The sequence below is a fragment of the Butyrivibrio sp. ob235 genome, from assembly GCF_900109475.1.
Lineage (GTDB): Bacteria > Bacillota > Clostridia > Lachnospirales > Lachnospiraceae > Butyrivibrio.
Genome location: NZ_FOBE01000014.1, coordinates 1 through 57671, shown reverse-complemented (window position 1 = coordinate 57671; position 57671 = coordinate 1). Strand labels below are relative to the sequence as shown.

General features: G+C 38.2%; 52 protein-coding genes and 1 tRNA gene (1 of these 53 running past the window's edge). 18 read left to right on the top strand and 35 right to left on the bottom strand.

All coding sequences use genetic code 11. The features are described from left to right. The 29 genes from BMW61_RS11355 to rpmH all read right to left on the bottom strand — a co-directional run. Positions 1 to 28, bottom strand: the 5' end (the start) of a protein-coding gene (locus BMW61_RS11355; protein WP_091821976.1) for a hypothetical protein. 179 nt of this gene lie to the left of the window's left edge; only the first 28 of its 207 coding nucleotides appear in the window; it begins with the start codon at positions 26 to 28; its stop codon lies off the left edge, out of view. Further along, complete coding sequence (locus BMW61_RS21900) at positions 25 to 171, bottom strand: hypothetical protein (protein WP_175475171.1); 147 nt, start codon at positions 169 to 171, stop codon at positions 25 to 27. The genes BMW61_RS11355 and BMW61_RS21900 overlap by 4 nt, the downstream gene beginning before the upstream one ends. Before the next feature lie 13 nt (positions 172 to 184). Beyond that, the gene (locus BMW61_RS11350; RefSeq protein ID WP_022762987.1) at positions 185 to 1063 is read right to left on the bottom strand and encodes an SPL family radical SAM protein; all 879 of its coding nucleotides are present in this window, start codon (positions 1061 to 1063) and stop codon (positions 185 to 187) included. Positions 1064 to 1099: 36 nt separating this feature from the next. Further along, on the bottom strand, positions 1100 to 1600 hold the full coding sequence (locus BMW61_RS11345) for a cupin domain-containing protein (RefSeq protein WP_091821974.1): 501 nt from the start codon (positions 1598 to 1600) through the stop codon (positions 1100 to 1102). 107 nt (positions 1601 to 1707) lie between these two features. After that, positions 1708 to 1803, bottom strand: coding sequence for an aminoglycoside 6-adenylyltransferase (locus BMW61_RS22465; RefSeq protein WP_242876709.1), 96 nt, complete (start codon positions 1801 to 1803; stop codon positions 1708 to 1710). Next, a complete protein-coding gene (locus BMW61_RS11340) occupies positions 1800 to 2333 on the bottom strand; it encodes an HAD domain-containing protein (RefSeq protein ID WP_091821971.1) in 534 nt (177 codons plus the stop codon). The genes BMW61_RS22465 and BMW61_RS11340 overlap by 4 nt, the downstream gene beginning before the upstream one ends. 51 nt (positions 2334 to 2384) lie before the next feature. Beyond that, positions 2385 to 2879, bottom strand: a complete 495-nt coding sequence (locus tag BMW61_RS11335) for an NUDIX domain-containing protein (RefSeq protein ID WP_091821968.1) — start codon at positions 2877 to 2879, stop codon at positions 2385 to 2387. 85 nt (positions 2880 to 2964) lie between these two features. Further along, on the bottom strand, positions 2965 to 4164 hold the full coding sequence (locus tag BMW61_RS11330) for a methyltransferase domain-containing protein (protein WP_175475170.1): 1200 nt from the start codon (positions 4162 to 4164) through the stop codon (positions 2965 to 2967). Continuing rightward, the gene (locus BMW61_RS11325; protein WP_091821963.1) at positions 4157 to 4474 is read right to left on the bottom strand and encodes a DUF3795 domain-containing protein; all 318 of its coding nucleotides are present in this window, start codon (positions 4472 to 4474) and stop codon (positions 4157 to 4159) included. The genes BMW61_RS11330 and BMW61_RS11325 overlap by 8 nt, the downstream gene beginning before the upstream one ends. A 73-nt stretch (positions 4475 to 4547) precedes the next feature. Further along, positions 4548 to 4621, bottom strand: a tRNA-Arg gene (locus BMW61_RS11320). A gap of 50 nt (positions 4622 to 4671) precedes the next feature. Beyond that, complete coding sequence (locus BMW61_RS11315) at positions 4672 to 5475, bottom strand: FRG domain-containing protein (RefSeq protein ID WP_026498403.1); 804 nt, start codon at positions 5473 to 5475, stop codon at positions 4672 to 4674. Between the two features lie 45 nt (positions 5476 to 5520). Next, entirely contained in the window at positions 5521 to 7326 is a 1806-nt protein-coding gene (locus BMW61_RS11310; RefSeq protein ID WP_175475169.1) for a CHASE2 domain-containing protein, read from the bottom strand. Next, positions 7307 to 8413, bottom strand: a complete 1107-nt coding sequence (locus tag BMW61_RS11305; protein ID WP_091821961.1) for an NHL domain-containing protein — start codon at positions 8411 to 8413, stop codon at positions 7307 to 7309. Before BMW61_RS11305 ends, BMW61_RS11310 begins: the two co-directional genes overlap by 20 nt. A gap of 6 nt (positions 8414 to 8419) precedes the next feature. Next, positions 8420 to 10576, bottom strand: a complete 2157-nt coding sequence (locus BMW61_RS11300; protein ID WP_091821959.1) for an InlB B-repeat-containing protein — start codon at positions 10574 to 10576, stop codon at positions 8420 to 8422. A gap of 31 nt (positions 10577 to 10607) precedes the next feature. Beyond that, entirely contained in the window at positions 10608 to 11423 is an 816-nt protein-coding gene (locus BMW61_RS11295) for an MBL fold metallo-hydrolase (RefSeq protein ID WP_091821956.1), read from the bottom strand. A gap of 9 nt (positions 11424 to 11432) precedes the next feature. Continuing rightward, positions 11433 to 12503 (bottom strand): sensor domain-containing diguanylate cyclase, encoded by a 1071-nt coding sequence (locus BMW61_RS11290; protein WP_175475168.1) that lies wholly within the window; start codon positions 12501 to 12503, stop codon positions 11433 to 11435. An 84-nt stretch (positions 12504 to 12587) separates the two neighbouring features. Continuing rightward, a complete protein-coding gene (locus tag BMW61_RS11285; protein WP_091821950.1) occupies positions 12588 to 13472 on the bottom strand; it encodes a DUF3881 family protein in 885 nt (294 codons plus the stop codon). A gap of 64 nt (positions 13473 to 13536) precedes the next feature. Then, positions 13537 to 14823, bottom strand: coding sequence for a serine--tRNA ligase (serS, locus tag BMW61_RS11280; RefSeq protein ID WP_091821948.1), 1287 nt, complete (start codon positions 14821 to 14823; stop codon positions 13537 to 13539). Positions 14824 to 14865: 42 nt separating this feature from the next. Then, positions 14866 to 15378, bottom strand: a complete 513-nt coding sequence (locus BMW61_RS11275; RefSeq protein ID WP_022761805.1) for a DUF4446 family protein — start codon at positions 15376 to 15378, stop codon at positions 14866 to 14868. Positions 15379 to 15388: 10 nt separating this feature from the next. Then, positions 15389 to 16279: a ParB/RepB/Spo0J family partition protein gene (locus tag BMW61_RS11270; RefSeq protein ID WP_022761804.1), complete on the bottom strand. Its 891-nt coding sequence runs from the start codon at positions 16277 to 16279 to the stop codon at positions 15389 to 15391. A 65-nt stretch (positions 16280 to 16344) separates the two neighbouring features. Beyond that, complete coding sequence (locus BMW61_RS11265) at positions 16345 to 17109, bottom strand: ParA family protein (RefSeq protein WP_022761803.1); 765 nt, start codon at positions 17107 to 17109, stop codon at positions 16345 to 16347. A 294-nt stretch (positions 17110 to 17403) separates the two neighbouring features. Further along, positions 17404 to 18141: a 16S rRNA (guanine(527)-N(7))-methyltransferase RsmG gene (gene rsmG / locus BMW61_RS11260; protein WP_022761802.1), complete on the bottom strand. Its 738-nt coding sequence runs from the start codon at positions 18139 to 18141 to the stop codon at positions 17404 to 17406. Positions 18142 to 18197: 56 nt separating this feature from the next. Beyond that, positions 18198 to 20120, bottom strand: coding sequence for a tRNA uridine-5-carboxymethylaminomethyl(34) synthesis enzyme MnmG (gene mnmG, locus BMW61_RS11255; protein WP_091821945.1), 1923 nt, complete (start codon positions 20118 to 20120; stop codon positions 18198 to 18200). Between the two features lie 3 nt (positions 20121 to 20123). Next, positions 20124 to 21521: a tRNA uridine-5-carboxymethylaminomethyl(34) synthesis GTPase MnmE gene (gene mnmE / locus BMW61_RS11250; RefSeq protein ID WP_091821942.1), complete on the bottom strand. Its 1398-nt coding sequence runs from the start codon at positions 21519 to 21521 to the stop codon at positions 20124 to 20126. 76 nt (positions 21522 to 21597) lie between these two features. After that, complete coding sequence (gene jag, locus BMW61_RS11245) at positions 21598 to 22389, bottom strand: RNA-binding cell elongation regulator Jag/EloR (RefSeq protein ID WP_022761799.1); 792 nt, start codon at positions 22387 to 22389, stop codon at positions 21598 to 21600. Between the two features lie 15 nt (positions 22390 to 22404). Beyond that, complete coding sequence (locus BMW61_RS11240) at positions 22405 to 23697, bottom strand: YidC/Oxa1 family membrane protein insertase (RefSeq protein ID WP_091821940.1); 1293 nt, start codon at positions 23695 to 23697, stop codon at positions 22405 to 22407. Positions 23698 to 23714: 17 nt separating this feature from the next. Further along, entirely contained in the window at positions 23715 to 23924 is a 210-nt protein-coding gene (yidD, locus tag BMW61_RS11235) for a membrane protein insertion efficiency factor YidD (RefSeq protein ID WP_026498410.1), read from the bottom strand. Continuing rightward, positions 23896 to 24273 carry a ribonuclease P protein component gene (gene rnpA / locus BMW61_RS11230; RefSeq protein ID WP_091821937.1) on the bottom strand — a complete coding sequence of 126 codons (378 nt, stop codon included), beginning with the start codon at positions 24271 to 24273 and terminating at the stop codon, positions 23896 to 23898. Before rnpA ends, yidD begins: the two co-directional genes overlap by 29 nt. A 119-nt stretch (positions 24274 to 24392) precedes the next feature. Then, positions 24393 to 24527, bottom strand: coding sequence for a 50S ribosomal protein L34 (gene rpmH, locus BMW61_RS11225; protein WP_022761795.1), 135 nt, complete (start codon positions 24525 to 24527; stop codon positions 24393 to 24395). A 486-nt stretch (positions 24528 to 25013) separates the two neighbouring features. Here rpmH and dnaA point away from each other — a divergent pair, with 486 nt between their 5' ends. The 13 genes from dnaA (at position 25014) to BMW61_RS11160 (ending at position 42614) form a co-directional block, all read left to right on the top strand. Continuing rightward, positions 25014 to 26405, top strand: coding sequence for a chromosomal replication initiator protein DnaA (dnaA, locus tag BMW61_RS11220; RefSeq protein WP_022761794.1), 1392 nt, complete (start codon positions 25014 to 25016; stop codon positions 26403 to 26405). Between the two features lie 303 nt (positions 26406 to 26708). Next, positions 26709 to 27818: a DNA polymerase III subunit beta gene (gene dnaN / locus BMW61_RS11215; protein ID WP_022761793.1), complete on the top strand. Its 1110-nt coding sequence runs from the start codon at positions 26709 to 26711 to the stop codon at positions 27816 to 27818. A 4-nt stretch (positions 27819 to 27822) separates the two neighbouring features. Next, positions 27823 to 28044: an RNA-binding S4 domain-containing protein gene (locus BMW61_RS11210; RefSeq protein ID WP_091821934.1), complete on the top strand. Its 222-nt coding sequence runs from the start codon at positions 27823 to 27825 to the stop codon at positions 28042 to 28044. After that, positions 28041 to 29141 (top strand): DNA replication/repair protein RecF, encoded by a 1101-nt coding sequence (gene recF / locus BMW61_RS11205; RefSeq protein WP_022761791.1) that lies wholly within the window; start codon positions 28041 to 28043, stop codon positions 29139 to 29141. Before BMW61_RS11210 ends, recF begins: the two co-directional genes overlap by 4 nt. Positions 29142 to 29151: 10 nt before the next feature. Next, positions 29152 to 31089, top strand: coding sequence for a DNA topoisomerase (ATP-hydrolyzing) subunit B (gene gyrB / locus BMW61_RS11200; RefSeq protein WP_022761790.1), 1938 nt, complete (start codon positions 29152 to 29154; stop codon positions 31087 to 31089). An 11-nt stretch (positions 31090 to 31100) separates the two neighbouring features. Further along, on the top strand, positions 31101 to 33740 hold the full coding sequence (gene gyrA, locus BMW61_RS11195; RefSeq protein WP_022761789.1) for a DNA gyrase subunit A: 2640 nt from the start codon (positions 31101 to 31103) through the stop codon (positions 33738 to 33740). A gap of 5 nt (positions 33741 to 33745) precedes the next feature. Next, a complete protein-coding gene (locus BMW61_RS11190) occupies positions 33746 to 35194 on the top strand; it encodes a GGDEF domain-containing protein (protein WP_091821932.1) in 1449 nt (482 codons plus the stop codon). 109 nt (positions 35195 to 35303) lie between these two features. Then, positions 35304 to 35510, top strand: coding sequence for a hypothetical protein (locus tag BMW61_RS11185; protein WP_026498416.1), 207 nt, complete (start codon positions 35304 to 35306; stop codon positions 35508 to 35510). A 58-nt stretch (positions 35511 to 35568) separates the two neighbouring features. Continuing rightward, on the top strand, positions 35569 to 36840 hold the full coding sequence (locus BMW61_RS11180) for a chloride channel protein (RefSeq protein WP_091821929.1): 1272 nt from the start codon (positions 35569 to 35571) through the stop codon (positions 36838 to 36840). Between the two features lie 19 nt (positions 36841 to 36859). Then, on the top strand, positions 36860 to 37621 hold the full coding sequence (locus BMW61_RS11175; protein WP_091821926.1) for an exodeoxyribonuclease III: 762 nt from the start codon (positions 36860 to 36862) through the stop codon (positions 37619 to 37621). A gap of 67 nt (positions 37622 to 37688) precedes the next feature. Continuing rightward, positions 37689 to 39224, top strand: a complete 1536-nt coding sequence (locus BMW61_RS11170; protein WP_091821924.1) for an MBOAT family O-acyltransferase — start codon at positions 37689 to 37691, stop codon at positions 39222 to 39224. A gap of 28 nt (positions 39225 to 39252) precedes the next feature. Beyond that, positions 39253 to 40341, top strand: coding sequence for a hypothetical protein (locus BMW61_RS11165; RefSeq protein ID WP_091821921.1), 1089 nt, complete (start codon positions 39253 to 39255; stop codon positions 40339 to 40341). Between the two features lie 47 nt (positions 40342 to 40388). Continuing rightward, a complete protein-coding gene (locus BMW61_RS11160; protein WP_175475167.1) occupies positions 40389 to 42614 on the top strand; it encodes a type 2 periplasmic-binding domain-containing protein in 2226 nt (741 codons plus the stop codon). Here BMW61_RS11160 and BMW61_RS11155 read toward each other — a convergent pair. Then, complete coding sequence (locus tag BMW61_RS11155; RefSeq protein ID WP_022761781.1) at positions 42611 to 43468, bottom strand: MurR/RpiR family transcriptional regulator; 858 nt, start codon at positions 43466 to 43468, stop codon at positions 42611 to 42613. The genes BMW61_RS11160 and BMW61_RS11155 overlap by 4 nt on opposite strands. A gap of 247 nt (positions 43469 to 43715) precedes the next feature. Here BMW61_RS11155 and BMW61_RS11150 point away from each other — a divergent pair, with 247 nt between their 5' ends. After that, positions 43716 to 44255 carry an NADH peroxidase gene (locus BMW61_RS11150; protein ID WP_022761780.1) on the top strand — a complete coding sequence of 180 codons (540 nt, stop codon included), beginning with the start codon at positions 43716 to 43718 and terminating at the stop codon, positions 44253 to 44255. A 179-nt stretch (positions 44256 to 44434) separates the two neighbouring features. Beyond that, the gene (locus BMW61_RS11145) at positions 44435 to 45136 is read left to right on the top strand and encodes a 5'-methylthioadenosine/adenosylhomocysteine nucleosidase (RefSeq protein WP_091821916.1); all 702 of its coding nucleotides are present in this window, start codon (positions 44435 to 44437) and stop codon (positions 45134 to 45136) included. 5 nt (positions 45137 to 45141) lie between these two features. On the opposite strand, the gene BMW61_RS11140 is transcribed toward BMW61_RS11145, so the two are convergent. Continuing rightward, positions 45142 to 45966: a helix-turn-helix transcriptional regulator gene (locus BMW61_RS11140; protein WP_022761778.1), complete on the bottom strand. Its 825-nt coding sequence runs from the start codon at positions 45964 to 45966 to the stop codon at positions 45142 to 45144. Between the two features lie 176 nt (positions 45967 to 46142). Between BMW61_RS11140 and arfA the strand changes: the two genes are divergently transcribed. After that, positions 46143 to 47651 (top strand): arabinosylfuranosidase ArfA, encoded by a 1509-nt coding sequence (arfA, locus tag BMW61_RS11135; protein WP_091821914.1) that lies wholly within the window; start codon positions 46143 to 46145, stop codon positions 47649 to 47651. 151 nt (positions 47652 to 47802) lie between these two features. On the opposite strand, the gene BMW61_RS21895 is transcribed toward arfA, so the two are convergent. Further along, the gene (locus BMW61_RS21895) at positions 47803 to 50118 is read right to left on the bottom strand and encodes a glycoside hydrolase family 11 protein (protein WP_091821911.1); all 2316 of its coding nucleotides are present in this window, start codon (positions 50116 to 50118) and stop codon (positions 47803 to 47805) included. A 312-nt stretch (positions 50119 to 50430) separates the two neighbouring features. Between BMW61_RS21895 and BMW61_RS11125 the strand changes: the two genes are divergently transcribed. Then, positions 50431 to 52011 (top strand): glucose-6-phosphate isomerase, encoded by a 1581-nt coding sequence (locus BMW61_RS11125; protein ID WP_091821898.1) that lies wholly within the window; start codon positions 50431 to 50433, stop codon positions 52009 to 52011. A 161-nt stretch (positions 52012 to 52172) separates the two neighbouring features. Here the strand turns inward: BMW61_RS11125 and BMW61_RS11120 are convergent, their stop codons facing one another. Both BMW61_RS11120 and BMW61_RS11115 read right to left on the bottom strand, forming a co-directional pair. After that, positions 52173 to 53243, bottom strand: coding sequence for an undecaprenyldiphospho-muramoylpentapeptide beta-N-acetylglucosaminyltransferase (locus BMW61_RS11120; RefSeq protein WP_022761774.1), 1071 nt, complete (start codon positions 53241 to 53243; stop codon positions 52173 to 52175). 83 nt (positions 53244 to 53326) lie between these two features. Beyond that, on the bottom strand, positions 53327 to 55000 hold the full coding sequence (locus tag BMW61_RS11115) for a hypothetical protein (RefSeq protein ID WP_091821896.1): 1674 nt from the start codon (positions 54998 to 55000) through the stop codon (positions 53327 to 53329). A gap of 106 nt (positions 55001 to 55106) precedes the next feature. Between BMW61_RS11115 and BMW61_RS11110 the strand changes: the two genes are divergently transcribed. After that, positions 55107 to 56648: a glucosyltransferase domain-containing protein gene (locus tag BMW61_RS11110; RefSeq protein ID WP_091821894.1), complete on the top strand. Its 1542-nt coding sequence runs from the start codon at positions 55107 to 55109 to the stop codon at positions 56646 to 56648. Here BMW61_RS11110 and BMW61_RS11105 read toward each other — a convergent pair. Then, positions 56645 to 57568, bottom strand: a complete 924-nt coding sequence (locus BMW61_RS11105; protein WP_022761771.1) for an alpha/beta hydrolase — start codon at positions 57566 to 57568, stop codon at positions 56645 to 56647. The two genes, BMW61_RS11110 and BMW61_RS11105, sit on opposite strands and share 4 nt — an antisense overlap. Positions 57569 to 57671: the final 103 nt, after the last annotated feature.

Genomic DNA, 57671 nt, shown 5'->3' with positions numbered 1-57671 from the left:
TTTCTTCCGTGCCAAAATACCCTCTCAAAAAACTCCTCGCCAAATCAAATTTTTGATTTTAAACATCAGCCTTGCAGATTCTTCATTAAACCTCTCTCCTATTTCAGGATTATCCAAATCCCAATGACACTGAACTATTTCAAGGATAGTCTCATCACTAATATTTATCATTATTTTTCTCCGTTTACAAATCAAACAGGCTCATCTGCTTATACTTATCCGGCATCTCCTGTATAAATTCAAAACACTCTTTTGGTGTTGAAAGGATATTATTTTCCTTACAAATATTCCGAAACAGCGCTTTCAACTCTTTTGAATTAGGACTTGGAAGTTCATATGCATTACCATATCGCTTTATGTATTTCTCTTTTATCCCTGGAAAATTCTTATCAAGCGCAGCATAATAGTACTCCCTGTCGCCTTCCCTGAGAGTAAGACCCATTCCAAAATCGATGATGCCCTTTACTCCTGTCCTAACACATTCATTCAGAATAGCTTCTATGTTTTCTTTTGTATCATTGATAAACGGAAGTATTGGTGTCAGCCATACAACTGTAGGAATGCCTCGTTCACGCATCATTTCCAAGACCTCTATACGACGTTTTGTGTTGCAGACATTTGGCTCAAGAATTTTACACAACTCATCATCATAGGTTGTAAGTGTAATTTGGACTACACATTTTGCACTGCGATTTATTTCTGAAAGAAGGTCAATATCCCGAAGTATTAAATCTGATTTTGTCTGAACTGCTGCCCCAAAACCATTCTCCAAAATAATTTCAAGGCATCGCCTCGTTAGCAGAAGTTCCTTCTCACAATGCATATAAGGATCCGACATCGCCCCTGTCCCAATCATGCACTTTTTTCTCTTTGACCTTAGTGCCTGTTCAAGGAGCTCGGGTGCATTCTGCTTTACCTCAATATCCTCAAAAGGATGTGTGAACTGATAGCATTTACTCCTGCTGTCACAATAAATACAACCGTGGGTACATCCACGGTATATATTCATCCCAAAGTATCCATTTTTTCCGGATAAAATGCCTTTCGCATCAGTAAAATGCATCTCTTCACCTTCCAAAAATTCATTAGCTTTTGTAATTTATTCTCCATCCAAATTATTTACTTCATAATCCATTTTGAATGACTTTTGCATGCCACCAGCCATAATCCGCACATTGCCTGAGTCGGGATACAATATGACATCCGGATTAGCTTTGGTATCAATATCAAGATAGACTACAGGTGAAGCAGAGTTATTTGTGAGCATATGTGCCCCATTTTCATTAGGAGGTATCACTATCACATCTCCTTCAGATACTTCGATATCTCCCTTGGGCGTTTTCAGCGTAGCTGTGCCGGAAATAATATAAAAAACCTCTTCTCTTCCAAAGTGTTGATGGTAAGGATAGTTACTTTTTCCGGGTTGCAGGGTATAGAAATTTACTGTGAGATTACCTTCGCCGTCCTTATACGGAGAAACGACATTATTCTTCAAAAACTCAAAGCTTTTATTATTCTCAGTCTCGTGATCATAATGCTTGTTAAGATTAACAAGCTCATACTCCGAAGTTTTAACATTTTTAATGACCAGCTCTCTCATGTTCGGGCTCCTTTGCAGATCTTACAACTGATTTTTTAGAGTCAATATAAACTCCAGCATTTCCTTTTCTGTTTTTTCAGGGTATTGGTATCCACAACTATCTGCAATCATAATGCCAACTCTGTCCTGATTACTGCTCTGACTGCATCATCATTATTTGCCACATCTAACACTATATCTATTATTTCTTTTTCTGCTCTCATGAATATGTCTTTCTGCTTGAATCTATTAGTTTTTGTCGCCCGGCAAGTATAGTTACTGCTCTTTCTACATCCATTACAGTAAGTCCTACCTCTGCATCCGTCTTAACCTGATGTTTTCCTATTTCAATATTATTTAACTCGAGGTCATCCAGTACTACCCAATTATCATATGAATTCTCTTCTAACCACAGCAGTATTTCATCAGCCTTAACCATACTGAATTTCTTAGTCTTTCTTATCTCTTCCGTAGTTAAGTCCGGTGTAACTCCTGCAATCCTAATGCCTTCACTCTTCATTGTATCAGCAAAAAACGCAGCTTCCGGCCTAAGTGGTTTCATTGATTTGTCAAACCAAAATCTCCAACCTGAGTGGAGAATTATCTTAGCGCCAGTCCTTTTTACAAGACTTCCCAACAAGCTTACTTTCTCAATATCTACGTATTTGCCTTCACTAATTTCTCGCTGATGCTCGTTGTCCCAGAACTTTGAATTCAGAACTCCATCAACATCAAGAAATATAATATTACTCATAATGATCCTGTCTGTCCTTAAAAAGTTTTATCGCATTTCCCCTAAACACTCTTATTGCAGATAATCTCTGCACTTATCAAAATGCATTCCGGAACAATTATTTACTCTGGCTATTACATCATCCACTTCATCTATTCTATACCATTTATGGTCATCCACCTCGACAGATTCAGCAAATTCCGCCTTCTTTACATAAGCAATGAAACCTATCATGATAAGCTGCTTTGGCTCAAAGTAATAACTGGACACATACCGGCACTTCGTAACTATCTGTCCGGTTTCTTCTTTTACTTCCCTTGCCACAGCCTCTTCAATGGTCTCTCCTTCAACCATATATCCCGATACGACTGTCCACTTATCCTCAGAAATATAATTCTGCTTCAAAAGAAGAATCTCGTTATACTCATTTACAACCAAAACTTCAACAACCGGAATAGGATTTCTTCCATAAATTCGCTTGCAGGAAGGACATATCTTGCAATCATCATCCCCGCATTTTATATCCTCAAGTTCATGTCCGCATTCAGCACAGTATTTAAAAAGCACGGCAACCTCCCACATTATTACTATATACAAATAATAGAGGGTACCCTTAGGGCAAGGTCAACATTATAGTCCTACTAATTTCTCCTTATTTGTAGCCAAAAGAAATCACATGGCATCTGGCAGCAATGAAATTCTCAGATTCCAAATATTTGTCATCCAAGCCATGATCTTTTATAAATCTTCTTTTCTCTGATTCTAAATCTTCACTGCCTGCACTAATGAAATCAACATAATCATTGATTCTGACTCCGATGTTCTTTAAACCCAGTTTTTCCATAATCACCGGAATTCTCATACCAATTTGGTAATCTCTTCCACCGGATTTTTCCTCAGAAAGCCACTTTTGTTTTAAAAACTCATCGTTTTCAAATGGATCATAAACTTCATTATCTGCAAAAATACCGGCATTTTCCAGGCGTCTGCTTGGTTCAATGCATATTACCAGGCCATTCTCCTTTACAGACCTTGTCATCTTTTTCAAGATGTCTTCAGGATTATTGAGATGTCGCAGCACAGCCTGGCATATAGCAATATCATATTCGGCTACAGGTTCATAATCATTTAAATCTACTACTTCGAAGGAAGTCAGCGCACTACAATCAGAAAATAAATTCTGCGCTTCTGCAATAAGATCTTCAGAAATATCTATTCCCTTATAAGTGCTTCCCTTTGGAATTAATGGCAACATCATCTGTGCCAGATACCCATATCCACAACCAAAATCTATAATTCTTACGGGATGGTCTATCTTCCATACAGACTTTACAAGAAACTCAAAGTAATCATTATTCCACAGATTGTTTCTTGTGCTATGTAAGTATTCTTTTTCCTTTCCCCAATCTATATTGGTTCCTTTACTTGATGTTACTTTTTCAAATATTTCTTGAAAATTCTTTATCGTTGGAATATGAATCAACACTGCTTTTCCCTGATATTTTTTAAGCAAATACCAATAAGCCTCATTGCAAAGATAATAAGTTGGTGTTTTTGATATTGTGCTTTTAATACCTGCTACTGACAAACGTTCAGCAATAGCTTTAAGATCAAGTTCAGTAGTTATACAGATTCCATCTTTTTCCGCATATTGCTCGATGCGAAACGAGTTGGTCAAATTCTTATCCACTCCAAAGAGATATACCACATCATACTCTGCAGGAAGCTTAGCAATATCTTTTCTTAATCCATCAAAAGAATTTGTCAGCAGATAGTGCTTCTGCGACAATGTACTTACCAGCATAGATGATGAATTATTTTGACCTTTAAATCCAATGTATGCTTCAGCCATTATGTATAAATAACCTTTCTGAGCGCCGGTCCGCAGTCTTGTATTCATCTCTCAATTTCGTAAGATGCTCCATAATATTCGGATTCCAGGAAATCATCTGTGGAAGATTATCGCAGGGGAACTCGTCACATAAACCGCAGAACTGTGCATTGTGTTCTTTGCAGCAGGCATAGACCTTGCATATTCCTGATCCGGCCCATTCCGGCACGCGTCCTTCTGCCTCAATGCAACCGGGACATATACCTTTTATCTTTTTCTCACATCCAACGCAGCACTCACCGCAAGCGGTTATGGTTGTAAAATCTATCATAACTTCTTATCTCTCATCCCATGGTTCTCAGATAAAACTAAAGGAGCCTGTAATACAGACTCCTCAATGTAAACGTTCCCGATGTGATTCGAACACACGACCTTCCGCTTAGGAGGCGGACGCTCTATCCAGCTGAGCTACGAGAACACTTATGCTTTTTTCGCACTAAAATATAGTATCATAGCCGTCAGCTAACTTCAAGACTTCACGAAGTAGTGTCTTCCAAGCCAGCGTGAAAGACCATCCAGTCCCGGATAAACAATTCTTTCCGAAATGTTCTGATGGTCCAGCATGTCCCTGACCTGCCAGCGTAGTTTTTTGTCCAATACATACTTATAAGTGTTGGAGGTATTTTTATTAAGAAAGCCTTCGATATCCTCCATGTCACTCGGAATCACGGAAAAGAAAGAATACTGATTAACTATGCGCCTGTCAACTGAAGGCGGCTCTATAACTACCATCGATTGGTTACCCATATCCTTATCATACTGATCCAGGCTGTCGCATACATCCTGCATCATATCAACTGAGAAAACAGTATTGTTAACTCGCTTGGATTCCTGCCTGTATTTTTCGGGAAGAAGATCATGAAGCTCATGGATATCTATTCTCCAAACTGCACTGTCATGCATATCCATCTGATCCATGTCCCCTTCAGCTGTGGAAAAATGAAGTGCAATCAGAGGTGAGAACGACCAGTCAAGGAGCCTTGTGGGGAGTCCGTGATGCTGTCCGAAAATCATTTGTCTCCATACGGACCTTTCTATAGATGGTTCCTCTATGGCAGCATACTTAGTAAAATTCCTTAATATACAAGGCTCGAGCTCTCTTCTCTTGTCCTTGCAGTTTCTCATAAGACTTGTTACCAGTTCAAAATCCGCATCGGGCTGTCCTCTGTACACAAAGAGATTCCTGTGCCTTCCAAGGTCATCCCTGTACTCCTGCTCTGATATCATTCGGAAAAGTGAATCCATGTTATCAATTCTTACGGTATTGATCATCTGTCACCTCACAAGTTTTATGCCAGCTCTTTTTTTCCAAAAAAATTATTTCAGCACATCCAGGGTAAGTATCTCAAACCCTTCAGCTTTTCCTTTTAATTTAATACTGTCTCCAAGAGATGTTACCTCCGCCCTGTCTCCAAGTATGTCGGCAACTGCTCTTGATATCAGGATCTTACCTCCCGGAGCGTTGGCTTCAAGTCTCGCTGCCGTATTAACGGTATCGCCTATGGCAGTATAGTCCATTCTGAGTGGTGCTCCGATATTACCTACAACCGCAGGTCCGTAATTAACTCCTATTCCGAAGGATACACTTCTTCCAAATCTCTCGTTCAATTTTTCACCAAGGGCAATTGATCCTTCAACCATGTCCATTGCCGCACGACATGCCATATAAACTGCGTCGTCCTGTGCAACCGGAGCATTCCAGAAGGCCATGGTACAATCTCCGACAAACTTGTCCAGCGTTCCGTGGTTTTTCATTATGCACTCGGTTGTCAGCGTCAGGTACTGATTTATTATTTCTACGACTGTTGGCGGATCCAGCGCCTCACTCATAGTAGTAAAGCCTCTTACATCCACAAAAAGAACCGCTATGTCGTAAGTCTTTCCTCCAAGCTCCAGTGCACTCTCACCCTGTTCAAGAAGCTGCTTCATAACCGCCGGGTCTACATATTTTCCGAAAGTATTGGTGACCTTTTTTCTTTCTCTTGCAGCCTTAATATAGTTTATCGCAACTGAACCAATGAATAATATTGATACAAAAAGCGGTATCCACAAAACGTGCAGAACAATACCCGATGTCTTATAAAGAAGAAGGCAAAGCAAGATATACCCGCCGCATACCAGTACTTCTCCGATAATAGATGGGATTACATTTCTATCATAGAAAAACAGACACATGACTATGCATAGGATAAATAGAATTATCAGCTGAACATTTCGTGATGCCTCTGACGGATAAAAACCTCTTCTGAAAAAATCCACAAGATTGGCCTGTATTTCCACTCCATAGGTAGGAGCAGCATGATCAATGGCTGTTCTGTATTCATCCTGAAGTCCTGCTGCGTAAGGTCCTATAAGAACGGCCTTTCCGGAGAAAAACTCAGGATCAACTTCACCATAATACAGATCCGCTACAGAGATAAAATCATAGTATCCCCCAGCATTTGTAAAATAGGGTATATAGAAAAATCCGTCATTTTCCTTTGGAAGAGGATTTTTCTCTATTCCATTGTTTTCACAGAATTTTTCATAGATTGTTCTGGAAAAAGAGTATACCTTCCCTTCTCCCGGAACATCCACATATAAGATTCCATGACGGATGATACCGTCGCTGTCAGCCATGGTGTTTATGTGGCCATAGCCCGCTGCTGCCTTTAACTGATCATAGGGTTCATCAAAAGCGAGCACAGCTCTCTCATCCATATAGAAGCCGGCGTCTTCAATCTGAAGTTCGCTCCCGAAGGTTGCCGCAGAAGCCACAACCACATTTTGTCCATTTTCACAAACTGCTGCCAGATAGTCATCAGCGTCAGGGTCTGCACTTTCTCCGACATACAAAATGTCAAGTCCGATTACGGCAGGTTTTTCCTGCGCACTGTTTAAGTAACTGACGCAATCTGCGATTACACTCCTGGACCAGGGAAAAGGGCCCAAAGCATCAAGTGCTTTCTGATCAATTCCGACAACAACTATTTGTCCGTCGGTTGCTATCCTTTTCTGATAGAGCGCATCAGAAACAACTCCGTCTGCGGAATCTGTAATCCCGCTTATGGAGATTAAAACAAAGATAATTGAAATTAGTAATGCTATAAAATATTTGCCGTACTTATTCCATTTCAAATTCATAGATTTTACCATTGAAATTGTCGCAAACGTAAAGCACATTATCTTTTATGCAAAGACCTGTAGGTGTTACAGGGTAAGCATTGATCTCTCCGGTATTTCCTTCTACAACAGTTGAAACCTCTCCGTCTTTTATACATCTGATTGCGGAATTAACTGTATCTGCCACATAAACTGATCCATCCTCTGTTACAAAAAGTGTTTTCGGAGATGAGAAAAGTGCCTCTTTTGCATCGCCGTCCTTCATTCCTTCTTCTCCGCTTCCTGCAACCTCTTCGATTACTCCCGCCTTATCTTCCTTTATGGAAGCCTTCACTATACGGTTTGCTCCTGTCTCAGCTATGTACAGAAATCCATCAAAAATGTACAGTCCCATAGGCTCATTCAGATTAACAAGAACCTTATCCGCTTTTCCGTCACCTGTAATTCTGATAATTTCTCCTTCTCCGGTATTTGATACATAAAGGTTTCCGTTATTATCAGTTGCAAGTCCTGTAGGATTATTAAACTCACAAGGCTTTTCCTTGCCACCTGAGGAGATAGCTGCATTTAGTGTCTCAACTATTCCATCATGTATGTACCTTACAACATCGTTTTTTGTATCGGAAACTGCATAACCATTCTGGAATTTGGTAATCTCAAAAGGATCCGTGAACAGAGCTTCCTCAGTTTTTCCGTCATTGTATCCGCCAAGTGGCACACCATAGATATCCTCTACGCTGTCAGCTCCTGCGATCTTTGTGAATTCTTCCCCATCATATTTCCAGACTGCATCATAATATGTATCGGATATGATAAAGTCATCACCATCAATAAAAATTGTACAAGGCTTAAATTTCTCATTTTCAAGATAGCCTTTTTCATCCTTATCTACACTCTTCTCATCAACAGTTTCTGATGATTTCTCCAGATTCTGCTCAGGAGTTTTTTCTTTTGCTTCAACTTCTCCCCTTGCATCTACAGCGCCTTCCTGCGCAGTGTCAGTTGTGACGTCACTGCTCTTTGTTCCACAGCCTCCTATAATGAGCAAAGTAATGAAAATGCTACATAGCATGCTCATTATTCTTCGTAATGAATTTACTTTTTTCATACATCTTTACCCCTCTGCGTTAACTATAGCTCCATTTCCACGATTTATAATTTGTCCCCCTGCTTCAACAATGGAACCATTCCATTCTTCAGTTTCCATACTTACTATGCATTTTATTGTTCCATAATTGATAATACTTGCATTAGAGCCGACTTTTATTGTAGTGCGTTCTCCGATCGTTAGAGTAGCTCCAGGAAAAATAATTAGCATAGTATCAGTCATAGGATCTAATTCTTCATCCATTGTGGTGCCTACAAAAATGCTTCCTTCATGATCATTCGTACTAAATTTCACATCACCCTTTATTGAAGTTACACTCATCATCCATCCGTCACTGTCATAGCCTGTAATTGCTGTAGGAGTAACATATGTTACATCCACCTGAGCATTAGCAGTACCCATAGTAAATTCATAATCAAGAGTCCAAGGTTCTTCTCCCGTATTTGCACTGACATAGGTTGCTGTTTCTGAATTGCCGTTAACACTTATTGTTTTAGGATAATAATTGTCATTCATCTTTACTCTGACTGTAACTTTCTGTCCGTAGGCTGCACTGGTTGCCGCCTCTCCGTTTACCAGTACACTCACAAACGAAGCATCTGCACCGCTAACAGATGTTGCGATATCATAAGTATTAAGTTTAAATGTAGCACTGACCTTTACATTTCCTTCCGGCATCGTGAATGATTTTGTATTTCCATCTCCGGATGCTGTGACTGCACTGTTATCTGAAGTGTTTGTAATAGTCATCGAATCAAAAGAGTATCCTTCATTCGGAACGGCCGTTGCTGTAACCGAAGTTCCTGCTGTAAGTTCCCCTGAAGGACTGATACTAATGCTTCCCTGGCTGGTATCACATTCTGTTGTAACTGTGTACTTAGTCGGTTCTGGTTCAGGTTCAGGCTGAGGTGTATCCTCCTCCACCTTTTCAAATTTAACCGTTATTGTTACATCCTTAGCAGGCATATCAAACGTATATTTTCCATCATCTTCTTCTAAGTCCACCTGCTTAGAAGATACGCTCTTAACCTTATATCCATCCTTAGGACTAACTTTTATTGTTACACTCTTTCCCTCTTCTGCCTCAGATACCGTTGACTTTACTTTTCCGTCATCACTATCGAAATTTAGCGTAATCTTATACTTCTTTTTCTGCTGACTTTCTCCATCATTATTTTCAGCAGGAGGATCTTCTTCGGAAGGCTGCTCAACAACCGGGTTAGTATTTTCTGGTGTTGCCGGCTCCTGCGGGGTTTCAGGTTGTACAGTATTCCCCTGTCCCTGAGGTGTTACTGCCTGAGGAGGTGGATTTGTACCGGTTCCAGTTTGTCCCTGTGTAGAATTCCCGCCCCAATATGCATCATTATTTGAATTATTATCCTGGTCTTCTTTATTCTTATTTACTTTGTCCTGTAAATCTGAATTCGCTTGTTCTTCCTTATTTTGTCTATCTTTTGCGGACTCAGGAGTTACTCCTTCTGTGTCAAAACCGGCACCTTCTGCTTTATCTCTGGCATCAGGATCATTTGCAATCTCAATCCAGACAAAACCTCCTAAATCTTCGATAGTGGCTTTATCAGTATTAATTTTCACACTTCCGTCCTGGTCACCTTGTACAGTAACCTTTTCACCGGGTCCTGCTTCTATATGCTGTCCATCGCTGGTTTCACCCTCTCCATTTCCATCGATGAAGACAATTTCTGTTGTATCACCGTTTTGCCTGGTTTGAATGATGGTTCCTCTGATACCCATCACCATATTGGAAGTACGGACATTCACATTTTGTCCGCTTTTCAGCTTTTCAGAGACATTAAAATACATGTTTCCCGATAATACAAGGACCTCGAGATTATCACCCTTTTTATGTATTTCCGTTTCGCTTATGGCATCAAGCTTTACAGCCTTTTTATCATCAAGATTAAAATAGGCATAGCTTGCCTTATCAGTGCCAACATGATTACCGTTAAATAGTCTCATGTTATCGGTGGTCTTGAGCTCTGTCCCCGAACTGTCGGTTACTTTTACTTCTCCCTCAGTTTTTGTCATTCTGATTGTGGATGCAACCGCTTCCTCAGCCATAACTTTGTGTCCTGCAAAAATGGCTGTCATGGCAATGCTCAAACACATTGCAAAAACTAATATTCTTTCTCCGGTAGATTTCATAGTGAAATTTTTACCTCCCCAAAAACTTCTTTCATATAATATCTATTTTCATTCCTTTTTTTGCGTAGCTAATGTCAGTTTCTTTTAAACTGTCCTCCATTTTTTTGAGATCACTGTCATTATGCTTCGGATCGTGGTGAATAAGAATCATTTTCTTAGAGTTCGTAAGTTCTTTAAACTCTTTAGCCATCTTTAAAGTCGAATGACCGAATCCTTTTTTTGTTTCATACTCTTTTTCCGTATACTGTGCATCAAAAAGAATTAGATCTGCGTCTTTTGCAAAGTTTGTCAAATTAATTTCCGACTTTGATTGCAGCTCGCAGTCAGTCATATAAACAAGCTTTTTCCCCATATAGGTAATCTTGAATGAAAGACATCCCCCCGGATGGTTTACTTCAGCTGCTTCTACAAGTATCTTTTCTCCTCCGTCACGCAATTCAAGAGGAATTTCAAGATCCTTATAAATTATATTCGAAGGATATTCCGCAATGGTAAGTGGCCAATAAGGTTTTGAAAATGCCTTTTCTATCTGATGTTCGATAGATTTTTCTTTTAATCTTTTTCCATAAAGTGTTATTGTCTTATCCTTTTTGGATAGTTCCGGAAAAAAGGGAAGTCCGATTATGTGGTCAAGATGTGGATGGGAAAGAATAATATACACATTATCTTTATCCTTTAAATCAGGCGCATTAACAATTCCGGTACCAGCATCCAGAAAAATAACCTGTTTTCCAAGTTCAACCATATAACATGAAGTTTCACCACCGTACAAGTTATATTCCTTTCCACTTACTGGAATAGAACCCCTTGCACCAAGAATGGTAACTGAAAAAATTTTTTCCCCCATATTTTCCCCTTATGAGTCTACCTTCTCATAGCCTTCTATCGTTTCCTTGATAACCTGATTTCGACCTGTTTCCTTGGCAATATACAATCTGGTATCTGCAACCTTGATATTATCTTCTACAGGTACTGACGGATCCATTTCAGCACAGCCAAAACTCATAGTAATTTTGATATCGGTTCCTTCAAAGGTACATACTGAAGCTTCGATTCTTTTCCTGATTCTCTCTGCGACAAATGCACTCTGATCAAGATCTGCCTTAGCAAGGAAAATGATGAATTCCTCACCACCCCATCTGTAAACAGTATCAGATTCTCTGACACTTTCTCTTAAATTCTTCGCAACGTGCTCCAGTACGGCATCTCCCGCATTATGTCCGTAAGTATCATTTACCCTTTTGAAGTGGTCGATGTCACACATAATTACTGAAACAGTTACTTTATCATCGTCAGACCTCTGCATGAGTTTGAGATATTTAGATTTATAATCGCTATGAAGACCCATACGATTTCTAAGCTTTGTCAGCTTATCTGTCTGCGAGTCATCGAGGAAGGTATCCGCCTCAAGAGTAATCCCACAAACAACTGCTGCCAGAGATAGTCTTCTGACATCATGTTCAAGATCAAAGCCCTTGTCATCAAGCTTATTTATAGCCTGATAAGCGCCTATCATTTCTCCTTTGCAATTAAAACAGGGAATTACTAGAATTGATTTTGTGGTATATCCTGTGGATTTATCCACTGAAGAATTGAAATCCGGACAATTGTACGGATCATTTGTTACAATTGGTTTTTTCTCTCTGATGGCACGTCCCACAAGACCTGTGTTCTCATCGATGATGATCTGATCTGTGCCAACAGCAGCATTGGTTATCAGCTTATGATTTATCTTATCCCATTTCCAAAAGCTGCATCTGTCTGCTTCTACAAGTGTTCTTCCAAGCTCAGCAAAAATAGAGAACAGTCCGAAATGATCGTTCCATCCTCCTTCTGCTTCTGCCGTACTCATCTTATTATACAAATCCTGTGTAATATCGAGAGTTCTGTTAAAAAGTGCACTTTGATCACTTTTATCACTATTCATATTATTATCCCTCATAATGCAACAAAACGATGTTACAAGAATATTTTACCATATTTTTATGAGGCAATACATGACATTAGTTTTTCATGCATCAGGATAATTGACAAATCCCTGCATCCATATAGTTCCTTTGAATCTTCTTCCCGGCATGGGTTCGCCCAGAAGATCCTTTTTATTTATACAAACATCAAATATAAGCTCATTGCAGTTGATAGTCATAATCTCAAGTGTCTGTCCTGTCAGGGAATTGGTTTCTTCATGGCATTCCATGATTTCTCCCATAACATTGTACTGATCACATTCAACACCGTGGGGCATGAAGTAGTTATCAACAAGCGTATAGATGTCAGTTGTCTTTATCTGCTTGGAAAGAGCACTATATGTATCCATATCATCTATGGAAAGAGTCTCCATAGCTGTTTCATCGCCTTTTCTGGCTTTATGCATCAGCTTTTCTCTTTCCCTGGTTCTCTTTTTTGCAAAATTTTTATCACTATCGGTTTTGGCGATAGGCATCATTATAGTTCCTTTAAGAGAAAGGGCTGACATCGTAAGCGTAGTTCCTCTTATGGGGAATCTGTTTTCATTCTGAACCTTGATATAAGGAATCATGTTCTGCAGATAAAAAATAACAGTTACTCCTACTCTAAGGTCATCACAAACTCCGGCATAGGATTCTCTACTTGCGTGTCTGGATACGGTTATGTCTTCCTCAGTAGTGATGCGGGTTCCTCTGACATATGGATAATAATAGTCATAAAGGAATTTGTCCTGCTCATTAAATTCTCCGCAGACGCAAATTCCGATCCCGTCGGCGAAATCCTTGCAGAATTCTCCCAATAATTTTTCACCGTCCTTAGTTACATAGGATCTTGAATCAGCCTGCTGAACAGTCATAGCTATAAGCTGCTGAATATCGTCTCTGCTTTTGAAATTCTCAAAACCGATTGCTCTTAGGTAATTATGCATGGATTTCACCTCCTTTCCATACCTTCAATTTTTTCTCATGTATGAAGGTTATATTTTTCTAAATTTATTTTACAGGTATAAGTTTTTCCTTGCCGCCCATATAAGGTCTGAGTGCTACAGGCACATTAACAGATCCGTCTGCATTGAGATTGTTCTCAAGAAATGCAATAAGCATACGCGGAGGTGCCACTACTGTATTGTTAAGTGTGTGAGCAAGGTAATTTCCATCCTTACCCTTGATTCTGATTTTCAGTCTTCTAGCCTGAGCATCTCCAAGGTTAGAGCAGCTTCCAACTTCGAAGTACTTCTTCTGTCTCGGTGACCATGCCTCTACGTCACAGGACTTGCATTTAAGATCCGCAAGATCACCTGAACAGCACTCAAGTGTACGAACCGGAATATCCATGGAGCGGAAAAGATCAACTGTGTTCTGCCAAAGCTTGTCATACCACATTTTTGATTCTTCAGGCTTACATACAACGATCATCTCCTGTTTCTCAAACTGATGAATTCTATATACGCCTCTCTCCTCTATACCATGAGCACCTTTTTCTTTTCTGAAGCAAGGTGAATAGCTTGTAAGGGTCTGAGGAAGGTCTGCCTCTTCAATCTGCTGTTCCTTGAATTTTCCGATCATTGAGTGTTCACTTGTTCCAATAAGGTAAAGATCTTCTCCTTCAATCTTATACATCATAGCTTCCATCTCAGGGAAACTCATAACACCTTCAACAACATTTCCATGAATCATGAAAGGAGGAATGCAATAAGTAAATCCTCTGTCAATCATGAAGTCTCTTGCATAAGAAATAACAGCTGAGTGAAGTCTTGCTATATCTCCCATGAGGTAATAGAAACCGTTTCCTGCAACTCTTCTTGCAGCATCAAAATCGATTCCGTTAAATCTCTCCATAATGTCTGTGTGATAAGGAATTTCAAAATCCGGCACCACAGGCTCTCCGAATTTTTCAATCTCAACATTTTCGGAATCATCCTTACCAATCGGAACACTCTCATCAATGATCTGAGGAATGACCATCATGATTTTAAGAACTTTATCATCAACAATTTTCTGATTTTCTTCAAGGTCTGCAAGTCTCTTTGCATTAGCAGCAACCTCTGCCTTTTTCGCTTCAGCTTCCTCTTTCTTGCCCTGAGCCATCAATGCTCCGATTTCTTTGGAAATCTTGTTTCTGCTTGCACGAAGATCATCTGCTTCCTGCTGATTTTTTCTTCTCTCATTGTCGAGTTCTATAACTTCATCAACAAGCGGGAGTTTTTCATCCTGGAATTTCTTTTTTATGTTTTCTTTAACTACATCAGAATTTTCTCTTAAGAATTTAATATCTATCATTTTATTTTCCCCTTTTATTATTCTGCAGTTAATCGCAGATTATTATTTTCCATATTCCATCGCTTCATTCAAAGCAATCTGTTCTTCATCTCCAAGTTCCAGTTTACATTTTCCGTTTACTATTTCCTTGGAGTATGAGTAGCAACCATCTGTACTGTGTACTGAATTTAATAAGAAACCATTGTTATCTTCATCCAGAAGAGCTATTGAATATGAAAGCTGTCCACCCATTTGGTTGAAAGCATCATACTTGATTATTCCGACCTTTTGGAAACATGAAGCCAGGCGATCATATAATCTATTTATGTCTTTTTGATTCTTTTCTGTCGTTTTTCTGATAACTTGATTTTCTTCAAATAAAGCTACTATTTCATCTTCAAGGGAAGCTGCTTCCTTTCCCTTCATGAATCTTGAAATTTGATTCTTAATTGCTTTTATCTTATTACCCTGAATTATAACAATTATTAGCAGCACTATTATAATCACAAGCAGTGCCAAAAGTATATAAGCAATATCTATGTTTAGTCCTAACTGGTCAAAAAGATTACTGTTCATATTGCCACTCCTACCTGTAAAGTTTTTCTGTTATTTTTTCAAGATCATCTGTACTGTAAAACTCGATTTCAATTTTACCGGTTCCATCTCCCTTAGGTGATATTGATACCTTTGTTCCGATAGCCTGTGTACATTTTTCTTCAAGTTCTCTGTATGCAGATTCGACACTTGAATTAAGCTTATTTAGTTCTTTCTTTTTCTTAGGTTCTTTACCAAGATTCTTAACAAGCTTTTCTGTGTCTCTTACACTCATCTTTTGATCAAAGATTTGCTCGGCGATTTTTAATTGTTCTTCCTTATTTTCTATTGAAATAAGTGCTCTGGCATGACCGGTTGAAAGTTTACCGTCTATTACCATCTGACGAACTTCTTCACAGAGTTTCAAAAGTCTAAGTGAGTTAGTAATGGCAACTCTGCTCTTAGATACTTTTTCAGCAACAACATCCTGTGTATAGCCAAAGTCATCTATAAGCTTTTTATATGCAAAAGCTTCATCGATAGGATTAAGATCATCTCTTTGAATATTATCGATAAGAGCATATTCGGCAATTTCTTGCTCTGTGAGATTTTTAATAATTACCGGAACTTCTTTAAGTCCTGCCTTCTTAGCTGCGCGCCATCTTCTCTCACCACCGATTATTTCATAATGATCTTTTCTATCCTGAACTATCAGAGGATTTATAATTCCATGTTGTTTAATAGAATCTGAAAGCTCTAATAATTTATCTTCATCAAATGTTTTTCTGGGCTGATCTCTATTTGGTTCAACTTTAGTAATATTTACAATTACTACCTGTCCTTCTTCATTATCAGCTTCAACTTTTTTCTTAGATGCAGGTGCCGGAGCAATCAGTGCATCAAGACCTTTACCTAAACCTCTCTTGGTATTTTTCGGTGCCATTTATTTACCTCTTTCTATATATAATGTATCTTATGTTTCACGTGATACATCATATTGTAGTTACATTAAAATTTTCTTCCTATTACTTCATCTGCAAGAAGTCTGTATGCTTCTGCTCCTGCAGACTTTGTATCATATAGATTAATCGGAAGTCCATAGCTGGGTGCTTCTGCTAAGCGAATATTTCTCGGAATAATTGTTTTATAAACATTTTCTGAAATATGATCCTTAACATTTTCAACTACCTGCATTGAGAGATTAGTTCTGGAATCATACATTGTAAATATAACTCCCTCCATCTGCAATGAATTGTTCAATCTCTCTTTCACCAGATTAACTGTGTGAACTAACTGGCTTAATCCTTCAAGAGCATAATACTCACATTGAATGGGAACAAGTACTGTATCTGCTGTTGTCATTGCATTGATTGTGAGCATGCTAAGTGAAGGAGGGCAATCAATAATAATAAAGTCGTAATGATCTCTTATTTTCTCAATTGCTTTCCTCAAAATAAATTCCTTTTCTTCCATATCTATCAGTTCAATCTCAACAGCTGCAAGATTTACATTGGAAGGAATTATATCTACGCCATCTACAACATTTATATATAGTGCATCATCTACCTTGCAATCACCAATAAGTAATTCATATATTGTATTCTCTAATTGATTTTTGTTAAGACCAAATCCACTTGTAGTATTACCCTGGGGATCTGTATCGATGACTAGTACTTTCTTTCCTTTTTCAGCAAGAGTTGCCGACAGATTAATTGATGTTGTTGTCTTACCCACACCACCTTTTTGGTTTGCAATCGCAATCGCACGTCCCATACTTTTCTCTCCCTCTTCAGTTTTCTTTCTTAATCAACTTTTAAATTATAGCACAGTTTTATAGACACAGTTTCAAAATTATAATGTAAATTATCTTTATTTTTTATACAATATTCATCTAATTAATGTTTCACGAGATTTTTTTACTATATATTGGGTCTCTATGTTTCACGTGAAACTATTTATTGTGGAAATAAATTTTCATATAAAAATGTTTCACGTGAAACAAATAGTTGTCTTTCAAATCTGTAATACAATATATTGTATTATAAAATATATTTATGTTTCTAATGCTTATAAAGGTTTCTTTTGAGGGGTACCTGCTTTTCTTGGATACTTTGAAGAAGTCTTTTGAACTTTATCTATAATACATATCGTTCTCTTAATATCTGTATCAGGAAGACAAAATTCTTCTACAAGTTTTGTCTTGCCCCCTAAAAGAAAAATAGCATTTTTTGCATCAGCTACTTCCTCTACACCTTTATCACCTTTGTATGCAATGAAAGATCCTCCAACTTTCACATATGGAAGATCATATTCGCAAAGCGTTGATAATCCAGCTACTGCTCTTGAAACTGCAATATCAAATTTTTCTCTTAGCTCTCCATTTTTTGAATCCGAATAATCTTCTGCCCTGCCATGAACAGTTTTAATAGATCCTGATTCATTTAAGTTTAAACTATCTATTACTGTATCAAGAAATGTAATTCGCTTTTGAAGTGAATCTAGTAATGTAACATTCAATTTAGGAAACACTATCTTTAAAACGATACCGGGAAATCCAGCTCCGGTACCAACATCAATTAAAGATAAAGCTTCTTTCGAAAAATCAAAATATTTTGATGATGCTATAGAGTCAACAAAGTGTAACTTACAGACATCATCAAATTCGGTTATTGCAGTAAGATTAATTTTATTATTCCAATCAATAAGAAGTTCATAATAATCTTCAAATTGTTTTATCTGCTTATCAGATAATTTAATATTTAAACTATTAAAGTCTTTTATCATAGAATCAAAATTGTGATTCATAAAATAATCCTTTCAAATAACCATATATTGTGTTTCACGTGAAACAATTAGCAGAATTAGTGGTTTGAATTTTTTCTGTAGTTTTCAAGGTAAACTAATAATACAGAAATATCCGCAGGATTTACTCCACTAATTCTTGATGCCTGACCCACATTAACAGGTTTGAATTTTTTAAGATTAGCACGTGCTTCAAGACGTAGACTTATTACATCGTCATAATCGATGTCAGCAGGAATCTTTTTATTTTCCATTTTCTTGAATTTATCTACCTGCCTCTGCTGTCTCTCAATATAGCCTTCATACTTAATATTTATTTCAACTTGTTCTATAACATCCTTACTAAGTTCGGGCCTTTCCGGATCAAGTTCTGCAATATTGTAATAATTCAGCTCCGGTCTGCATATAAGTTCAGCTATAGATGCTGCAGTCTTAAGTCTTGGTGAATCATGTCTGTCCATAAAATCTTGAACATCCTTTGATGCACCAACCTTGAGCTCTTTTAATCTTGCTGTTTCTTTTTCAATAAGTTCCTCTTTTAATAAAAGTGCTTTATATTTATCTTCTGGAATAAGACCAACTTCATAGCCTTTTTTCCTAAGTCTGATATCTGCATTGTCCTGACGCAGAAGTAATCTATATTCAGCTCTTGAAGTCATCATCCTGTAAGGTTCGAGATTATCCTTTGTAACAATGTCATCAACAAGAACTCCGATATAACCTTCTGATCTGTCTATGGAAAGGTATGGCTTTCCTAAGATTTGCATACATGCATTTATACCTGCATACAAACCTTGAGCCGCAGCTTCTTCATAGCCACTACTTCCGTTAAACTGACCAGCACTAAAAAGACCTCTTATTTTCTTTATTTCAAGAGTAGGATAAAGTTGTCCCGAACATAAACAATCATATTCGATGGCATAAGCGTTTTTTACAATTACACAATTTTCAAGTCCCGGAACAGATCTATACATTTGTATCTGAACATCTTCCGGCATAGAAGAAGACATACCATCAACATACATCTCATTTGTATGTGTTCCTTCCGGTTCTATAAAAACTTGATGTCTTATCTTGTCTGGAAATTTTACAACTTTGTCTTCTATTGAAGGGCAATACCTAGGACCTATGCCTTCTATAATGCCAGCATAAATAGGTGATCTATCTATGTTATTTCGTATAATTTCATGTGTTTTTTCATTTGTATATGTGAGATAACAATTATGTTGCTGCTTCTGTATATCATCAGGATTTGTATCAAACGAAAAAGGAACAACCGGTGTATCACCTGTCTGAATTTCCATTTTGGAATAATCTATTGTATTTCCATCCATTCTTGCAGGAGTACCTGTTTTAAATCTTCTGAGTTCAACACCACCATCAATAAGTGATTGTGATAAAAGATTAGAAGGCTGTAATCCATTAGGACCTGTATATGAAATAGACTCACCGCAAAGACATCTGCTTTTAAGATATGTTCCAGTGCATAATACTACTGCCTTACTTTTATAAGTAAGACCTGTTACAGTTTTTACTCCGGAAATCTTTTTTTCGTAACCTTCTTCAATTAAGTCTTTATCAGTAGAAATGTCATCATAAAGGATTTCCTTTATCTCAGCCTGCTTTACAATAAGATTTTTCTGAGCCTGCAAAATCATTCTCATAGATTTTGAGTATTCAAGCTTATCTGCCTGAGCTCGTAATGAATGTATTGCTGGACCCTTTGACTTATTAAGCATTTTGGATTGAAGATAGGTCTTATCAATGTTTTTTCCCATCTCACCACCAAGAGCATCAATCTCACGAACAAGATGTCCTTTCGAAGAACCACCTATATGAGGATTACAGGGCATGAAAGCAATATTATCAACACTTAAAGTGAAGATAATTGTCTTTAATCCCAGTCTTGCAGCTGCAAGTCCTGCCTCACATCCGGCATGTCCTCCACCTATTACTATCACATCATAATTATCAACTATCATTTTTTATTTACCCATACAGAATTTTGAAAAAATTTCTTCAACAAGATCATCATCAACTTCCTGTCCGATTATTTCCCCTAAGAAAGAATAAGCATTCATAAGGTCAATTGAATAAAAGTCTTCTGACATTGCTGCTTCGATACTTGCCTGAACTTTTTTCAAACTGTCACATGTATTTAATAATGCTTCTTTTTGTCTAATATTTGTAATATATATTTCTTCTTTGGGAGCAATGTTCCCATTAAAAAACATATCAGTAATTATTTTTTTTAAATCTTCTATTCCTGTATCATCCACCATTGAAGTTTTGATTACAGGAATATCATTGCCGTATATTTTATGTATATCATTTTCGAGTATAGATATTCTGTCACTGATATCATTTTTATTTAATAATACAATTACATGATTATTTTTTATAAGTTCTGATATTCTTTCATCGTCGGATATTTCATCGTCTGTAGAATCAATAATATACAAAATAAGATCTGCACTTTGCGCTGACTGTACAGCCCTCTCTACACCAATCTTTTCTACTTTATCATCTGTATCTCTTATGCCTGCTGTATCAAGAACTCTTAAAACAATATCATCAAGTCTAATAGTTTCTTCTATAATATCTCTTGTAGTTCCTTCTATATCAGTTACGATTGCCTTTTCTTCACCGGCAAGTTTATTTAAAAGAGATGATTTTCCGGCATTTGGCTTTCCTATAATAACTGTTTTAATTCCTTCTTTTCTAATAATACCTTCATCGGAAGTACCTATCAGATAATTAAGGCGACTAATCCAGTCTTCATTCTTTTCTTTTAATCTTTCATCATATCCAGTCAGATCATAATTTTCAGGGTCATCTATTGCAGATTCAATGTATGCCATTTCATAAAGAATTTCTTTTCTTATTTCTTCTATTTTATTAAAAAGAATTCCACCAAGCTGCCTCTCTGAATTTTTCATTGAAAATTCATTTTGAGCATGGATGAGATCCATTACAGCCTCTGCTCTTGTAAGATCAATTCTACCATTCAAAAAAGCTCGCTTTGTAAACTCACCGGGTTCTGCAAGTCTACATCCATTTTTTATAAGAAGATTCAAAATGGATTCCATAATAAGTCGTCCACCATGAGAATTGATTTCAACCACATCCTCTTTGGTATAGCTTCTGGGTGCTTTCATTAATGAAACCATTACTTCATCAACTTTATTTTCATTCTCATCTACAATAAAACCATAGCTTATCGTATGAGAATCTTTATTTAATAATGAATGATTTCCCTTTGCATCAACATACAATTTACTTGCTATGCTAAGTGCCTTTTCACCACTAATTCTTATAATACCTATACCTGCATCTATCATAGCAGTGGCTATTGCACAAATAGTATCTTCCTTGAAGAACATATTATTATCCTCAAAATGTAACAAGAGCTGCCAATTGAAATTATTTTAAATTCAATGGCAGCTCTAAGCATACAAATTATTTCTTAAGAGTTACAACAACTCTTCTAAAAGGTTCCTCACCTTCACTGTGAGTTGTTACATACTTATCAGCCTGAAGAGCCGAATGAATAATTCTTCTTTCATAAGGATTCATAGGCTCGAGTGAAACTGACTGTCTGTTTTTACGAACCTTGTAAGCAATGTTCTTAGCAAGATTCTCAAGAGTTGCTTTTCTTCTGCTTCTGTAATTTTCTGTATCTACCTTAACATGAATATAATCTTCACTGCCTCTGTTTACAACAAGAGAAATAAGATACTGAAGAGAATCGAGTGTCTGTCCTCTCTTACCGATAAGAACACCCATCTCATCTCCGGAAAGTTCAACTTCAAGAACTTTATCTGTCTCATTATACTTGGCATCAACAGTAACCTTCATGTTCATTGCGCCAAAAACATTTGCAAGGAATTCCTTAGCTCTGTTAATAAATTCATGATCATAAACATAAGAAATCTGTTTTTCTTCTGTTTTTTCTTCCTTCTTAACTTCAGGAGCTTTTTCTTCCTTAACTTCCTTTTTCTTAGGCTTTTCTTCTTTTTTTACTTCTACTTTCTTCTCTTCTACTGTTTCTTTTACTTCCTGCGTTTTTTCTTCGGAAGCACTCTTTACTCTTGCTCTTATCACAGCAGGTTTAACATTTAAACCAAGAAATCCTGTGGAACCTGTAGAAATTACTTCATATTCAAGATTGTCGCTTGTTACCATAAGCTGTGCGCATGCTTCAGTTATGCATTCATCAACAGTCTTTTTTGAAATCTCGATATATTCCATTTTTTTAATCCCCTATCAATTATTTTTCTGATCAAATTCTTTAACCATATTTGCTCTGGCAAGAAGACTTTTTTTGTTAGCCTTACCGGACTTATAAATCTCGTCAGCTTTTTTCAAACCCTCTTCCTTCTCCTGTTCAGAACGAGTTGAAGTATAAGAATTCATTGTTCTTGTATTTACATTTGCAAAACGATTCATCTGAGGAGTAGATTTCATTTCCTCAAGTTTTTTATTATACTTTTCCGTATTCTTTGCAATCTCAGCATCTATGTCCATCTTATCAATATGCTTGTTAATGAATATCTGCTGAATTGTACGTACTACAGCACCTGCAATCCAGTAAATACCAAGACCTGCAGGGAATGAAAATGTAAAAAACAGAGACATCAAAGGCATCATCATGTTCATTGTCTTCATGGAATTTGCCATCTGAGCTGCCTGATCATTAGGGTCATTAGACTGCTGTGCAGGCTGAGGCATAAGTTTAATGCTTATCCACTGTGTAAGACATGAAAGAACAGGAATAATAAGGGCAATAATAAATAATCCAAATGACTTATTATGCCATGCATTCTGAACCATGAAAGTAGGTGAATCACCTATATTAAGACCTAAAAAGCTATTGTACTTATTAAGTAATGTATGAGTACTTGTTATTGAATCAGAAAGATTGCCAAATTTTTCAGTAAGTGAAGCCCAATCAGCAGAAGATGCTTTATAAAGGACATCAATAAATGTATTCTCAATGTGAGATACATCACCTGATAAAAATGCATCTGCCTTAAACTGCTTTGAGTACTGTGAAGCACTTGAAAGAGTCTGCAGGAAATCACTTGCACCTGCAGTATTTCTGAGCTGCTCTACTAAAGGATAGAAAGAATTCTTAATCTGACCAACATAAGCAGGCATTGAATAAATTACACGATAAAGAGCAACCATTATAGGAAGCTGAATAACAAGCTGAACACAGCTACCTGTCTGTGAAACACCATACTTAGCATAAAGAGCTTTTATCTCTTCCTGCTGAGCAAGCATGGAATCATTATCTTTTTTTCCTTTGTACTTAGCCTGAATAGCCTGAAGCTCAGGATTCATTCTGGCCTGAAGCTTAGAAAACTTCTGCTGCTTATAGGTAAGCGGCATAAGAAAAAGATACATTATAATAGTAAATAAAATAATAGCAAGACCGGTACTTGGAATACCAATCTTATCAAGAACTATGAAAATCCAATTCATTATGTGACCAAGGACCCATGCGATAGGACCGACAATTTTTCCCTGGTACTGTGTTAACGCAACAATGTTCAAAACCAACCCTCCGATACTTACGGTACAGGATCATAACCACCGCTGGAAAAAGGATTACATCTTATAATTCTCCAGGCAGCAAGCAAACTTCCTTTAATAGCACCGTATTTTTCTATTGCTTCTAATCCGTACTGCGAACAAGTCGGAATATACGGACATTTTGTTCTCTTCATTGGAGAAACATACTTTTGATATAGTTTAATCAGTAATATCAGTATTTTCTTCATCTTGCACCTCATCATTTTTTCTTAGATGAGACTTTTCGGCCAAATATAAAAAGGATTTTTCAATATCAAAATAACTTGCATCCTTTGCACGGGATCTGGCCACGACTACTATATCTAAACCACTATTAAATATATTTTCGTGTAGTCGGTAAACTTCTCGAACTAGTCTTGCAAACCTGTGCCTTACAATACTGTTCCCAACTTTCTTGCTAACTGAAATTCCGAGTCTGTTCATATCGGTTTGATTCTCTCTGAGATAAACAACAATATTCTTATCTGCGTAGCTTTTACCGGTTTTATAAACAAGCTGAAAATCAGCAGTCTTTTTTAAACTTTCTGTTTTTTGCATTTAATCAATCCATTTAATGTGCTCTTCTATGAGCAACATAATTCGTAGAAATATGAAAATACGCGAATATGCATCTATGCACATTCGCGTAACAAGACCACAACATTATGTGGTCCTTATTATGCAGATATTTTCTTTCTACCCTTAAGTCTTCTGGCAGCAAGTACCTTTCTGCCTCCCTTAGTTGCCATTCTTGCTCTAAAGCCGTGAACACGAGCTCTCTGAAGCTTATGCGGCTGATAAGTTCTCTTCATAGTCGAAATACACCTCCTTTTACTATCTATTTAGCAAATAAAATAATTGTCTGAATCAGAAAAAATCGTTGTTATTATAATAAAATTAAGCATTTCCGTCAAGTAAAAAAAATATTGTGGATAACTTATAAAAAAGTTTTAAAAAAAATGAATCAACATATGGTGTAAAAAAAAGTTATCCACATCTAAATGTTGATTTTGTGGATAAATTGTTATTATCTGTAAATTTATTTTTTTTATCCACAAAATGTGGATTAGATGTGGAAAACATTTCCGATAAAAAAATCACAATTTCGAAAAAGCCAGTAATAATGCGCCTTAAAGGAAGTGAATAATTAATAGCTACTTTTCCACTTTTCCACTCTATGCATGATTATTATTATCATGAAAAATTTTTTTATAAAAAGTTATCCACAATTTCTGCCTGTTTGATATTTATTTTTCCATAGGATAAAATAAACTCTAAACTTACAATGGGAGAAAGTTATGGAAAAAGCTACAGAAATAACACAAAAACTGGCTGATAATTTTGAAAGCCTGAAAGAAGAAATCAGAGTGGAGCTTGGTATGACAGCTATTTCTTTTGATACCTGGATCAAGCCCCTGTCATTTTATAAATATGATAACGGTACTGTTATTATTCTAATCCCCTTTGATGATACCAACTTTTTAAGTTATATAGAGAGAAAATATCAGAAATTCTTTAAGGTAACTCTCTCTGAGTTTCTAAATGAAAATGTTGAGATAGAATTTCTTTTGGAAAAAGATGCTCATATTAATAATGAAGAAACTACTTCAAAAAATGAAAATGAGACTAAAATAAATCAGAACAACTACGAATTTTCAGGACTTAATTCAAAATACATTTTTGATACATATGTAGTAGGTGGAAATAACAGATTTGCTTACAATGCATCTCTTGCAGTAGCTGAATCACCGGGAGAAGCTTATAATCCTCTTTTCCTTTACGGAGGACCCGGTCTTGGTAAGACTCACCTTATGCATGCAATCGGACATTTCATTATTGAAAACCATCCTAATTTTAAGGTTTTATATGTTACTTCAGAGCAATTTACAAATGAAGTTATTGAATCTATCAGAAGTGGTAAAGCTGAAGCAATGAGCAGACTTCGTGATAAATATCGCACAGTTGATGTTCTGATGGTTGATGATGTTCAGTTTATTATAGGAAAAGAAAGTACTCAGGAAGAATTTTTCCACACCTTCAATGTACTCCATCAGTCCGGTAAGCAGATCATTATTTCATCAGATAAGCCTCCGAAAGAAATGGAGACTCTTGAAGAAAGATTCAGATCCAGATTTGAGATGGGACTCATTTCAGATATTCAGGCTCCCGATTATGAAACAAGAATGGCAATCCTTAAAAAGAATGCTGAAAGCTATTCAAAACACATAGACGATGAGATATTTGAATACATTGCTACCAATATCAAATCTAACATCAGAGAACTTGAAGGTGCTTATAACAAAATAATCGCCTTTTCACGTTTAAATAATGTAGAGATTACTTTAGACAATGCAAAAGAAGCTCTTAAGGATATTATTTATCCAGATGTATCCAAGGTTATAACAATTCCTCTTATTATAAGTACTGTTTGCGAACAATACGGAGTTAAGCAGGAAGATATCGCTTCAAAGAAAAGAAATAAAGAAATAGTTCTTCCAAGACAGATTGCTATGTATCTTGCCAGAGAACTTACAGATTCTCCGCTTGAAGAGATAGGAAAATCCTTGGGCAAAAAAGATCATACTACTGTAATGAGCGGTATCAATAAGATAAAGGATCTTTTATCAGTGGATGAAGATCTAAGAAGAAACCTTGATATTATTAATAAGAAACTAAACCCTTCAGTGTGATAAAGTGGATAACTCAGTTTATAAATACTTTATAAATTGTTTATAAACTGAGGATAGGAGTGGAAAACTATTTTATAGTCTCAAATCGCAAAATTTGGCTTGTGTACAACAATTTATTTTTCAACATTAAATTTTTATTTATCAACTATTAAAAATTTGTAAATAAGCCAGATAAATTGTATAATAGATAGGGATTTCCACATATCAACACCTATTATTATTTATATTATTAAATATTATTAATTTATTATATATATGGAGATATGTGCATAATTTTATCTCGTTGAAGGGAGTTTTTAATTCATGAAGTTCGTTTGTTCCAAATCAAATCTTATTGCAGGATTGCAGATTGTATCCAAGGCTGTTCCCAATAAGACAACAATGTCAATTTTGGAGTGCATTCTTGTAGATGCAACAGAGGGAGTAATTAAGTTCATCGCTAATGATATTGATCTTGGAATTCAGACAGAGCTTGATGGTAATATTATCGAGAGAGGTTATATCGCTATTGATGCAAAGATATTCTTTGATATCATCAGGAAGCTTCCTGACAGTGATGTTACCATAGAAGCTGATGCAAACGGTAAGGTTACCATAAGCTGTGAAAAGGCAAAATTCAGTATTGTAGGAAGAAATGCCGATGATTTCACCTATCTTCCCAATATAGAGAGAATAGACGGAATATCAGTATCTCAATATACTCTGAAAAATATTATTCAACAGACTATATTTTCTATTGCGGAAAACGATGCCAATAAAATGATGAGCGGAGAGCTTTTTGAGATAAATCAGGATACACTCAAACTGGTTTCTCTTGACGGACATCGTATTTCTATCCGAAAAATTAAACTTCAAAACAGTTATGAATCAAAGAAAGTAGTAGTTCCCGGTAAAACTTTGTCTGATATAAGCAAGATTATATCTGATAGCACAGAGAACAATGTTGATATCTTCTTTACAGATAAGCACATTTTGTTTGAGTTTGACAGAACTATTGTGGTTTCAAGACTTCTTGAGGGTGAGTATTTCAATATTGATCAGATGCTTTCAAGTGATTATGAAACCAAGATGACAATATCAAGAAAAGAAATGCTTGATTGCATCGACAGAGCTACTCTTCTCGTAAAAGAAGGTGATAAAAAGCCGGTTATCATCTCTATTACTGACGAAAAAATGGAATTGAAGATAAATTCAACCATTGGAAGTATGGATGAAGAGATTGATATAGAAAAGCAGGGTAAAGATCTTATTATAGGCTTTAATCCTAAGTTTTTGATTGATGCCCTCAGAGCAATTGATGACGAAAGTATTGATATTTATATGGTTAATCCCAAAGCTCCCTGCTTCATAAGGGATAAGGATTCAAATTATATTTATCTTGTACTTCCTATTAACTTTACAACAGTGAGCTAAGAAAATGGAAAAGATAACAGTTAATTTAAGAGATGGAGACGAATTTATAAAGCTTGGACAGGCTATGAAAAAGGCCGGTCTTGAGGAATCCGGTGTTGATGCAAAAGTTGATATTCAAAACGGTCTTGTGAAAGTAAACGGTGAAGTTGAAACAAGACGTGGACGTAAGCTTTATAGCGGGGACACTGTTGAGTACGAAGGTGTTCAGGTACAAATTGAGAAATGATAATAAAATCATTAGAACTTACAGATTTTAGAAATTACGAGAATTTAAAAATTGAATTCAGCAGCGGAACCAACATTCTTTATGGTGATAATGCTCAGGGAAAAACAAATATTCTTGAAGCAATTTTTCTTGCTGCTACTACTAAGTCTCATAAGGGAAGCAAAGACAAAGAGATAATTTCCTTCGGTAAGGAAGAGGGACATATAAGAACCATTATTGAAAGAGATGGCGCTTCGTACCGTGTGGATATGCACCTTAGAAAAAGTAAATCCAAAGCGATTGCTATAGATTCACAAAAAATAAGAAAAGCTTCCGATCTGGTAGGAAGATGCAATGTTGTATTTTTTTCTCCAGAAGATCTTAGTATCATAAAAGATGGTCCGGCAGAGAGGCGAAGATTTATGGATATGGAGCTTTGCCAGCTGGATCAAATTTATTTAGAGAATCTTGCAAAATACAATAAGCTTATAACAGAAAGAAATAAAGTATTAAAAGATATGTTTGAACATCCTGAAAACAGTGTTTTACTAGATGTTCAGGATAAGCAGCTTCTTGAATACGGATCTGTAATAATTAAATCCAGGGAAAAATTCATAAAGGATTTATGCGAAATAATAGATCCAATTCACAATAAGCTTACCGGTGGAAGAGAAAAACTGAAAATTTACTATGAACCCAATGTAACTGCTTCGGAATATGAAAATAAACTGGCTTCATCGAGACAAAAAGATATTTATCTGAAGCAGACGACAGTAGGACCTCATAAAGATGATTTTTCATTTAATGTAATTACAGAAAATGTTCCCGAAGAAATAGATATCAGAAAATACGGATCACAGGGACAACAGAGGACAGCCTCGTTGTCGCTTAAGCTTTCGGAAATTGAAATCGTAAAAAAATCAAAAAAAGAAAATCCTGTTCTCTTACTTGATGATGTTTTATCGGAGCTTGACAGCAACAGACAAAATTATCTTTTAAACACAATTGGAGATATTCAGACAATCATTACTTGTACAGGATTAGATGAATTTGTTAACAATCGTTTTGAAATAGATAAGGTATTCAGAGTTGTGAACGGAAGTATACCTGAAGAATAAGAGGATAAAAATGAGTAACGAAGGAAACAATTACGGTGCGGATCAAATACAGATACTTGAAGGACTTGAGGCAGTAAGAAAAAGACCCGGAATGTACATTGGTACAACTGCAGCAAGAGGACTTCATCATCTGGTATATGAGATTGTTGATAACTCAGTAGATGAGGCACTTGCCGGATTCTGTGATCATATTGAAGTTAATATAAATGCAGATAATACTATCACTGTCATGGATAACGGACGTGGTATTCCTGTTGATGTTAACCATAAATCAGGACTTACCGGAGTTGAAGTAGTATTTACAATTCTTCATGCCGGCGGTAAGTTCGGCGGTGGCGGTTATAAAGTATCCGGAGGACTTCATGGAGTTGGAGCTTCTGTAGTTAATGCCCTCTCCGAGTGGCTTGAAGTTGAGGTAATGAGAGGCGGAAAAATATATCAGCAGCGATATGAGAGAGGAAAAGTTTGTTTTCCTCTTAAAGAGATCGGAACCACAGAAGCAGAAAAGTCAGGAACAAAGGTATCTTTTAAACCTGATGCCCTCATTTTCAAAGAGACAACTGTCTTTGATTTTAATGTATTAAAACAAAGGCTTAGAGAAATGGCGTTTCTTACAAAGGGACTCAGTATTACTTTAAGAGATTATCGCGTAGCTGAAGGAGAAGAAATTATCGAGCAGAACTTCTGCTACGAAGGCGGTATCAAGGAATTTGTGCAGTATCTCAATAAGAGTAAGACTGTTCTTTATGATCAGATTATGTATTTTGAGGGAAATAAAAATAATGTTCAGGTGGAAGTTTCTCTCCAGCATAATGATTCATTTAATGAGAGCACATATACATTCGTTAATAATATAAATACTCCTGAGGGAGGAACTCATCTTGAGGGCTTCAAGGTTGCACTTACGAAGACCTTTAATGATTATGCAAGAGAAAAGAAGATGCTCAAGGATAATGAGGAAAATCTCACAGGTGATGATATCCGCGAGGGTCTTACCTCAATTATCAGCGTAAAAATTGAAGATCCTCAGTTTGAGGGACAGACCAAACAAAAGCTTGGAAATTCTGAGGCAAGAGGTGCAGTTAACAGTATTGTTTCTGAACAGCTTACGTATTTCCTTGAACAGAATCCTCAGGTTGCCAAGGTTATACTCGAGAAAGCTATTCTTGCTCAGCATGCAAGAGATGCTGCAAGAAAGGCAAGAGATCTTACAAGAAGAAAATCAGCCCTTGATGGACTTGGACTTCCCGGAAAGCTTGCGGATTGTTCCGATAAGGATCCCAAAAATTGTGAGATTTTCATAGTTGAGGGAGATTCCGCGGGCGGATCCGCAAAGACTGCAAGATCAAGAGCAACACAGGCTATTCTTCCGCTTAGAGGTAAAATTCTGAACGTTGAAAAAGCAAGAATAGACAAAATATACGGAAATGCTGAAATTAAGGCAATGATTACTGCCTTTGGTACAGGTATTCATGATGATTTTGATATCGAAAAGCTTCGTTACAACAAAATCATTATTATGACTGATGCCGATGTTGACGGTGCTCATATTGCAACACTTATGCTCACTTTCCTTTACAGATTTATGCCTGAGCTTATTAAAACAGGCCATGTTTATCTTGCTCAGCCTCCGCTTTACAAGCTTGAGAAGAACAAAAAGATCTGGTATGCATATAGTGATGAAGAATTAAATAAAATCCTCAACGATGTAGGACGAGATCAGAATAATAAGATTCAGAGATATAAGGGACTTGGAGAGATGGATCCCGAACAGCTTTGGGAGACAACCATGGATCCCGACAGACGAGTACTTCTTCGTGTAAATATTGATGAGGAAGCTGAATCTGATATTGATGTTACGTTTACAACACTTATGGGTGACAAAGTAGAACCCAGACGTGAATTTATTGAGAAAAACGCGAAATTTGTTAAAAACCTTGATATTTAAGAGGATAAAAAATGGCTGATAACAATAACAACAATAATAATGGTGAAAACCTTTCGGATGATGTATTCGATCAGGTGACCACCGACAGAATAAAGGAAGTAGATCTTCAGAAAACCATGGAGTCGGACTATATCGACTATGCCATGAGTGTTATCGCATCCCGTGCACTTCCGGATGTAAGAGACGGACTTAAGCCTGTTCAGAGAAGAATTCTCTACTCCATGATCGAACTTAATAACGGTCCCGACAAGCCTCATCGTAAATGTGCACGTATTGTCGGTGATACAATGGGTAAATTCCACCCCCATGGTGACAGCTCTATTTATGGATCTTTGGTAAATATGGCTCAGCCCTGGTCAATGAGATACTGCCTGGTCGACGGACACGGTAACTTCGGATCTGTAGATGGTGATGGCGCAGCTGCCATGCGATATACAGAGGCAAGACTTACCAAGATATCAATGGAGATGACGGCTGATATCAATAAAGATACGGTCGATTTTACACCTAACTTTGATGAGACAGAAAAAGAGCCTGCTGTACTTCCCGCAAGATTTCCGAATCTTCTTGTAAACGGAACTACAGGTATCGCCGTTGGTATGGCAACAAATATTCCACCTCACAATCTTCGTGAGGTTATTGCTGCTGTTGTAAAGATGATCGACAACAGAGTAAATGAGGATAGAGCTACAGATATAGAGGAGCTTCTTCCGATTGTTAAAGCACCCGATTTTCCTACAGGTGGTATAATTCTCGGCACCAGAGGTGCAGAGGAGGCTTATAGAACAGGAAGAGGAAAAGTAGTTGTTCGTGCGGTTACAGATATTGAGGCAATGCCCAATGGTAAGAGCAGAATCATTGTTACTGAGCTGCCTTATCTTGTTAATAAGGCCAATCTTATAGCAAAAATAGCCGAGCTTGTAAAACTTAAAAAGCTAGATGGTATAACAGCTCTTCGCGATGAATCAGACCGTGAGGGTATGAGAGTTGTTATTGAACTGCGACATGACGTAAATGCAAACGTTATGCTCAACAGACTGTTTAAGCATACACAGCTTCAGGATTCCTTTGGAATCATTATGCTTTCACTTGTAAATAATGAGCCCAAGATACTTGGACTTGTTGATATGCTTCATCACTATATCGTCCATCAGGAAGAAGTAGTGACAAGAAGAACCAGATATGATCTAAACAAGGCTGAGGAAAGAAATCATATTGTTGAGGGATTGCTCATAGCCCTTGATAATATCGATGAAGTAATCAAGATTATTCGCGGAAGCAAGACTGTTCAGATAGCAAAAGAACAGTTGATGGAACGCTTTGGATTATCTGATGCTCAGGCACAGGCTATCGTTGATATGCGTCTTCGTACTCTCACCGGCTTGGAGAGAGACAAGCTTGAGCAGGAGCACGCAGAACTCTTAAAGAGAATCGAAGAATTGAAGCTTATTCTTTCAGATAAAAAGGTTCTCCTTGGAGTAATAAGAAAAGAAATCACAGAAATTTCCGATAAATACGGTGATGATCGTAAGACACAGATCGGACATGATGATTCCGATATCAACATTGAGGACATGATTCCAAATGTTAATACGGTTATTGCTATGACAAACGTAGGCTATATCAAACGTATGTCTATTGATAACTTCCGTGCGCAAAACCGCGGAGGTAAGGGAATAAAGGGAATATCCACAATTGAGAACGATTATGTGGAAGACCTTCTTATGACTACAACCCACAATTACATTATGTTCTTTACTAACAAGGGTCGTGCATACAGACTTAAGGCTTATCAGATTCCAGAAGCATCAAGAACATCAAGGGGAACAGCTATTGTTAATTTACTCCAGCTTTCTCCCGAAGAAAAGATAACTGCGACTATTCCGATAAAGGAGTATACAGAAGAAAAGAATCTGTTTATGGTTACCAAAAAGGGAACTGTAAAAAAGACTCCTATAATGGAATTTGCAAATGTAAGAAAGAACGGCCTTACAGCAATTAATCTCGATGATGATGACGAACTTATAGAGGTTAAGACCACAAAGTCTGATTCTGAGATATTCCTTATTACCAGAAACGGAATGTGCATTAGATTTAAGGAGACAGATGTTAGACCTACCGGAAGAACATCAATGGGTGTAAGAGGAATTATGCTCGGCGACCAGGATGAGGTTGTTGGAATGCAGCTTAATTCCCAGGGTGATTCACTTCTTATAGTTTCTGAAAAAGGATTTGGAAAGAGAACCGAGCTTTCAGAATTCCACATCCAGCTTCGCGGTGGAAAAGGTGTAAAGTGCTACAAGATTACTGAGAAGACCGGTAATGTAATAGGTGTAAAGGCTGTTAAGGATGAACATGAAATCATGATGATAACTGACAGCGGAATACTTATTCAGCTTCGAATGGAGGAAATAACCATTCACGGAAGAGTGACCTCCGGTGTTAAGATGATAAATCTAGATAAGGGTGTCAGTGTAGTAGCAATTGCGAAGGTACGTGAAAAGGTATCAAACGGTGACGAAGAATTTGAAAATATCGAAGATGCCATGGAAGAGATACCCGAAGGCGAAGAAATAGTTCCGGATGATGATTTTGATGATGAAGAGATAGAAGAATCCGAAGATAGTGCTGAAGATACAGATGAAGAGTAAATCTTATGAGAGTTGGACTTTTAATATCCGAATTTAAAGACAATAATACATGTGATATTTGTCTTGGAGCAGATGCGGCTGCCAGGGACTTAGGGGTAGAGCTTGTCATTTTTCCCGGTAAAGTAATGATTACTGATAAGAATTATAGCGAAGAAAGAGCCTATGATTATCAGTATCAGGCAGTTTATGACTATATCTATGAAGCCGGTTTTGATGGACTTATTGTGGATATAGAGCATATCGGAAATAAAGCTCCTATTCTCAAAAAGGAAGCATTTTTGAAGCAATTCGGTAAAAAACCGCTTCTTACTCTTTCGAATATGGAAGGCTTCGAGTGCGTATCCTATGCAAAGGATACAGATTCCTATGAAAAGGGTTTTCTTGCAATTGAACAGATTATCAGGAAAATATCCGGTAATGAAGTAAAAGCAAAAAGGCAGAAAATAAACAGCCTTTCAAAGGAATCCATAATTAATATTATAGGAAAAACCGCACGTTTCTCAGAGATTGCATCACAGGCTAATTACTCTAAAGAGAATTATGATGAATCTGTAAAGAAAATGGAAAAGTGCTTTGATAACATAGAAGTATTTTTCCTTGAAAATCCTCAGATATGTTCCTTAAAAAAGGGATGGAATGTGCCTAAGCACTGTAAAAGAATAATAATTATCAAAGACGGAAAGGCCGGAAAAAAAGAGAAAATCAAGGATATGGAGACATCTGATATTTTTGATCTATCGGAAATAAAAGGCACTAAGGTCATTAGAAACATATTCAGAAAAGATAAGCAGTACGGATTCTTTATTATGGGATTTGATGACTCTTTCAGAATAGAGAATTACGATGATCTTATTACCGGAATTATTCTTAGCTCAATAAGAATAAATTTCCTCAAAAAATTCCTGTATGACACAGAGAAAGAGCTTACACAGTGTCAGGAAGAACTTGCAAGAGATGGTTCGGTCCTTGATCATATCGGTGATGAGGACTATCTTACAGATCTTCCGAACAGAAGAGGATTTTTTGCAAAGGCTTATGATCTTCTTAAATCCGATTTCAAAGAAGGAACCTATGCCGTAGTTGCATATATTGATATGGATTCACTTAAAAATATCAATACAATTCACGGTCATGATGAGGGAGACAATGCTGTTAAAAGGGTTGCCGAAATCCTTAAGGAAGTGTTCGGTGAAAACAGTGTTTGCGGAAGAATAAGAGGAGATGAATTCGCTGTAATAGAAGTTACGACAGAGGAAGACAAAGCTGAAGAACTTCGTACAGAGATGGCCAGACAGAATAACAAGCTTCTTATGGATAATACTAAATATCTGAATCATCTGATTTATTCAATCTGCGAATTCGATTATGAGGAAAGCCTGTCTCTTAGAGAAATGCTGAAGGAAACGGATGACAATTTAAAGAATATGCGCCGTATGGAGACCATAGGAAAATAAAAAAACAGTTAAGTATATTTTTAGAATTTACAAGGTTGTGAAAATAACAAAAACAAGATAAAATGTGCTTAATTGGAGTACTACGGACAATTATTTACGAGGATAAACTATGGGAACAGATGCAAATGGATTAGATCCTGAACAGCAGGCACTTTTAGCCAGCATAATGGGAAAATCTTCACAGCAAGGTGCGGGAAATTTTAGTATGCCTGCAGCTACTCCTGCAGCGGCAGCAGCTCCTCCGGATCCTGCAAACAGCGGTAAAATGCTTAGTCAGTCAGAGATAGATGCGCTTATTGCTTCAATGAATAAATAATTATACAGGTTAAGCCTCTCTTTTTAGAGAGGCTTATTAGATATAGTGGAGTATTAAAATGTCTAACCAAATACCAAATACAGAAGAACCTCATTATAAGCACCAGATAAGAAGATTCACCGGCATAATTAAATGGCTGGTGCTTGGTGTGATAGTGGGAATTATTATAGGGGCAGTCGGGGCTGCCTTTTTCCATGGAATAAGGATTGTTACGCAGTTCAGAAAAGCACATAGTTTTATGATTTTTCTCTTGCCTCTGGCAGGTCTTATAATAGTTTTTCTATACAGACTGTCAAAAGAGTATGAGGACACAGGTACAAATCTTGTTATAACTACTATCTCAGCGGGAGACCATCTTCCTAAAAGAAAGATACCTCTTATTTTTATTGCAACTATACTGACTCATCTGTGCGGTGGTAGTGCCGGAAGAGAAAGCGCTGCCTTGCAGCTTGGAGGAAGTATAGGTCACAATTTTGGTGAGCTTATCGGACTTGATGAGGATGACTGTAAAATAATTACAATGTGCGGAATGAGTGCCGCTTTTGCAGCACTTTTCGGGACACCAATGGCGGCAGCATTTCTTGCTATGGAAATTGAGGCTGTTGGAGTAATGTATTATGCAGCTCTTATTCCATGTGTATTATCTGCTCTTGTTTCCAGCAGTCTTGCTTCATATCTTGGTACAGTACCGGATGTGTTTACTGTGAGCATAGTTCCGGAGTTTACTGTGGATAATGCTGTAAAGGGATCTGTACTTGCAGTTATATGTGCACTTATAAGTATTCTGTTTTGCATAGTTATGAAAAAGAGCGGAGAACTCTACAAAAAATATTTTAAGAATCCATATCTTAGAATTTTTGTAGGTGGATGTCTCGTAGTATTATTAACACTCCTTGTAGGAAATAATAACTATAACGGTGCGGGAATGGATGTTATAGAGCTTGCAACCAAGGGAGAAGCGCCATATCCGGCATTTGCGCTTAAGATGCTATTTACGGCAGTCACTATGGGAGCCGGATATAAGGGTGGTGAGATAATTCCGGCACTTTATATAGGTGCAACCTTCGGATGCCTGTATTCTCAGATATTCGGATTTAATTCTGCACTTTGCTCAGCAATAGGAATGGGAGCACTTTTCTGCGGAATTACAAATTGCCCTATTTCATCTCTTCTTTTGTGCTTTGAAATGTTTGGATATAACGGAATGCCATATTTCCTTCTAACAATAGCTCTAAGCTATACCTTTTCAGGCTATTACGGAGTTTACGGATCACAGAAAATTATGTATTCTAAGTTCCATAACAAGTATATTAATCACAAGACCAGATAAGAATATTAGGGGTATGAGTATGTCAAAAAAATTAGTGTCTTGGAATGTAAACGGACTTCGCGCCTGCGTATCCAAGGGAGAATTTCAAAAGTTTATGGAAGAGGAAAAGCCTGATGTAATAGGTCTTCAGGAGACAAAACTTCAGGAGGGACAGATAGAGCTTGATCTTCCCGGCTATCACCAGTACTGGAATTATGCCGAGAAAAAAGGATATTCCGGAACAGCTCTCTTCACAAAGGAAGAGCCGATAAACGTAACCTACGGAATAGGAATAGAAGAACATGACCATGAGGGCAGAGTAATTACTGCCGAATATCCGGACTACTATTTCATAACAGTCTATGTTCCAAATGCCAAGGATGATCTCTCAAGACTCGAATACAGATGTGCTTGGGAGGATGATTTCCTTAAATATATAAAAACTCTTGAGGAAAAAAAGCCGGTAATATACTGCGGTGACCTTAATGTTGCTCATAAGGAGATAGACCTTAAGAATCCCAAACCCAATAGAGGACATGCCGGATTTACTGATGAGGAGCGCGAGAAATTTGATAACGTTGTAGCTTCTGATTTAATTGATACTTTCAGATATTTTTATCCGGATCTGGAGGGAGCTTATTCCTGGTGGTCTTACAGATTTCAGGCAAGAGCTAAGAATGCGGGATGGCGTATAGACTATTTTGTGACATCCAAGTCGCTTGAAAACAAGCTTGAAGATGCAATTATCTATAAAAATCAGATGGGATCGGATCATTGTCCTGTGGGATTATTACTGAAGTAATTATAAACTCTGCGGAGAAATCCGCGGAGTTTTTGACCTTAAACCTAAAACACCCTATAATTAGAACATGTCATTTAATTCATTTTCATTTATTTTAATATTTTTACCCGTAGTCCTTATTATTTGGTACGGATTAAACTATTTTGAGAAACGGAAGCTGGCGGATTTATCCCTTATTGCGGCTTCTTTAGTTTTGTATGGAATTTTTTCGACTAATTTTGTCATTATTCTTTTAATATCCTGCATCGGTACATTTGGTATTACAAAGCTGATGACAAAATATGAAGGAGCTTCCAAGGCTTTTTTAGCTACGGGAATAATCGGAAACCTGTTACTTCTCGGATATTTTAAGTATACAAACTTTTTTCTTACAAACATTTTTGCAGTATTAGGAAAAGAATTGTCCGAACTGAAGATTATTTTACCAATTGGAATAAGCTTTTATGTCTTTTCTCAGATAGCATTTTTGATAGATTTATATAGATATAGTAAAGGAACTGACAACAGAGAGTCTTTTGACATGGAATCTGTATCACTATCCGAATACATTCTTTACATCACTTATTTTCCCAAAATAATTCAGGGACCTATTGCCCTTCCGGGAGAAATGATATCCCAGTTCAGAAGCGCCGAAAAGAGAAAACCCTCAGCTGAAAATTTTAGAAAAGGGATAGAACTTTTTACTATAGGTCTTTCAAAAAAGGTACTGCTTGGAGATAATCTTTCTAAGATAGCGGATTATGGATTTCAGTATACCTACTACATGGATACACTGACGGGACTTCTGGTTCTTATATCTTATTCATTGCAGTTGTACTTTGACTTTTCGGGATACTGCGACATGGCAGAGGGTGTCAGTATGATGCTTGGGATAGAACTTCCAAGAAATTTCAACTCACCCTATAAAGCAATAAGTGTAAGAAATCTCTGGCAGAGATGGCATATGACACTTACAAGATTTTTTGTTAGATATGTTTATATACCGCTTGGTGGTTCAAAAAAAGGAAAACTAAGAACAGCTCTTAACGTCCTGATAGTATTCGTTTTAAGCGGGTTCTGGCACGGAGCTGGATGGACTTATATATGCTGGGGACTTGTAATGGGAATTATGGTCGTCTTTGATGATCTTGGAATAATTGCCACAAAAGGAGATATAAAAAAGCATTATCTTTTACGAGAAAAGCCAATGTTTATAATACCTCAGAAAATAGGACAGATATTAACTTATATTATATTCCTTGTATCGCTGGTATTTTTCAGATCTCAGAATATGACTTATGCCCTGCAATATTTTAAGCAGTTGTTTATACCTACCTGGCCGGGATTTATGTATAAGACTTCGGCAGTGCTTGATATACCTGAGAATTATCTTGCGACAACTGCGACGAACCTGTATGCAAAAAACATGACAAATATGGTTTATTTGGTGAGCTGGATCATCCTTCTTATAATTTCATTTATCGTTATAAGAAGCAAAAATGCAAAAGAAATTGTGGATAGCGGAGCACCATCAAAGAGATTTACAGTGTTTTTTGTGATACTTTTTGTCTGGTCCTTTATTTCATTATCACAGGTTAGTACCTTTATATACTTCCAGTTCTGAGTGCGAGCTGAATTTATTGAGTAATAACATGAATAAAAATAAAGATGTAAACTTCATAAAAAATTTTATAAGAGCTGTTATCATTATTGTCTTATTGATAGGAGTAATGGTTTTTCTTATCGATCCCTTTTTCCATTATCATAAGCCGTGGTTTGGTTTGAAGGCTGTTCTCAATGATAAGGAATATCAGTGCATCGGAACGCTGAGACATTTTGATTACGATGCGCTTATTGTGGGATCTTCGGTTGCCGAGAACAATGACAACAGCTGGTATGATGAAGCTTTTAATTGTAAATCCATAAAGGCAATCCGTTCGTATGGTGCGACGGCGGATCTGTGCTATCTTTTGGATGAAGCATTTTTATCAGGCAATGACATAAAGAAAATATTTTATAATATAGACCCTTCATCACTTAATGCGGATGTGGCTCCTACCTTTGAATCGACGGGATGTCCGATGTATCTATATGATAAAAATCCCTTAAATGACATCAGATATTTATATAACAAGGGTGTCATTTTTGAGAAGATACCATATATGCTGGTTAATTCATATCTTGTGGACTACGATGAAAATCTCTCATATAACTGGGCTAAGTGGAAAAACTTTGGAAGTGAGAGTGCCCTTGGTTTATATTTCAGGCCAAAGACAAAAAAGTCCATGATGGATGAAACAGTTTATGATGATAAACTTTTGGGCAATATCGAACTACTTACAACCGAAGTAGAAAATCATCCTGATACGGAGTTTTATTTCTTTTTCCCTGCTTACTCTATGCTCTGGTGGGACGGAATATACAGAACCGGAGAAAGAGATGCGTTTATCCACTGTGAAAAGGAGATGGTTAAAGCTCTTTTAAAATATGAAAATGTAAGAGTTTTCTGTTTTCAGGATGAGGAAGAGATAATAACCAATCTGGATAATTATATGGATTCCATCCACTTTTCACCGGAAATAAATAAATATATGATGGATAAGATGGTAGGGGATGAAAATAGGATGACAGAGGCAAATTATGAAGATATACTTGATAATATGAAAAACCTGTCAGACAGAATAGTTAATGAACTCATAGTACCTTATGAGGAAAACGGCCAGATTACTTACGAGCAATGATAGCAGAGACTAAATTATCGAATTTAATAAAATGGGGGAAAGCTGTAGTGTTATTATGCACTATGGCTTTTCTGTGCTCTTGCGCAAATTTTGGCGATGATGATGACAGAGCACAGAAAACCGGTGCGGATGTTTATGTCTATGATTTTGAGGATCTGGGAATAGAACTTTTAAAAAACAATGAGTATATATCCCTGAATTACGACAGCAGCGGGATTTACGGGTTAAAGAAAAGCAACAATGACGGTCACATTAATTACAGTTTTTCCCGTATAAAGAATGGACAGACAAGAGCGGAAGAAATTCTTATAGGCTCGGGTAATACCAGATTTGATTATCTTTGCACAGATAATAATGATAATTTTTATGTTTTAAGGACAATTTATCCCGATAAAAAGGGCGTTGATAATATTAATGATGACTATGAGTATAGCGGAAAAGGAGAGAAGAAGCTTGTAAAGTATTCTCCTTCAGGTGATCAAATCTGGGCAGCAGCGTTAACTACTCAGGATGCTGCGGGTTACATCAGAGATATGGCTTATGTCAAAGAAATAGGAATACTTACCTGTTCCACAGAAGGTTTATCTTTGTATGATGAGTTGACAGGAGAAGGAAAGGCTATTGTCTCCAAAGATAAAGGGGACATACATGGTGACCGCGAACTACTTGTATCTCCGGACGGGACAGTATATGCAGTTGAGACTGACAGTAGTTGGAAGTATATAGTTTATGAATTTGATACAAAGAAAATGAATCTTGGGAAAAAGTATAATATTCCCAAGGAAGTTCCGATGGGAGCCAAGTTTTTCACAGGTACAGATAATGATTTTTATTACATTGATAAAAACTGTATATATGCCTTCAATAAGGGTGATGAAAAGACAAGAAAAATATGCGACCTAATTGATTCTGCTTTTTATGCGGATAATATAGTTCTCTTGTTTGAAAAATCAGAAGATGAGTATGAAATAATAGCTGATTATAACACGGCAAGCAGCCGTGCTTTTTCCATGAGAAAAAAAGACAGCCAAAGTGATGAAAAAAAGTCCATCACCATCGGAATTACCACCAGTGATTCTTATGTGAGACAACAGGTAAATATATTCAATCAGGAAAACAGGGAATATAACATAATACTGACGGATTATACAGAGAACAGTCTCCTCGGTTATCATTCGGCATACGGAAGATTACTGGAGGATATGCAAAAAGGAAAAGGTCCTGATATTCTGATCCTCAGTTCTTATTCGGACATGTGCGATCTTCGTTCAAAGGGATTCCTTGAACCGATTGATTCATATCTTAGAAATGATGTTGAAATTTCATCAAATAAGTATATTGAGAATATTGCAGGGGCAATTAAAGAAAATGGAAAGCAGTTTGCAATAATGCCATATTTTTCTATAAATACCTGCGCTGCTTCAAGTGAATTTCTTGGAGACGAGGCGGTCAGTCTGTCTAATTACAGGAATCTGTGTAATAAGCATAATGTCAAAATTCAGAATGTAATGGGAACAATGAATTTTGCAGGAGCTGACATATTGTATGAGACATCAGGCTTTGACTTTATTGACATAAAAGAAAAAACCTGCGATTTTCAGAATTACAATTTTATCAATCTGATAAGTTTAATCAGAGAAGTAAAAAGAGCGGAAGATAGCGATATTTACAAACCTCTTGATTCAAACTGCTATATTGAAAACAAATCGATGCTTCTTCCCTATGTCATTTCAAGTTTTGAGGATTATCGTATAATTCGTGACGGATATTTTAAATCGGATATCTTTTTCAACGGTTATCCTTCCATAGGTGGAGGAATATCATATATTGAACCCGGGATGATGCTTTCAATTAACAGCAGAAGCGAGTACAAAGAAAAAGCATATGAATTTATAAGATATTTTCTTCTTGATGAGTATCAGTACAGCATAGAATGGGGCTTTCCGGTATATGAAAATGCTCTGGATCTCCTTATGGATAAATCGACCAGAGCACGGTATTACATAGACGATTCAGGAAAAAGGGTAGATACAAACAGTACAATAACTATAGGAAAAAGAGAATTTGTGATAACACCGCTGACGACGAGTGAAGCATCATATATGAAAGAATTCATTTGTTCTTTGAATAAGCTGCAATATAGAGACCCCGAGATAGTAAGCCTTATCTCAGAATCCGTAAAGCCTTACTACATCGGGGACATAACCGCAGAAAAAGCATCTTCACTTGTTCAGCACAGAATAGAAAAATACTTAAAAGATAATAATTCTTAATAAGATCCCATATCATGGAACAAATCGTAGGAATCCTGAAGAAGCTGTCTTATATTGGTAAAATCTTTGTTTGCAACAGCTGTATAAAGAGTATCAACAAGGAAAAGCTGCGCAAATCTTGAACTTGTTACACCGCTTTTTTTATCGATTTCAGGAGATGTTGTAAAGAGAACATGGTTACATCCCTGAGCCAGAGGGCTGTTTCCGAGCTTTGTAATTGCTACTGTCTCGGAATGTTTGTCATTTGCGATTTTAAGAAGCTGCATAATTTCATCGCTTTTTCCGGAGTCGCAGAAGAAGATAGCAACATCATTCTCCTGAAGCTGGGCTGCGTTCATAAGGCTGTTATGAAAATCCTCGTTGTAGGTCACATTGTAGGAAAGTCTCTGAAATTTGGTGAAAAGATCGGAGGCTGCCAGAGAACTGCTTCCAACTCCGAATATTCTGATCATTCTGGCACCGACAATAGCATCTACGGCGCCTTCGAAGGATTGAGTATCAAAGAGCCTGTAGGTTGTCTGAATAGCCTGAGAGCTTGTAGCACAGATATTATCAGCTATAGCCTGCATTGAGGTATATTGATTGATATCCTTGAATTCAATATGAGGACCCGCTTTTTCAGCCTTTTTGGCATCTGAGAAAATTTCTCTTTTAAGGCCCTTTAGTCCTGAATATCCAAGGGACTTGGAAAATCTGCTCCAGGTCGCCTGTGTTGTACCTGATGCTTCGGCAAGCTCTGCAACGGTATTGTTGTATATGCTTGAATCATTCTTTAAACAGTAATCAGCTGCTTTTCTTTCTTCTCTGGTTAGATTTGCATAAACACTTTTAATTCTTTCTTCCAATAATGACATAGTTGATCTCCATTCCTGTAAACGTGAGACTAACATAATTAACCATTTATAGTATATCGCAAAATCAGTAATTACATTATTAAATAACAATAATATATTTATGCAATTATTAAAATTTTATAAACGATAAAATGTATAAGATTTATTTGTTATACTAAATATCAGTAAGGATAAATTTTTTTGATTACAGGGTTAATTAAGCGGATGGATTTAATATCCTATGCTAAAAGAAAGGAGATTTTATACTATGAAATGGGTATGTGCAGTATGTGGTTATGTTCATGAGGGAGATCAGCCCCCGGCAGAGTGTCCTGTATGCCATGCTCCCGCAGAGAAGTTCAAAAAGCAGGAAGGTGAGAAGGTTTGGGCATGCGAACACGTTGTAGGTGTTGCTTCCAGTGCTCCTGAAGAAATCAAGAATGGTCTTCGTGAAATGTTCAATGGTGAGTGCTCTGAGGTAGGTATGTACCTTGCTATGGGCAGAGTAGCTACTCGTGAAGGATATCCTGAAATTGGCGCATTCTTTGAGAAAGCTGCCTGGGAAGAAGCTGAGCATGCTGCTCATTTTGCTGAGCTCCTTGGAGAAGTCATCACAGATTCCACAAAGAAAAACCTCGAGCTTCGTGCTGATGCTGAATATGGAGCTACACAAGGCAGAGCAGATCTTGCCAAGAAAGCAAAAGCGCTTGACCTTGACGCTATCCATGACATTGTGCATGAAATCGGACGTGATGAGGCAAGACACGGCAAGGCATTCCAGGGACTCCTTGACAGATATTTCAAATAAATATAGAGCAGAGCTTATAAGTAAAAATGATATGAGAGAGAACCGATGTCAATGGATGCCGGTTCTCTCTTTTTGTTTGCGTTGTCACAGATGCCTGAAGATGATAAATTTAGATTAGCGCTTTTATATAAACATTAATATGACAAAACATAGAAGCAGCGCAGAAAGAGGGCAGAATTATGAGTTATAAGATCGGAATAATCGGTGCAATGGAAATAGAGGTTGAAAGCCTCAAAAAGGAAATGACGGTTACAAGAACTCTTACAAAGGCAAACATGGAGTTTAATGAAGGAAAACTCGGAAACAGCGAAGTGGTTGTTGTAAAAAGCGGAATCTGCAAGGTAAATGCAGCTCTCTGTGTGCAGATTCTTGTGGATGACTTCAAGGTAACCCATGTAATAAATACCGGGGCAGCAGGCTCACTTGATGCAAAAATCGATATCGGTGACTTTGTTGTATCAACTGATGCTGTATACCATGATGTAGATGCCACAATTTTCGGATATAAGAAGGGTGAGATTCCTCAGACAGGATGCCGTGAGTTCACCGCTGATTCCTGGATGGTGGAAAATATCAAGAAGGCAGCAGAAACTGCCGGCATTACAGGAAAACTGTGGGACGGAAGAGTATGCTCCGGAGATCAGTTCATTTCGGATAATTCTGTTAAGGATTCAATCAAGAAGGAATTTGATGGTCTTTGCTGCGAGATGGAGGGCTGCGGAATCGCCCAGGCATGCTTCCTTAACAACATTCCTTTTGTTATCCTTCGTGCTATTTCGGATAAGGCAGATGGCAGCGACATAATGGATTATCCGGAGTTTGAGAAGAAGGCTGCAAAGGACTGCGCTGCACTTACTGAAGCTTTCATCAAAGCTATCTAAATATTTTACATTCTGTACTGACTGGGAGTACAGCCCAGTTCTCTTTTGAAATATCGATTGAAGTGATATATGTTGGTAAAGCCGCATTGCTCGGCGACATCCGACACACGAAGTTCTTTGTTGGTAAGGAGATGCTTGGCCTTATCAATTCTGGCTGTGATGAGATCATCCTTGGGACTTGTGAAGAAAAAGGTCTTGTAATAATGATAGAGCTGACTTCTCCCAAGGTGTGTCTCTTTGCAGATTTTTTCTATATTCCATTCCTCTGAACATCTTTGAAGCATATTGATTCTGAAGGCTGAGAGAAATGAGTATATTCCGCCACCTTCCTCTAAAGGCGCGGGACTAAATATACTTCGCTCCGCAGATATTAGTAGTTCCATGATAAGAAGATCTATCATACGTTCTTTTCTCGACTGCTTTGAAAGGTATTCAAATTGGATACGCCGCAGGCAGTCGATGATAGCTTCGTCATCATTCGGGTGGAAAAGCGTGTTCATCGGTATCTGAAGACCGCGGATTTCTTCTGGATCACAGGTAAAGTGGACAAAGGAGTTCGAAAAAGAAGACACGGCCTGATAGTACTGCGGATGTCCCGGAGTAAATAATATACAATCACCTGATACCGCAGACTTCTGGACAAGCCTTAGACCGTCTCTTTCAACTGTTTCATATCCTGCATTATGCCTATTTTCTGAGCCTGCAGGAAAATAAAAGGTCATAGGCGAAGTCAGATGTAAAAACAAATAATCGCCGCTGCCGTCAGGTCTGTATATTATATCTTTGTCGGGATTGCGGTAATTATAACCGCAGTAATCAGTTCTAAACATAAATCCAATGCCTCACGAATAGAAAGTATTAAAATCTATATCAATAATTCTAAATTTACACAGGACAAAAAGTCAATAAAAATGGATTAAATAGCATTTAAATATGGCTTAGTGTCTGTAATAATGAAAATTACCAAGAACAAAAAATCAATAGATTGTATTTTGGAGGATATAAAATGGCTAAGAAATTACAGAAGGCTCAGCTTTGCATAGACAGAGACTTTGAGATCAGCAAGATAGATGAGAGAATTTTCGGTTCCTTCCTTGAGCATCTCGGAAGAGCGGTTTATGAGGGTATTTATCAGCCCGGAAATAAGAATGCGGACAAGGACGGATATCGCAAAGATGTAATTAAGCTCATAAATGAGATACATGTACCGATAGTAAGATATCCGGGAGGTAACTTCGTATCCGGCTTTAACTGGGAGGACAGCGTAGGTCCCAAAAAGGATCGTCCCCGCAGAATAGAGCTCGCATGGAACGTTGTGGAGACCAACCAGTTCGGACTCAACGAGTTCATGGAGTGGTGTAAAAAGGCAAATACAAAGCCCATGATGGCAGTTAACCTCGGAACAAGAGATATAGATGCGGCAAAGAATATTGTAGAGTACTGCAACATCAAGAGCGGCACATATTACAGTGATCTTCGTATTAAGCATGGTGTGAAAAATCCGCACGACATTAAGCTTTGGTGCCTCGGAAATGAGATGGACGGCCCCTGGCAGATCGGCCATATGACGGCACAGGAATACGGCATGAAGGCAGGAAGAGCAGGCCACATAATGAAGCTTGTTGATCCTTCAATAGAGACTGTTGTTTGCGGATCTTCATCACTTTACATGGATACCTTTGGAGAGTGGGAAAAGACAGTGCTTGAATGCAGCTATGATTCTGCTGATTATTTATCACTTCATACCTATTATGGTAATCCCGAGGATGATACACCAAACTTCCTTGCAAGTAATGTGGCAATGGATAAATTTATTTCACAGGTAATCTCTATTTGTGATTATGTAAAGGCAGTTAAGAGAAAGAACAAGACTATCAATCTTTCCTTCGATGAGTGGAACGTATGGTATCACAGCAACGAGCAGGATAAGAAGCTTGAGAAATGGGTTGAGCATCCGCATCAGCTTGAGGATGTATACAACTTTGAGGATGCCCTCCTTGTGGGCTCAATGCTCATAACACTTCTTCGTCATGCAGACAGAGTAAAGATTGCATGCCTTGCACAGCTTGTAAATGTTATTGCACCCATTATGACAAGTGATACAGGCGCATGGAGACAGACCATTTTCTATCCATATATGCACGCAAGCCTCTACGGAAGAGGAACGGTTCTCAACACAGTTGTTAAGTCTCCTTCCTACGAGAGTAAGCACGGCGATGCTCCTTATATCGATAGTGTTGTTACTGCTGATGATGAAAATGAGACAATCACAATTTTTGCAGTAAACAAGAATCTTGGAGAAGATTTCGAGCTTACATGTGATCTCAGACAGTATGCAGGCTACAAGTTAGTTGATCATATCGTACTTACAAATGATGATCTCAAGGCTGTAAATACTGAAAAGAAGCCCAATGCCGTTGCTCCCACAGAGGGTAAGAACACTAAGGTTGAGAAGGGTATCCTTACAACGGTTCTTCCTTCAAAGAGCTGGAACGTTATCAGACTGGCTAAATAATCCTATTATTCAAGATTGTAATCTCTTTAACCTTCCCTAAAAGAGATATACAAAAAAGCCGGCTCATTACTGAGCCGGCCATAAAGGCTATATAGCAGAGATGGAACCTGTAAAGAATTACTTAGCGGTAATTGCAGGTTCTGTTTTTTTATTAGTTTACGTTTGACCAGATCTTATATCTCTGATTGGGATTTACTCCCTTCTTCTGGAACAGTTCACTTAATGTTACAAGTGTGTAACCCTGTTTCTGAAGACCCTCGATGATCTGAGGAAGAGCCTGTACAGTCTGGTTATTGCCCTGGAAATCATGGAGAAGGATGATCTGTCCGTCTCTTGCGCCACTAAGTACAGAGTTTACTCTCTGCTGTACAGAGGTGCTGTTTTCCCAGTCATTATGTGTAGAACCCTGAATGAAGGTTGCATTGATGTTCTCATGCATTGTGTTGCTTGTTGAAAGGTAAGGTGCTCTGAAGAACTTAACGTCAACACCTACAGCATTCTTGATTGCTGAAGCAGTCCACTCCTGCTGATTGCGGCAATCCTGAGCGCTCATTCTGGACATGTCCTGATGAGTATATGAGTGGCTTGCAAGTTCACATCCCATTTTTACCTGTCTCTGCATGATGCTGAGAGTATCCATGCTGATATTCTGTCCGATAAGGAAGAATGTAGCCTTTGCACCGTATTTCTCCAGCGCATCAAGTACACCGTTTGTTGTGCTTGAAGGACCGTCATCGAAGGTAAGGGCGATATACTTGCCTGTATCCTTCTGTGTCTGGTTTCCTGTCTGAGCAGGTGCAGGTGTCTCAGTTGCTCCGGTAGCCTGTCCACTCTCTTCACCCCATCTGAAGGAATCAAGATAAGCATCCCAGTTGCCGTCATCTGCTGTAACAACAAGTTCAATCTTCTGATTGCCTGTACCGTGATTTACATTCTTGATAGTGTATTCAGCAGTATTAGCATCGCCGTAGTAGAAAGTACCCTTGTATTCGCCACCGATCTTAAGATCAACTCTTGCCATGTTGTTATTGTTTGAAGCTCCGCGAAGAGTGAAATCATGAGTGCCGTATGCAAAATACTGAGTGAAGCTTACGCTGTCGTTGTTAGCATATAATGCTACGCCATTGAAAGGACTGCTGATGCTTCCTGTATACTGACCTGACTTTGTCATGTCCTCACACTGTTTGGAAGTGTTGCCCTGAGCAGGTGTGCTGCTCTGGTTACCGCCCTGGCTCTGGTTTCCACCCTGATTTCCACCCTGGTTACCGCCCTGGCTCTGATTTCCGCCCTGGTTACCGGTGGAAGGTGTTGTAGACTGACCTGAACCACCACTCCACTTAAGTGAATCTATGAATGCATCCCAGTTACCGTCATCTGCTGTAACAACAAGCTCAACCTTCTGATTACCGGTCTTATGATTTACATTTTCGATCGTGTACTCAGCGGGATAAGAACCACCATAGTAGAAAGTTCCCTTGTACTCGCCGCCAATCTTGAGATCAACTCTTGCCATGTTATCGTTGTTTGAAGCACCGCGAAGAGTGAAATCGTGAGTTCCGGAAATGAAGTTCTGAGTAAAGCTTACACTGTCATTATTAGCGTATAATGCTACACCACTGAACGGACTGTTGATATTGCCTGTGTACTGACCGGACTTGGTCATCTGCTCGCACTGCATGGAAGTTCCGGTCTGAACAGTAGTGCTGCCCTGATTGCCACCCTGGTTTCCACCCTGGTTTCCGCCTTGGTTTCCACCCTGATTACCTGAAGAGGAACCACCGATTGTCATAACGTTCTTATAAACGTTAGCGTAGCCGCTACTCTGGTAACCTTCGATGTTAAGAGCTGCCTCGGTAAGTCTTCCGAGTCTGATACCCATTCTCTCCCAAGCCTTGAAATGCTCGGTTACGCTGATGGTACCGCTTTCCTTCTTACTGGTACGTACGCTGAAAATCTGGGTAAAGTTTGTATCTCCAATGATTGAAGGCGCGTTATAACGATTTGTTACATATACGTCATATGTACCGCCATCTACCTGGATCTGACCTCTCGGAGATCCCCCCGGCGGACGCCATGAACCCCAACTGTCTACAATGTAATACTCAATAAGTGGATCAAGAGTCCAACCATATACACACAGATATGAATTTCCATTCGGTCTGTAATCAACACCATAATCGAATGATATATTTCCGATCTGCTGATAGGTCTTAGTCTGATCGAATTTTCTGCCCTTTCTGAAAAGAGCGTTTCCGATGTTGCTCCATTGACAAGTGAATGCCCCCCCTGCATCCAGTGTCATACTGGTAGTTCCGTAATCTTTCCACAGCTCATAATCGTAGCCGTCCTGATTGCCGGTCTTATTATCGTACAGCGTTGTAGCTGCCTTGGCCTGCAAGGAAGGTACTAAGAGCTGTGCGCACATGAGAGTAGTCACGAGCGCAGATGTCAAAACTTTCTTCAACACTTTCTTCTTTCCTCCTATTATTATATTGTCTGCTATATAACATGGCTGTATTATATACGAAGATAAAAAAACATGTATTACAGAATTTAGTGCGTAAAATTGTTCAATATGTCAAAAAATCAATCATATTTATGCAAAATAATGAATATAGTTTTGAGTATACAATTTTATATATATTTAAGCACTTAGATATTGCGCCACTTCTCAAGTTTTGCTAAACTTTAACGCGAAAGTAATACTATTTTTTTACCATTTTTTTGAGTTTTATATGGCGGTTTATTACCGTATCAAATTTTAGGAGGATTCTACAAAATGGTTGAATGGAAAAACCTTGATAAGTTAAGTTCATTCGATGAGCTTAAGAAGGTAAAACGTGTTGATCTCGTATCTGCTATGACAGGTGAGAACGGCGCTAAGAGAGTTAAGGAATATTCCGTAGATATGGCTGAGGGCCTTACCTACAATTATGCCGCTAAGGAAATCGATGATGACGTTCTTGCAGCACTTGATAAGCTCTCTAAGGAAGCACAGCTTTCTGAGAAATTTGAAGCCCTCTATAACGGCGAAGTAATAAATACCGGTGAGAAGAGAATGGTTCTTCACCAACTCACAAGAGGACAGCTTGGAAATGATGTTATGGCTGACGGTGTTAATAAGCGCGAGTTCTATGTGAAGGAGCAGAAGAGAATTGCTGATTTCGCAAACAAGGTTCACTCAGGTGAGATTGTAAACGAGAAGGGTGAGAAATTCACAACAGTAGTTCAGATCGGTATCGGCGGATCGGATCTTGGCCCCAGAGCTATGTATCTTGCTCTTGAAAACTGGGCACACAGAACAGGCAACTTTAAGATGGAAGCTAAGTTCATCAGTAACGTAGATCCTGATGATGCATCTGCGGTTCTTAATTCTGTAGATGTTGCTCATTCTATTTTCATTCTTGTATCAAAATCAGGAACAACTCTTGAGACTCTTACAAACCAGAGCTTTGTAATGGATGCTCTTAAGAAAGCAGGACTTGATTCATCCAAGCACATGATAGCCGTTACTTCTGAGACATCTCCTCTTGCAAAGAGCGATGATTTCATTGAAGCCTTCTATATGGATGATTATATCGGAGGACGCTATTCTTCAACCTCAGGCGTAGGCGGAGCAGTTCTTTCACTTGCTTTCGGCCCTGATGTATTTGCACAGTTCCTTGATGGTGCTGCAGCAGAGGATAAGCTTGCAGCTAATAAGGACATGATGAAGAATCCCGCAATGCTTGATGCCATGATCGGATTCTATGAGAGAAACGTTCTCGGATATCCTTCAACAGCAGTCCTTCCTTACTCACAGGGACTTAGCAGATTCCCTGCACACCTGCAGCAGCTCGACATGGAGTCAAATGGTAAGAGCGTAAACCGCTTCGGAGAGCCTATAGATTATGTAACAGGTCCCGTAATCTTCGGTGAGCCCGGTACAAACGGACAGCACTCCTTCTATCAGCTTCTCCACCAGGGTACAGATGTTATCCCGATGCAGTTTATCGGCTTTAAGAACAGCCAGCTTCAGAACGATGTTGATATCCAGGGCAGCACAAGCCAGCAGAAGCTCTGCGCTAACGTGGCAGCTCAGATTGTAGCATTTGCCTGTGGTAAAAAGGATGAGAACCTTAACAAGAACTTCAAGGGTGGACGTCCTTCAAGTATTATCATCGGTGACGAGCTTAATCCCAAGTCCCTCGGTGCACTTCTTTCTCACTTCGAGAACAAGGTTATGTTCCAGGGCTTTGTATGGAACTTAAACAGCTTCGATCAGGAAGGTGTACAGCTCGGAAAAGTACTTGCAAAGAAGGTTCTTGCACACGAGACAGATGGAGCCCTTGCAGTATACAGCGATCTGTTGAATATTTAACATATTAGAATAATATGCCCCCACGTATACTATATTTGATTTCAATCTCGTTGCAAAAAACGCATAATCGATTGAACTCAAATGTAGTATGCGTGGGGGCTTAGTTTTTTCAAAAATATAAAAAATTATACAAGCAGAATATTAGGCGAGGAGTGATATTGTTATTGTGCTACTGCATCCTCGATAATATTTAAAATTGTCTCTGTGGCGCCGGACTGGTTTGATTCTTTCATCTTTTCGATATATTTTTCACGGTGTTCATAAACATCAAAGATACTCTCTACTAGAATGTCCTCATCAAGTTCCTCATTGTCTATAACAACTGAGAAGCCTTGCTTTTCAAAGGAGCGGGCATTTATTATCTGATCGCCTCTGCTGCTCTTCGCAGAAAGAGGAACGAGAACATTGGGCTTACGCAGAGCTGCAAGCTCACAGATAGCGTTGGCACCTGCTCTTGATACCACTACATCTGCCATGGCAAAGATGTCCTTCATCTCGTTCTTGACATATTCGAACTGCTTGTAGCCTTCCATATTGAGCTTTAAGTTATCCATTTTATCCTTACCGCACAGGTGCACGATATTGAAATGGGGCAGAAGTCTTGGAAGTGCATAGCGTATGGTTTCATTTATGCTCTGGGCACCGAGGCTTCCTCCGGTAACCATGATAACCGGCTTATCATCCTTAAAGCCGCATATCTTTTTTCCCATTTCGCGCGAGCCCTTCATGAGCTCTTTTCTTATGGGAGTTCCTGTCAAAACTGCCTTGTTAGCTGGAAGGAGCTCAAGGGTCTCAGGGAAGTTACAGCAAATGGTCTTTGCTGATGAAAAGCTGAGCTTATTGGCAAGCCCGGGTGTCATATCGGATTCATGAAGAATGCAGGGAATGCCAAGCGTTGAAGCTGCCCGTATTACAGGCACTGAAACAAAGCCTCCCTTGGAAAAAACAACATCAGGGTTAAGCTTCTTTAATAGCTGTCTCGCTTCAACAAAGCCCTTCATAACTCTGAAAGGATCAGAGAAATTCTTGGGATCGAAATATCTTCTAAGTTTACCTGTAGAAATTGAATAATATGGAATATGAAAATCTGCAATAAGCTTTTTTTCAATTCCTGTATGTGAACCGATATAGCTGATCTCGTAGCCTCTTTCCTTAAGCTCGGGAATAAGAGCCATATTCGGTGTAACGTGGCCGGCAGTGCCGCCACCGGTTAAAACGATTTTCTTAGACATTTACAAAAAGCCTCCTTAAATATAAGAGTACCACAGTTTTAATAAGCCCGCACTCTTAAGAAAACATAGAATTACTGAATTAGTCAGGGCAATTCATACAGTACGTAATTATCCTGTTTGGCCCTGATTTTGGATTCTCCGATAAGGGGCATGACAATGTCCTTTAACTCGGGATTTTTATCCATAGCAGCTGTATCAATAAGAAGCAGTTTTACTGCATTACTGTCAAGATCAGGGAATTTTGTATCAATCTCATCTGCACTATCAACCAGGTATACTCTCTCGTGAGAGATTGTAAGATCCATTGGCGGTTCGTAGTGTATCTCGTTTGTAAATGAAAAGCACACGTCATTATAATCAGTATTCCTGTAGAGGAATTCATCAAGGGTATAATCCGCATCACCGTCTCTTGATACTATGTACTTCGAAGTAGATGTGGGAACACCCGTTATAAGTATCATGATAAAGAGGGCGATAGCAAAAGCAGGTATGAGAGGAGCAATCCTTCTTCCGAGAAAAAAGGTGCCGCCTTCCGCATCCTTTCCAGCCGTAACGGCTCTTTCGTACGCAACTGCAGCAATTGGAGCTGTCATTGCAACGCACCATCCGGCTTTCATCATGGAAAACTCATGGACGGCGGAGTGATTCTTAAGCAAAAGTATCTGAAAGGCTACAGCGATATAGCTTGCTATTACAAGTGAAATATCGGTATTTGTGAAAAGCGTTTTTATGCGAGCACCCTTTTTCAATGTAAGGAATGCAATAACTACGGTTACAAACTGGAACAGGAAAAGATAAAACATGAAGCTTCGCTGTTCCTGAGTAAAGGCGGAGGTAAAGTTTTCAATAAGTCTTGAAACAATCGCGGAAAGACTGTCGTCACCGCCGGTTCTGAATTTGAGCTTGTATTTTAAGGTATCGAGCCAGCCATCGACAAAACTTAGCTGAACAAGGAAAGTGATGAGTGCAAGCACTACAGGAACGGCATAGGAAAGACCACATGCCACAATATCCCGCAGGGATTTTTTATCAAGAATAAGGCCGATTATCCTCATCACAAATACAAAAAATGCAAGGATCCAGAAATAGTAGTCCGTGAGGATTCCGAGATATATTGTCACAAAATGAAGTATTTTTATGAAAATCATCAGAGGCTTTTTCGCCCGGAGTTCCGGCATGTATAAAAGCTCTTCCAGAAACAGGAACAGCATGACATACAATAAAACGCTCTGATCAGTGAAAAATACATTTGGAAGATACCAGGCGTTTACCGGGAGGAGCATCCATAAAGCCACTGTGGATACGGAGATAAGAATTCTTGAAAGGTTTGAGCCTATGCGGTGCTTCCAAAAAAGAACAAAAATAAAACTTGAAAAAAGTAGGGATTCAATTGCGAAAAGAATCATCTGGAGATGCTTTACGAAAGAAATATTTATAAAGCTTCTGCCGGACAAAACGGCACACAGCCACACAAGAACAATATGTCCGCTGGGATAGCTTATGAAAGGGACTCTGTCATTGAAGCTCTGGAACTCAATGGAGCGATAATTTTCGCAGGCAGTAAAGTGCATCTTTGCAGCACCTTCTTCGAGCCATATATTTACATACTTAACGGTGGAGGCAGACTGCCAGATATTGTCTCCGCCCATGTTCTCGTATCTGATAGGATATTTAAAATTGAAAACAGCTAAAAAAATCAGCAATGTAAACAGATTAACAAGAAAAAAACCAAAAAATGTATTCTGAAATTTGCTCATTGTGGCACACCCTCTTAAAACTTATCGTCTGTTCATACTACCATATTTTTTGCTATAATTAAATTCACTTCTAACTAAGAATTAAGCTTCGGAGGACAGTAAGAAAATGCCGGATTTTCTTAAAAAGATTTGGGAAAAGCTTCCCATCACACATAGATTCTGCTTTTTTATCAGTCTTATAACAGGACTTCTCGTTCATTTCTTCATGATTTCAAACAAGATTACAAATCTGGATGATATTGTATGCGTACCGGGAGTTGGCGGCGGAAAAGTTCTGGGAAGATGGCTCCAGGATCCCATTCACGATATTTTTTCACCCTGGTCTGCGCCGGCTCTTAATGGCATTATGGCGATAATTTTTCTCTCGGTAGCAGCCTGCGTAATAGTTTCTGTCTTGAAAATTGAGAGTATAACAGGTGCCGTTCTTGTAGGCGTTATGATGATGACGCTTCCCAGCACAGCAAGTAATATGTACTACATGTATCTGGCGCCAATCTTTGCGCTTTCAATTCTTGCAAGTGTTCTGAATGTGTATCTTACATCCAAATACACCTATGGCTTTATTTTAGGTATTGTTTTGCAGTTCCTTAGCATGGCATGCTATCAGGCATACTTTGGCCTTTCTGCCTCATTTTTTGTACTTGCCTATTTCCTCATGCTGATGGACGGAACAAAGGTGAGTCTTGTTATAAAGAAGGGACTTAGAAGTCTCCTTGGCCTTGCGGTGGCAATGGCGGGATATCTTATTAGTCTTAAGTTTGTTGATCTTAGCGAGTATAAGGGACTTAGCAGTATAGGACATACCTCACCGGCGGACCTTGCTTTGTCGATACTTAGGGCATACCACAGAGTTGTTCAGTATTTTGTTACGGCGCCGGAGAGCTTTATGAAAGGCGCTCCCACACTATTCAACAGAGTGCTGGTTGTATTTTTGATAATTCTTGTGGTCCTGCTTTTTATATGGAAAAAAGCCTTTTCAGAGATTTCAAGAGGAGTAATATGCCTTATTCTCCTTGCAATTTTTCCTCTGGCACTTGGACTTGTGTATGTGATGGCGCCAGAGCTTTCTCATGCATCCACAGTTATGATCTATTCCTACAGCGTGTTCTATTTCTTCCTCATAGCTGGAATGGAGAGAATAATGAGAGGGGAAGAAGGTACAAAGAAAAAAGCATCGGTATTTCTTGCATCACTCATTTTCATAGGGCTTATTCTCGAAGCTTATGCCGGCGCGAGAGTAATAAATAACTCATATTACAGAAGCTATGTTGCCCAGAACCGTGTAATGCAGTATTACAACAGAATAATCTCAAAGTTGGAGGATGGAGGATATAAGTACGGTGAGCCAATGGCAATCCTTGGAGGTTTTTATCCGGATCCTCTTCCGGTGGCAGCCCACAGTATGCACGGGGCTATTCTTGCGGATTTCGAAGGTGCTACACTCGAAGAGCACTTATTCCTTCCGACTCACAGGGACAGATTTATTCAGATATGGTTTGGAATTGATACAGGGGACATTACCACTGAGAAAAAAGAAAAGCTCATGAAAACAGCCGAATTCAAGGAAATGTCTAATTACCCTGAAGACGGCTGTGTAAAACAAATCGATGGTGTGTGGGTTGTGAAGCTAAATGAGGACGATGGTTAAAAGTCGGTCTTTTCCATAAGGCCTTCGATTTTGTTCCAATATTTCTTGGGATCTACGTCGACTCCTTCAACATGGTCGGAGCCGAGTATCAGGCAATACTGCTTGGGCGCGCTGCACTTTTCATAGAGGCGTGCGCTCATATGAGGATCTATAACCTTATCCTCATCGCCGTGAATAAACAGAGTGGGTGTCTTTGACTTTTCAACAGCTGAAAGCACATCCACCTTTTTTATGTCATAACCACAGCGGATAAGTACCAGCAGACGAATAATGAAAAATGAAACCGGGAAAGGAATCAGGTGCTTGCCCTGTTTATAGATGTCTGCAAACTCTTCATAAACGGTGGTGTAGCTGCTGTCAGCAACAGCAAGTATTACGTTATCCGGTAGGTTTTCACCGGTGGTCATAAGGGTTATCGCAGCACCCATACTTACACCATGTATGAGAATATGCGCATCCTTGTCATTCTTAATTATGTGATAAATCCACTCTAAAATATCAAGTCTGTCAAAATATCCGTAGCCGGTGTAGTTACCTTCACTTTGTCCAAAGCCTCTGTTGTCCGGAAGGAGTACGTTTATGCCCATTTTGTGGTAATGTTCGGCAAAGATACCCATATATTCACCGTCGCTTCTGACCCCGTGAATAACAATGGCGTATTTGTGACTTTCTTCCTCTGCCTTGATGTAATGTGCGTGAAGCTTTAACTCATCAATGGAATCTACATAGACATCTTCTCTGAGAGGATTATTTCTTACCCACCTGATTGCCTTTGAATCCATGGGGTTATTGTCTATTTCTTTCTGTGTTTTCTTTTTCGGAACAACTGCCATATCATAGAAAATCGATGCAGCTGCGGCTCCACCTCCGAAGAGAGCTGTAAAAAGACCAAATAATACGAAATTTCGCTTTTTGCTCATGGGAACCTCCTTTGCAAGTAATGTATAAAAATTTTAGCAAATACTAATAAAATGTGCAATTGGTGGAGATTCAATAGCACATATTAACGAAATATGGTATGAT

Coding starts and splice junctions, on each gene's coding strand:
- BMW61_RS11315 (WP_026498403.1), bottom strand. CDS start 5,475: ATGATCAATACCGTAAGAATTGATAACATGGATTCACTTTTCCGAATG.
- BMW61_RS11345 (WP_091821974.1), bottom strand. CDS start 1,600: ATGAGAGAGCTGGTCATTAAAAATGTTAAAACTTCGGAGTATGAGCTT.
- gyrA (WP_022761789.1), top strand. CDS start 31,101: ATGGCTGATAACAATAACAACAATAATAATGGTGAAAACCTTTCGGAT.
- BMW61_RS11170 (WP_091821924.1), top strand. CDS start 37,689: ATGTCATTTAATTCATTTTCATTTATTTTAATATTTTTACCCGTAGTC.
- BMW61_RS11300 (WP_091821959.1), bottom strand. CDS start 10,576: ATGAAATCTACCGGAGAAAGAATATTAGTTTTTGCAATGTGTTTGAGC.
- BMW61_RS11165 (WP_091821921.1), top strand. CDS start 39,253: ATGAATAAAAATAAAGATGTAAACTTCATAAAAAATTTTATAAGAGCT.
- BMW61_RS11265 (WP_022761803.1), bottom strand. CDS start 17,109: ATGGGACGTGCGATTGCGATTGCAAACCAAAAAGGTGGTGTGGGTAAG.
- BMW61_RS11210 (WP_091821934.1), top strand. CDS start 27,823: ATGGAAAAGATAACAGTTAATTTAAGAGATGGAGACGAATTTATAAAG.
- BMW61_RS11275 (WP_022761805.1), bottom strand. CDS start 15,378: ATGAACAGTAATCTTTTTGACCAGTTAGGACTAAACATAGATATTGCT.
- BMW61_RS11110 (WP_091821894.1), top strand. CDS start 55,107: ATGCCGGATTTTCTTAAAAAGATTTGGGAAAAGCTTCCCATCACACAT.
- BMW61_RS11185 (WP_026498416.1), top strand. CDS start 35,304: ATGGGAACAGATGCAAATGGATTAGATCCTGAACAGCAGGCACTTTTA.
- recF (WP_022761791.1), top strand. CDS start 28,041: ATGATAATAAAATCATTAGAACTTACAGATTTTAGAAATTACGAGAAT.
- BMW61_RS11105 (WP_022761771.1), bottom strand. CDS start 57,568: ATGAGCAAAAAGCGAAATTTCGTATTATTTGGTCTTTTTACAGCTCTC.
- rpmH (WP_022761795.1), bottom strand. CDS start 24,527: ATGAAGAGAACTTATCAGCCGCATAAGCTTCAGAGAGCTCGTGTTCAC.
- gyrB (WP_022761790.1), top strand. CDS start 29,152: ATGAGTAACGAAGGAAACAATTACGGTGCGGATCAAATACAGATACTT.
- BMW61_RS11340 (WP_091821971.1), bottom strand. CDS start 2,333: ATGAGTAATATTATATTTCTTGATGTTGATGGAGTTCTGAATTCAAAG.
- BMW61_RS11140 (WP_022761778.1), bottom strand. CDS start 45,966: ATGTTTAGAACTGATTACTGCGGTTATAATTACCGCAATCCCGACAAA.
- arfA (WP_091821914.1), top strand. CDS start 46,143: ATGGCTAAGAAATTACAGAAGGCTCAGCTTTGCATAGACAGAGACTTT.
- rsmG (WP_022761802.1), bottom strand. CDS start 18,141: ATGAATCACAATTTTGATTCTATGATAAAAGACTTTAATAGTTTAAAT.
- BMW61_RS11120 (WP_022761774.1), bottom strand. CDS start 53,243: ATGTCTAAGAAAATCGTTTTAACCGGTGGCGGCACTGCCGGCCACGTT.
- mnmG (WP_091821945.1), bottom strand. CDS start 20,120: ATGATAGTTGATAATTATGATGTGATAGTAATAGGTGGAGGACATGCC.
- BMW61_RS11330 (WP_175475170.1), bottom strand. CDS start 4,164: ATGGCTGAAGCATACATTGGATTTAAAGGTCAAAATAATTCATCATCT.
- BMW61_RS11115 (WP_091821896.1), bottom strand. CDS start 55,000: ATGAGCAAATTTCAGAATACATTTTTTGGTTTTTTTCTTGTTAATCTG.
- dnaA (WP_022761794.1), top strand. CDS start 25,014: ATGGAAAAAGCTACAGAAATAACACAAAAACTGGCTGATAATTTTGAA.
- BMW61_RS11180 (WP_091821929.1), top strand. CDS start 35,569: ATGTCTAACCAAATACCAAATACAGAAGAACCTCATTATAAGCACCAG.
- BMW61_RS11290 (WP_175475168.1), bottom strand. CDS start 12,503: ATGAATAGTGATAAAAGTGATCAAAGTGCACTTTTTAACAGAACTCTC.
- jag (WP_022761799.1), bottom strand. CDS start 22,389: ATGGAATATATCGAGATTTCAAAAAAGACTGTTGATGAATGCATAACT.
- BMW61_RS11270 (WP_022761804.1), bottom strand. CDS start 16,279: ATGGCACCGAAAAATACCAAGAGAGGTTTAGGTAAAGGTCTTGATGCA.
- rnpA (WP_091821937.1), bottom strand. CDS start 24,273: ATGCAAAAAACAGAAAGTTTAAAAAAGACTGCTGATTTTCAGCTTGTT.
- BMW61_RS11150 (WP_022761780.1), top strand. CDS start 43,716: ATGAAATGGGTATGTGCAGTATGTGGTTATGTTCATGAGGGAGATCAG.
- BMW61_RS11285 (WP_091821950.1), bottom strand. CDS start 13,472: ATGCATAATTACCTAAGAGCAATCGGTTTTGAGAATTTCAAAAGCAGA.
- BMW61_RS21900 (WP_175475171.1), bottom strand. CDS start 171: ATGATAAATATTAGTGATGAGACTATCCTTGAAATAGTTCAGTGTCAT.
- BMW61_RS11325 (WP_091821963.1), bottom strand. CDS start 4,474: ATGATAGATTTTACAACCATAACCGCTTGCGGTGAGTGCTGCGTTGGA.
- BMW61_RS11295 (WP_091821956.1), bottom strand. CDS start 11,423: ATGGGGGAAAAAATTTTTTCAGTTACCATTCTTGGTGCAAGGGGTTCT.
- BMW61_RS22465 (WP_242876709.1), bottom strand. CDS start 1,803: ATGAGAGCAGAAAAAGAAATAATAGATATAGTGTTAGATGTGGCAAAT.
- BMW61_RS11125 (WP_091821898.1), top strand. CDS start 50,431: ATGGTTGAATGGAAAAACCTTGATAAGTTAAGTTCATTCGATGAGCTT.
- BMW61_RS11305 (WP_091821961.1), bottom strand. CDS start 8,413: ATGAAAAAAGTAAATTCATTACGAAGAATAATGAGCATGCTATGTAGC.
- yidD (WP_026498410.1), bottom strand. CDS start 23,924: ATGAAGAAAATACTGATATTACTGATTAAACTATATCAAAAGTATGTT.
- mnmE (WP_091821942.1), bottom strand. CDS start 21,521: ATGTTCTTCAAGGAAGATACTATTTGTGCAATAGCCACTGCTATGATA.
- serS (WP_091821948.1), bottom strand. CDS start 14,823: ATGATAGATATTAAATTCTTAAGAGAAAATTCTGATGTAGTTAAAGAA.
- BMW61_RS11175 (WP_091821926.1), top strand. CDS start 36,860: ATGTCAAAAAAATTAGTGTCTTGGAATGTAAACGGACTTCGCGCCTGC.
- BMW61_RS11350 (WP_022762987.1), bottom strand. CDS start 1,063: ATGCATTTTACTGATGCGAAAGGCATTTTATCCGGAAAAAATGGATAC.
- BMW61_RS11155 (WP_022761781.1), bottom strand. CDS start 43,468: ATGTCATTATTGGAAGAAAGAATTAAAAGTGTTTATGCAAATCTAACC.
- BMW61_RS11190 (WP_091821932.1), top strand. CDS start 33,746: ATGAGAGTTGGACTTTTAATATCCGAATTTAAAGACAATAATACATGT.
- BMW61_RS11145 (WP_091821916.1), top strand. CDS start 44,435: ATGAGTTATAAGATCGGAATAATCGGTGCAATGGAAATAGAGGTTGAA.
- dnaN (WP_022761793.1), top strand. CDS start 26,709: ATGAAGTTCGTTTGTTCCAAATCAAATCTTATTGCAGGATTGCAGATT.
- BMW61_RS11310 (WP_175475169.1), bottom strand. CDS start 7,326: ATGAATTTGAAATGGAATAAGTACGGCAAATATTTTATAGCATTACTA.